The organism is Aureitalea sp. L0-47 (genome assembly GCF_026126405.1).
GTDB lineage: Bacteria > Bacteroidota > Bacteroidia > Flavobacteriales > Flavobacteriaceae > Pukyongia.
In genome coordinates, this window is the sequence record NZ_JAFMTQ010000010.1 from 1 (window position 1) to 57671 (window position 57671).

The following is a 57671-nucleotide window of genomic DNA, read 5'->3' on the forward strand; positions in this document are numbered from 1 at the left end:
GATTTAGAGGATTACAGCGATGGTTCGTATGAGATCATGCTGCGATTCGATGTATTTAACAAACCAGAACGAGTACTAACACCACGATTCTTCTAAAAATAACAACATGATGAAGACTTTAACTAAAAACCTGTTTCTTTTAATTCTCACACTATTTATTTCAGGTGTGTCCTTTTCTCAAAGAGACAAGGTAGAAAAAGCCAATAAGGAGTTCGATAAATATTCATACATCGACGCCCGGGAAATATACCTTAAGGTTGTGGAAGACGGCTATACGTCTGCACAGATCTTTAAGAATCTTGGAGATACTTATTATTGGAACAGTGATTACGAAAACGCCGCGAAATGGTATCAGCGCCTTGTGAATGAATTTCCTAATGACGCAGATGCGGATTATTATTATCGAGCCGCCCAATCTTTGAAAAGTCTAGGACAAACTGAAGTTGCGGATGAACTTATGGAAGCTTACATTAGGAAAGGTGGTGACCCAAAAATTATCCAGGCCGCCAACACCAGCTTCCTGGAGTACGAAGTAGAACTTCAGAAGGTTTCTGTAAACACTGAGAATTCGGATTTTGGTTCAGCCTTTTACGGAAATAAATTGGTATACGCTTCTGCAACAAGAGTCACCGAAGGTGATAAGATACACGAATGGAACCAGCAACCTTTCCTGGATCTTTTTGAAGCGGATATGGATGAGTACGGGTTGCTATCCAACCCTACCAAATTAAATGGGGAAGTGAATACCCCATTCCATGAATCATCGGCTGTCTTTAACAAGGCTGGTAATACGATGTACTTCACAAGAAATAACTTCATCGATGGTAAAAAAGGAAGGGACAAACAAAAGACAATTCGTCTTAAGTTGTATAAAGCCACTAAAACCGGAGAAACCTTTTGGACCAATATTCAAGAACTACCTTTTAATAGTGATGATTATTCAGTAGCCCACCCGGCATTGAGCCTGGATGAGAAAAGACTATATTTTTCTTCGGATATGCCAGGAACTATCGGTATGTCCGATATCTGGTATGTTGATCTTCTTGAAGACGGCACCTATGGTGAGCCCGTAAACGTTACGGAACTAAACACGGAAGCCAGGGAATCCTTCCCTTTTATAAGTGAGAATAAGAACCTGTACTTCGCCAGTGATGGTCGTGGTGGCCTCGGTGGTTTCGACGTATTTATGGTACCACTGGGAGAGGATTGGAAGCCCGACGGAGAGATAAAAAACCTAGGAGAACCAACGAATAGTAATAAGGATGACTTCGGATTTATCCTGAATGAGGAAAAGCGTATTGGGTATGTTTCCTCCAACCGAGATGGAGAAAAAGGAAGTGTTGCCGATGAGATCTACAGAGTCCAGGAGCGTTGTGAAGTCACCATCGCCGGTACTATCACGAACGATGTAACCGGAGAAGCCGTAGCAAATGCCACTGTAACTTTACTCGATGAGAACAGTATAGTAGTGAAAACTATGACGGCCGGTGCCGATGGAAGATATTCGTTCGATAACCTTGCGGAATGTAGCTCAGTGTATATCGTTCGCGCTATCGGAGATGGCTGTGAGTATAACGAGAAACTCGTAACTACACCGAATGCTTCGGAAACTGTGATTGCCGACCTTATCCTGGAATGCGATCCTTGTGCACCTAACGATCTGGGTTGTAGATTGAAACTTGAACCGATTTACTTCGACTTCGACCGATATAACATCCGTCCGGATGCTGAAATTGAATTGGCGAAGATACTTGCTGCTATGCGTCAGTATCCCGAATTGATCATCCATATTGAATCTCATACGGATTCTCGTGGAAATGATTCCTATAATGAGGCACTTTCAGAAAAACGCGCTCAGTCAACGCTTGAATGGCTTGTGAGTAAGGGAATTGATCGTGAGAGATTATCCGCCAAAGGATATGGAGAATATCAACTTACGAACCAATGTTCAAATGGAGTTGAATGTACCGAAGAGGAGCATCAGCTGAACCGACGCTCGATGTTCATCATTCAGAATTAAGAAATATTTAACCTCACCAAAGGCGCCCAACACCTGTATTGGGCGCTTTTTTGTTGCTAATTGTTGTACTTTTGAAGCAAAATTGTGCAGGCTATGCAAGAAGAAATGGTGATCCTGGTGAATGAGAAGGATGAGCAGATAGGTCTGATGCCTAAGATGGAAGCTCATGAGAAGGCCGTATTGCACCGGGCTTTTTCTGTTTTCGTTTTTAATGATAACGATGAATTGATGTTACAGCAGAGAGCACTGGGAAAGTATCATTCTCCCGGTTTGTGGACCAATACCTGTTGCAGTCATCAACGTGATGGCGAGAGTTCGATAGAAGCCGGAACCAGAAGGTTGCAGGAAGAAATGGGATTCAATACCGAATTAAAGGAGACTACCTCCTTCATTTACAAAGCCGCATTCGACAACGGGCTTACAGAACATGAATTCGATCACGTCCTGGTTGGAAAGTTCAACAACGAACCAAAAATCAACAAAGAAGAAGTGCATTCCTGGAAATGGATGCCAATACAGGAAGTGCGTGAGGACATCAAAATAAATCCGGGGGACTACACAGCCTGGTTTAAAATAATATTCGAGAAGTTTTACCAACACATATCATCATGAGCCTAACGGTTTTCAGAAAAGCACATTTTAACGCCGCTCATCGTTTATATCGAAAGGATTGGAGCGATGAAAAGAATTGGGAGATCTTCGGTAAATGCAATAATCCTAATTTTCACGGGCACAACTATGAAATGGAAGTTGGCGTCACCGGAGAAGTAGATCCAGAAACGGGTTATCTTATCGATATGAAAATTCTAAAGGATCTCATCAAAGAAGAGGTTGAAGATGCTTTTGACCATAAAAACCTGAACCTGGAAGTTCCGGAGTTTGCGGATCTAAACCCAACGGCGGAGAATATCGCAAAGGTTATCTGGGAGAAATTACGTGCAAAATTGGATGAAAAATTCGATCTTTCGGTGAAATTATACGAAACACCGCGTAATTTTGTTCTTTATACCGGCTAGAATGAGCCAATCCAGCAACTTATACCCAATAAAATTTCATCCTATCCTAAAGCCCAAAGTCTGGGGCGGCAAGCGCTTGTCCTCAGTTCTGAAAAAGCAATCCACTGAAGAATTCATCGGAGAAAGCTGGGAATTATCTGGGGTAGAAGGTGATATATCAGTGGTTTCCAACGGACTTTTCAAAAATCGGAACCTCAATGAACTTATCGAGACCTTTGGAGGAGATCTTGTAGGTGAACGTGTGGCCAAACGATTTGGGGCAGATTTTCCGCTCTTATTCAAATTTATAGATGCACGAGACGACTTGTCGGTTCAATTACATCCAGACGACAAACTGGCTCAGAAAAGACATGCCTCTTTCGGAAAAACCGAAATGTGGTATATAGTCGATACAAGCCCTGATGCCAGGCTCATCATCGGATTTAACAGGGAGATGGATGAAGAACAATATTTGAAATACCTTTCAGAAGGAACCTTAATTGATATTCTCAATTCAGAAGAAATACAGCCCGGAGATGCCTATTATATCGCACCGGGAACAATTCATGCGATTGGTGGTGGTACTTTGTTGGCCGAAATTCAACAAACCTCGGATATTACATACAGGGTCTACGATTGGGATCGACCAGACATAAATGGAGATCTGCGAGAGCTGCATACCGAACTTGCAATGGAAGCTATCGATTATGGTATAATGGATGCAAAACGAACCTATGAAGAAAAGGAGAATGAAGCCGTATTGGTATGCAAGTCGGACTTCTTCGAAACAAACAAACTGAAATTAACATCACCTATTGTTCGAAAGGCTGCTGCTCTCGATTCATTTAGAGTGTATATGTGTATTGATGGTAAGGCGACGATTGAGGGCGATTTTACAGATGTTTCCATTGTTAAAGGTGAAACAGTCTTAATACCGGCCTGTATTGATGAGGTGCAACTAAAAACAACATCCGCCACCTTGCTTGAGGTATATATTCCATAAGTATTTGTAACTTGTAATTAATTAAATTCACTGTTATGGCAAGCGTTAGAGACCTAAAGAGAGATATTAACTACGTACTTGGCGATATCATCGAGGCAGTTTATATCTGGGAACTCACAAATCCCGACAAGGATACCAAGAAATCCGAGAAGATCATTGATGAGGCTATTGAAACCTTCGACGATCTAATAGCAAAGGTCAATGAAAAAGACGTAGAGAATGCCAAAGCACATTTCAAAGGCATCAACCAGGAATTGGAAGATAGGGGCAGGAAACTGATCGATAAGATCAACGCCCTGAGTTAAGATCACTGTGCCTTTCGATCTTCAATAAAGTCTGCCAGTTCTTTTCCGTATTTGGATTCACGAACCTTTGGAGGAAGCACACTGTATACCGTATCCAGGTATTTAATATTAGCATCAAAAACTTCACTAAGCATGAGATAAGGAGCGACTTCGTGGTCCTTTTGCTGAAGGGCATAATTTACCGTAGCTAAGTATTTACTGGCAATTAGTTTATTCTGCTGAATTTGTAAGTCTGAAATAAGTGAATCATTACCCTCTTGGGAAGCTTTGATCGATTGTTCAATAATGTCGAGGTTCCTATTGGTAAAACGGTTCACGAGATCCTTGTATTCTTCCAGTTTTCCCTGGTTCACCGAACCCGTGATCTTTACATCATTACCGAACTTCTTCAAAGAGGTTTCCAACTGTATCTCGGCGGCTTCAGCAAAAAAAGGAATTCGATCATCCAGTAGAGCTCCGTTTTCTAAACGTAAATAAAGAAAATACACCTCCGGACTAGGAATTTCCCGATTAAATGAAAATTCAGATTTTCCGTCAACTACTACTGAATCAACAGAAACCAGCGCTGTGTCTTCTATCTTCTGAAGTAATAATGTGCCTTTTTTAAGTCCTTTCACAGTACCCGTAAGCAGCATTTGGTCCTTAGGTTCTGAACAGCTGGTTAAAACAAATCCGATAGCCAGTAATAATATGATATACTTCATGTGGTATTGCTTGAAAAGTGCCGCAAAGATGCTGTTTTTTTCTGAAATATTTATACCGCCGATGCGAGTTGCATCAGGAAGGTACAGGCAACCGCTCCCAGTGTTCCGATCGCGTAGCCAAATACCGCCAATAACACACCAACTGTTGCGAGCGAGGGGTGGAATTCTGCAGCTACAATAGGGGCTGAGGCCGCTCCTCCAACATTGGCCTGGCTTCCCACGGCAAGGAAGAAATAAGGTGCCTTAATAAGTTTCGCTACTAGAATAAGTAAGCCCGCATGCATCGCCATCCATATCAATCCGATTGCGATCAAACCAGGATTCTGGAAAATTAAGGTAAGGTCCATTTTCATCCCGATACTGGCTACCAGTACGTAAATGAATACACTCCCAAATTTACTAGCACCAGCTCCTTCCAGGTCCCTCGCTCTTGTATACGACAAAATAATTCCAATAATGGTGGTTATGGTGATCATCCAGAAGAAAGGCGAACTCATAAAGCTCAACATGTTTCGGCTGAGGCCTTCAGGCATGCTGTTTACCATTGATTCAAAATAACCGCTTATATAACCGGCGCCAAAATGAGCCAGGCTCACCGTCCCAAAGGCGATTCCCGCGAGTATCATAAGATCTGAAAAGCTAGGATTACGTTCTACTTTCTTAGAGAATGAGGATACTTTTTCTTTAAGGCGTTCAATTGCTGAGGTATCCGAATTGAGCCATTTATCAATGCGGACGGCCCTGCCGATACCAATAATAAGTAGCGCCATCCAGATATTTGCTACAACGATGTCCACAAATACCATCTGTCCGAATAGCTTCGGATTGTAACCGTAGATCTCAAACATGGCAGTTTGGTTTGCACCACCACCGATCCAACTTCCCGATAGGGTGGAGAGTCCCGCCCAGATCTCATTGGTTTCTCCCGGTCCGGGTAGTGGCATAGCCGGTGCAGCAACCGTTTCCGGGGAAATAGCTCCCACAATGAGGATGGCCAGCGGCCCTCCTATAATGATTCCTGCTGTACCGGTGAGGAACATAATAACAGCTTTGGGTCCCAGGTTGAAAACACCTTTGAGATCGATACTTAATGTCATTAAAACCAGAGCTGCCGGTAGTAAATACCTACTGGACATATAATATAAACTGGTAGCTCCTTCAGTTACTTCCCCCGATTCTTCAACAGTGGTCCATTCAGGCGCAATAAGCCCGGAGGTTGTAAGCAGTGCGGGTACAAAATACGCCATGAAGAGTGCAGGCACAACCTTATAGAATTTGTGCCAGAAACCACTTTTTCTGGATGATGTGAAGAAAATGAGTCCTAGACAGACCATCAGCATACCAAAAACGATGGTATCACTTGTCAGTAGAGGAGTAGTGTCTTTAATTACTTCAGCGGCTTGTTCCTGCATGGCTATGTTAGTTTGCCTGCAAAATACAATTTATTAGCGAAATTATTCCGAAGTTAAAAATGAAGCGATTTCATCTATTAATTTAGGCATGACCGGTCGTTTGTATTCGTTGTACGACTTCTGATTTTCCAGGTCATTCCCCTGAATCTCCTTAAAAATATGGTTCATGTTCTCAATGATAACCAGTTTCGAACGCGTGTTGGCAGCAGCAAGCATCTCAGCTTCCGAAACCTGTACCTGGAGATCTTTGTCACCATTCACAACCAGGACTGGAATGTCCAGTTTTGCAATTTCCTCCTGTGGTTCGTATTTCATCCAACTAATCAGGAAGGGTTGGAGAGAAGGACGGAAGATGGAAGAGAGTCCCGGACTGTAATTCTCGGCAACACCCTTCAATCGCATATCATTAAAACTTTCCCTGGCGTTGTCTTTCAGGCCGGGTGCCTGTTTTGCAAGCTGATCCACGATCACATCATCGATCGCCTGTCCGGCCCCTGCAAGTGAGATATAGGCATCGGCACCGTTTTGGGCAGCGATCATTGCAACCAGTGAGCCCTGGCTATGTCCCAGCACAGTAATTCGATTGAAGCGTTCATCATTCTGAAAATGAGCAAGAACCTCCATGGCATCCTCGATAAAATGATCAAAATTTATCTTTGATTCATCGAGCTGTCCCATTTTCATGATCTTGGTCAGGCGCTTGTCATAACGATAGGTGGCAATATTTTTTTCGTATAATCCTTCGGCCAGGAAGCGAAGAGAATTGTTCTTTTGCATCGCCTGGTTGCCATCCCGATCTGTTGGCCCGGAACCGGGAATCATGATCACAAGTGAAGGATTCTCAGCATCAGGAAGGAGCAGGGTCCCTTCTACGAAGCTGCCAATTATTATCTCTTCGGAATTAAATGTGCTTTCTTGTGCATATACTGTGTTTACGAATATGGCAAGCAACATTATAATTAGATTTTTCATAGTCAAGAATTGGGATTTAATAAAGAAACAAACCATTTACTGTAATTATTGTTTATTCTTCATTTTAAATGTTAATCTAAAGTTACTATTAATTAACTGAATTGAAACCGATCTGTTCTGAAAGCTTGGTATCTTTGTAGTAAATACATTTCCGATGAAATACTTTTTCGTACTGATTTTTCTTATTTCGATGCCCTTGTCGGCTGCTGAAAAGCTCGATGATTGGGGTAGAACAGGACACAGAGCCACGGGTGAGATCGCTACTACCCACTTGAGCAATAAAGCGAAGAAAGCGATCGATGCCCTGTTGAATGGAGAATCGCTGGCCTTGGTCTCTACTTATGGTGATGAGATAAAAAGTAACGATCGATATGGAAAATACTGGGCCTGGCATTTTGTGAATTTTCCCTTCGGAAGCAGATACGAAACACATCCCAAAAGCGAGCGTGGAGATATTATCCGAGGGATCGATACTTGCGTCGCAGTATTGAAGAATGAAAACAGTAGCAAGGAAGAAAAGGTCTTCCATTTGAAAATGCTGGTTCATTTCATTGGTGACCTGCATCAGCCACTTCATGTTGGACAGGCCAGTGACAAAGGAGGGAACGATTTCCAGGTTCGATGGTTCGATGAGGGAACCAATCTGCACACCGTTTGGGACACCAAGATGATAGAAAGTTATAATATGTCCTATTCTGAATTAGCCGCTAACCGAAAGCGTTTATCCAAAAGACAGATCTTGGAGATCCAAAAAGGGACGGTTATAGACTGGATGTACGAAAGCAGGGCATTGTGCGAGGATATCTACGCTAATACGAAAGTAGGAGAGAAGCTAAGTTATAATTATATGTACAAGTATGTGGATGTGGCCAAATTTCAAATGCAGAAAAGTGGTATCCGACTCGCGAAAATGTTGAACGATATCTTTGGCTAACGTTTGGAGATCTTGTTGTGTGTGATCTGCTTTTGCCGGGAGCACTTGAATCGATCTACACCATCGCCTCGTAATTTGTTGTGTTTGGTCTTTCTTCCCTGAACACGTTGTCGCCACATCCGGAAGCTGGATGGTTTCATCTCACGGCGCATCAAATCGATCACCTCCTGTTCTTTTAGTCCGAATTGAAAAGTGATAGCCTCAAAGGGAGTGCGGTCTTCCCACGCCATTTCGATGATGCGGTCTATTTCTAGGACAGATAGTTCGGTTTCATTTTTCATAGCACTACAAAAATATAAAACCTGAATCTAACTACGCTTTGATAACTCTAAAGGTTAAGTTAATTCTCGGGTCATGTATTCGTTTGGATTTGGGCAGTTGATGTTTCCAGAAGTGCTGAGTGCTACCTTTCATGAGCAACAGGCTACCGTGTTCCAGTTCGAGGGACGATTTTAAGGAGGTCTCTGTTTTATGGCGAAGGTGAAATTTTCTTTTGGTGCCCAAACTAAGGGACGCGATCACCGGGTTGGTTCCCAGTTCCTTTTCGTCGTCACTGTGCCAGCCGTTGCTGTCGTTTCCATCCCGGTAAAGATTGAGTAATACGGTAGTGAAATTTACTTTTGAAACGGCTTCTACCTTTTGTTTTATTTCTGAAAGGATAGGGGGGAAAGGTTTCGGATGCATGGTAATACCTGAATAAGAGTAGGGCTTTCCTGATTCGCCGTAGAGGGCCGTTAAGCGCGGTTGGGCGTATACTTTTCCGAAGATCTTAATGTCATCCTGCTGCCAGTCTGTTTCATTCAGTAAGTGTTCGAAGTACTGGTCGGCAACTTCAGAAGAAATAAAATTGGGAAAATAGGAAACTTCCGCATCGCGCAGTGGTAGCACGATCTCATTTTCTTTTCCTTCGAATAGATTCATATCAATGTGTATTGATATACCCAGTACATCAGTGCGAATTGTAATGGTATTCTGCCAACTAGCACCCATTTCGGTAGATTTAACGAAGCTTCTTCGTTTTGAAGCATATAGACATGAGCAGGGAGGAATAACACTAGTAGACCTATTAATAGCCAGGCGGCCAGATTCTGAGTTTCAGGATTGAGCAGCATAAGTCCGAAGACCATTTCCATTACACCCGTTACCAGGACCATGGTGGAATGTGCCGGGATATAGGGCGGCATTATCTTCTTATACAGTTTCGGCTTTTGAAAGTGGAAAAATCCAGCTGCTAAAAAAATGAAACCTAATAAATACTGGTGCCAGGGTAGCATGTGTTTCTGAAAGTGAAAGTTCAGAACCAAAAATACATCAATAAAAATAAAAACCCTCCTTCATTAACACGAAGGAGGGTTTTTACAACATATAACTTCAATTATTCTTTAATAATCGATTTGGTCATTTGTCCATATTCGTTATTGATTATGAACATATAGGTCGCGCTGGCCAATTCTGAGATATCGATGGCTTTTTCAGCACCCATACCTTCGAGGTTGACCGTCTTAATTAGTCGTCCTGTCATATCGTAGATGGAAACTTGCTCCAGCTCCATTTGTTTCGGATTACTTAAGTAGACCTCACTATTTGCTGGGTTCGGATACAGTGTGATTGTTCCGAAGTTGCTAGGATCTGCTCCACCAAGGATACTTTCAACAGTAAGTTCGAAAGTACAGCAAGCTTCGTTTCCGTATTCATCTGTAGAACAAAGAGTCACAGTGTACGTACCATCTCCAAGCAATGTACCCGGAGCCGGATCCTGACTGAATATAGTCAATGGATCTGTACAGTTGTCTGTGGCCGTAGCCTCACCAGAAGCCCAGTAATCTGGCACTTCGTAGAAGAGGTTGCCAGCTCCCGGATCCACTGTCTGATCTTCAGGACAGGTCACCTCCGGTGCCAATACATCTACAACTGTTACTTCGGCTGTACACGAGCTTATATTTCCGTTCACGTCAATAGTGAATACTGTAACGGTGATTGGTGCTCCAATATCATCGCAATCAAATTCGAAAATATCCACTGCCGAAGTAAAGATTCCACAAGCATCGGTGTTACTCGCGATCACATCTTCAGGAAGTATCGCTGCGAATCCGTTTTCATCCAGTTCCACAGTGATATCCATACAAACAAGGTCCGGAGCAATGTTGTCCTCTACGGTAATAATGGCCGTACAGGTAGAAACATTACCATTCACATCGGTTACAAACAGGGTTACCATATTGTCACCTACGTCCGCACATGTGAAGGTATCGATGTCCAATGCAAGACTACCAATACCACAGGCATCGGTGGATGCACCTCCTACAAGGGCCGGATCAACAGTAACAGTACCATTTACATCCAGTTCCACAGTGATGTCCATACAGACAGCAACAGGTGGTGTAACATCCTCTACCGTTACCACTGCGGTACATGTAGATGAATTACCATAGATATCTGTTACGGTGAGTATCACGTTATTCGGACCAACATTCGAACAATCGAAAGTATCCTGAGAAACGCTTAGAGATCCGATATCACAATTGTCTGTAGATCCTCCGTCAATATCCATCGGGGTGATCATAGCCATTCCATTTGCGTCTAACTGGATAGTGATATCCTGGCAAACAGCCACTGGTGCTTCATCATCTGTTACTATAATATCGAAGGAACAGGTATTGGTATTTCCATTCACATCCGTAGCTGTAAATTCTATAGTCGTAGTTCCTACGGGGAAGACACTTCCGCTTGGTAGTCCCATGGTTTGAACTACTGAATCAATGCCGCACTCATCGATAGCGAGGGCATCAGGGAAAGTCACCGCAGCACCACAAATACCTGCATCGTTGGATGCATTTACATCCATCGGACAAATGATTTGTGGTGGAGTAACATCCACAACAGTAACAACGGTTGTACAGGTAGAAACATTACCATTCACATCCGTTACGGTAAGAGTAACCGTGTTCGGTCCAACATTCGAGCAATCAAACGTACTTGGTGAGATACTCAGTGAAGCTATTCCACAGGCATCCGTACTTCCGTTGTCAATGTCCATAGCTGTAAGACTGGCATTACCCATTGCATCAAGTAGTAACGTGAAGTCGGGTACACACATGGCTACCGGAGGTACATTGTCTTCCACTGTTACGGTCGCCGTACAGGTAGATGAATTACCACTGGTATCCGTTACTGTAAGCGTTACCGTATTGGCACCAACATTCGAACAATCGAATGTAGACGGACTAACCGATAGAGAGGCTATACCACAATTATCAGTACTTCCATTATCTATCTGAGCTGCTGTAATCGAAGCCATACCGTTAGCGTCGAGCTGTACGGTGATGTCTTGGCAAATAGCCACAGGTGGCTCGTTGTCGATCACTATCACATCGAAGCTACAGGTATCACTATTTCCGGCGGCATCGGTTACAACGAATGTGTTTGTTGTAGTCCCAACCGGGAATGCACTACCAGATGGTAATCCTGCAGTTTGCACCAATGTTAGTGGTGTATCTACGGAGTATGTAATGTTTAATACAGGTGGAATCGATGATTCTCTCGTTCCGAAACGTTTGGTAGTTCCTCCTCCTGTTGTTTCATTTCCTATGATGATCCAACCGAAATTAGTTCCCGGATTGTCCAGCATATCCTGAACATCTGAAACTAATGTAGCCGACGACCACATGTACGGTCCGTTGGCATCAACGGTTTGAATGGCACTGGATGCGGGATTAAATGTTCCACCAGGACCACCTGCCCATGGAGTACCCAACATGGCATCATCCCAGGTTGCATCGGGTGCAATTCCGGGAACTCCGAATCCACCTCCACCAGAACCAGGAGCGGTACCATTATCTGAGGCGCCTTCACCCCAATCTTCTAATACCCGGTACAGATTAAAATCTTGTGCACCGTTATTAGCTGAAGGGTGATCAGCCGTCATCGTTAGGCTTACACCTGTTATCGTAGCTCCCGCAGGAATGGTAGCAGCAACATCGAAAGCGAGTACTCCTCGATGACTCTCGTCTACACCATTCTGACCAACATACATCAGTTGACCTGCTCCGTTACTATTACCAGGAGTCTCTGCGAAGAGTGAATTGTCTTTAGAAGGACTCAGGTTTGCAGTGGCGATAGAGCCACAATTGTCCGTTGCACTAATAGTATAATTCACAACTCCACTACATAGTCCGGGATCATTATTAATCGTAATATCTGCAGGACAAGTGATTGCCGGAGGTTCAGTATCATTAACTGTGATATCAAAACTACAGGTAGCTGTATTTCCAGCTCCGTCGGTCACTACAAAAGTATTTGTGGTAGTTCCCACAGGGAATGCACTTCCCGAAGGAAGACCGGCAGTCTGAGTAACAGTTATACTTCCACCACCCGAACTAAATATTTCAAAGCTTTGCCATTGGTCTCCTGCGAAAATCCAGGCATAACCATTTTCATAGGTGACGGCATATCCAATTAATTGAGGTGTCACACCAATTGTGCTTGAACCGGCATAGTTTCCGCTTAGATCAAAGAGATGTGCTGAGAGTGTAGTTATATCATATAACATGTACTCATAGCCTGCAACTCCTGTATATCCGATTGTGTTAGCATTGTAGTTCGAACCACCGGGTTGTCCGCTAATTGCTGCAGTTCCGAGGGTGGCTCCGGTATTTCTATCTACCCTGGTAATTACACCATTTAAATAGTAAATAATCTCATTCGCGTCGGTATTTAAATCACCCTGTGATTGTGAACTTGGTTGATTCGCAGGAAGCTCATTAGTCACGCCATTTACAGGACAATCGCCTGCCAAGGTCATACTAACGACACCACCAGAGCCAAAACCGTTTCCTTCTGCCTGTCCTAAAGCCGGATTCCACCACGCACCTCTGTAGTCAAAATTGGGTACAGAGCTGCTAATTAATGCTCCGGTGGTTCCGTTAAAGCAATCCAATGGATTAGTTGTAGTTCCACCGAATACTGAATAGTATCTGTCTGCTCCCGGATTGTAAGCTAAGGAAGTTCTTATTCCCGCACCGCCTAAGGTCCCGATATCCAGAACTAATCCTGGTGAAGCATTAGCTAGAACTGAAGAAGTTGCACAATTATCGGTAGCACTAACAGTATATGTTACAAGGGCTGAGCAAAGACCGGGATCATTGCTAACCGTTATGTCCGCAGGACAAGTGATCGTTGGATCTTCGGCGTCGATAACGGTTACGTCAAAACTACAAGTTGCTGTATTACCGCTACCATCAGTCACCACGAAGGTGTTCGTAGTTGTTCCAACTGGGAAGATGCTTCCACTAGGTAATCCAGCAGTCTGAGTTGTCGTCGCACCCGAGCAGTTATCTGTACCTATAGGCGCAGTGAAAGTTACTACTGCAGAACATAGACCGGTGTCATTGTTAACAGTGATGTCTCCAGGGCAAGTGATAGATGGAGGAGTGGTGTCCTCTACCGTCACGGTATCGGAAGCACTTCCTGTACATCCGTTCGCATCGGTGAAGGTGTAAGTGATCGTGTGTGTTCCGTTACCCGATGCACCCGAATCGAAGGTATATGTCATTCCGTTTCCATCGTCTGTCACTCCAGGCCCGCTATAGACACCACCTGCAGGCGTTCCACCTCCAAGACCTGTCAATACTGTATTCGGACAAATCGCACTGGGAGGAGCAGTAAATGTTACCGTAGGTAATGCAAATACTTCCACATCATCTGAGGCACTGTTGGTACAACCATTCGCATCCGTAAAGGTATACGTTAAGGTATGAGTTCCAACTCCAGCTGCTGCCGGATCGAAGCTGTACGTCATACCGTTACCGTCGTCCGTAACTCCTGGACCGCTGTAAACACCTCCCGAAGGCGTTCCGCCTCCAAGGCCGGCTTGTACGCCTGCATCTAAACAAAGATCTGCCAAAGCTGTAAAAGTTACCGTTGGTAAAGCAAATACTACAACATCATCGGAAGCACTGTCGGAACATCCGTTGGCATCCGAGAAAGTGTAAGTAATTGTTGTTGTGCCGGCTCCTGCAGCTGCAGGATCGAAACTGTATGTCATACCATTGCCGTCATCTGTAACTCCAGCTCCGCTATAAACACCTCCTGTAGGAGATCCTCCACCAAGACCAGTTTGTGCTCCGGCATCTATACATAGATCGGCCGGGGCGATAAAGCTGACTGTTGGTGTTGCATAAACTTCAACATCATCAGTAGCACTTCCAGAGCATCCGTTGGCATCTGTAAAAGTGTAAGTTAATGTATGAACTCCAACACCTGCAGCGGCTGGGTCGAAGCTATAGGTCATTCCATTTCCATCGTCGGTTACTCCGGGTCCGCTGTAAACTCCGCCAGTGGGTGTTCCACCACCAAGACCTGTCTGAACACCTGCAGCGATACACAGGTCGGCCGGTGCTGTAAATGTTACTGTCGGTAGGGCGAATACTTCAACGTCATCCGAGGCGCTGTCACTACAGCCATTTACATCGGTGAAAGAGTATGTTATCGTATGGGTTCCTACGCCAGCTGCCGCGGGGTCGAAACTATAGGTCATTCCATTACCATCATCGGTTACTCCTGGTCCGCTGTAAACTCCACCTGTTGGAGTTCCTCCACCCAACCCAGCTTGAACACCTGCGTCAACACACAGGTCGGCTGGTGCCGTGAATGCAACCGTTGGTAAGGCAAATACCTCAATATCATCGGAGGCTGAACTGCCCCCCTGAGTATATGTAATTGTATGTACTCCAACACCAGCAGCTGCCGGATCGAAGCTATAGGTCATTCCATTTCCGTCATCAGTGACGCCGGGACCACTGTACACACCCCCTGTTGGGGTTCCACCACCAAGGCCCGCCTGTACTCCTGCATCTATACATAGGTCGGCTGGAGCCGTAAATGTCACAACTATGCTAAGCGACGCAAAAGGCACCGTTGATAAACCAGTACCATAAGCAAAGGCATGATCGTAATTAGTCGGATTCTCAAAATCGGCCATTCCAACGGGGATCGCCCGTGAGGCCGGAGTATATTCAGTCTTATCCGGGGCTACTGCCGGGAAACCGTCCACTACAAGCGCCTGCAGATAAATTCCTGATGGATCCTCTACTGCAGGTAGGTTTCCACCTGGAGTTGTTGAGTTTCCAGTGTACATCACTGAATAAATATCGTCAACACCGTTAGTAGGGTCTGTATCACTGTCTTCGTAGGCGTACATGGTTTCACCATTTGTCGCCAATGCGAAGCTCCCGGAAATAATTGTGGCAGTTCCACAGCCGTTTCCTGAAGTGTCTGAACAAGTTACAGTGAAGGTGTTCGGTGCAGTTTCAGTAATAACAATTACGTCTCCCTGATCGATTTGACCACCTGCCGGAGCTGTCCACTGCACTACCGCCTCGCCTGAAGAGAATAATAAGTTAGTATTATCGAATTCATCCTCTGTGAAATAAACTACTGTTCCGGCCGGGATGTTTTGTGCCGCGGCAAATGAGAAAGCATCGTCACTTGCACCATCATGAGCCATACCCATTATAGCTACGAGTGGATCGGATGCTGAGGTATCGTCATTAGTTATGCTTCCTGTCGCAGAATTTGGCGATCCGCCGTCATATCCTGTACCCGTATCGATCATTAATTCGATGGTTTCGGTTGGTTCAACTACAGCATCGACTACCGGGGTAACCGTAACCGCCACTGTTGTTCCTCCCATAGGGATGGTAGCTGTTCCTGCAGATGCCGTGAAAGTATCTGCTCCGGAAGTCGTATAATCGGTTGTCAGAGTTGCCGTTCCACCAACAGTGAAATTAACGGTTATCGGTGAGGCTGCTGCCGCACTTAGCGTAAAAGTATATACCATACCAACACCACTGTCTTCCACGGTTGTTGTTGGAGCAGCTGCTAAAGTCAATGTTGGATTAACAGATCCTGTAGAAATGATAATATTCGCGAATGGAACATCTGAAAGTGTAGCGTTAGCCTGAGCATTGAACCAGTTGGTTGTGTTTTGGAAATTCGCCTGGTCTACCGTTACTCCACGTTCCGGAGGGAATCGGAATTCGGTCCTGTTCGGATCTACTGCCGGGAACCCATCTACCACGACAGCGCCGGTATATACAGTTGAAGGATCTTCACCGGCTGGAATATTTCCGCCAGGAGAACCAGTAGCACCCGTATAAAGTACCGCATGTACTTCAGTCACCCCATTCGTAGGGTCGGTATCTGAATCGCTATAGGCAAATAAGCCCTCACCATTTGTTGCAGTTGCGAAGGAACCGGCAAGCACTGCAAGGGTTCCACAGGATCCTCCATTACATGTCAATGTAAAAGTATTTCCAGCGGTTTCCGTTGCAACAACCACGGTTCCTCGTGTGATTCCACCAGCTGGTGCCGTCCAGCGAATTACTGCTTCACCACTTGTTGTACTGAAAGCTAAAGTAGTGTTGTTAAATTCTTCTTCGGTAAAAAATATTTCAGTTCCTGCGGCGATATCGACGAGCGCCACAAAAGAGAAACCATCGGTTCCAGCGTGGTTCATTCCTGTTACCGCAACTGTGGGTGTTGTACTTAGCGTATCGTCATTTTCTATGGTGCCTGTGGCACTGCTCGGGCTTCCGGCTGTATAGCCAGTTCCGGGAGTGGCTGTAAGAATTACAGTCTCGTCCGGTTCAAGAGTAGTATCAAAAACAGGTACAATAGTCACGTTTGCTGAGGTACTTCCATTGGGAATAACCACCGTACCTGAAGATGCCGTAAATGTCGCCGCACCGGTAGCACCGTAGTCTCCCGGAGTTGAGGCTGTACCGCCTACTGAAAAATTCACTGTAGTTGGACCTACGGAAGCAGCACTGAGTGTAAAGGTGTAGACAATATTGGCACCACTATTTTCAGAAACACTTGCAGGAGTTCTTGTAACCGTTAATGTTGGACTTGTACAAGCCAGGGTGAAGCTATTAAAAGCTACTGTGGATAATGGCTGATTGGCCTGTGCATGCAGGTAATTACTCACATTTTCCAGATCGTCCCTACACAGTCCGTCACGAATGCCTGCTGCAGCGAACTGGTATTCAGCTCTGCCCGGATCAACGGTAGGAAATCCATCTAACACGATAGCATTCGGGTAATCCGGGGTTGGATCCAGCGCTACTGGAATTGTTCCTCCAGCACCAAAGCCTGTTTCACCCGTGTAGAATACCCCGTAGATCTCTGTTACTCCGTTTGCCGGATTGGTATCGGTATCCTGGTAGGCATAATACGCCTCACCACTAGTTCCAAGCGCAAAACTACCTCCGAAATGAGCTGCTGTACCGCAGCATGATGTTGAAAAAGTGTTAGTCGATGTCTCGTTTACGAAAATTACCGTCCCTGCAGAAACGGCTCCACTCGCCGTGAAGCGAACTACAGATTCACCAGTCGCAAATACGTTGGTGGCATTATTGTATTCGTCTTCCGTAAAATAAACGGTTTCTCCGTTTACCAGGTCCTGAGTGACCAGGAAGGCAAAACCGTCCGGAGTGACGTGATTGGTTCCTATTACAACGGCCTTTTGCCCAAAACTCACGCTTATGGCAAAAAGAGCGATTAATAGTGTAAGTTGATTAGTAATTTTTTTCATAACGGGTTACTTAGATTAATCTGGTTGAGTAATATTTTGATAATTAGTACTATAAGTCAAAAATAGATTTTCAATTTTCTATATGGTATACGTAATACTACGTAAATTCGATTTTTGGTGTCAGGTGCATAAATATGGGTTTTGCCACCCATTAGCTGGCAAATCTTTCAATTCCTCTTGTAATTTTTCAGTAAAGGAACTATCAATTGTTCCTGTAATATTATTATGATATTGAACTTCGTTGAATTCGAATTTTCGAATTTTAAATTCGTCTAACTGGCTTTCATTAAATGAATTATATCGAAGCAATCCCCTGGGGGATTCTATAGATTTGCCGTTTAAAGCGTCTTGTAGTCTTGCCATGATGGTTCCTTCAGAAGAAATACTCTCAACAATCGTGATACCTACTTCATAACCCATAAGGCTGATGATGTTAACAGGAATATCATATTGAGCTGTATAATTCGAAATAAATTCCCGCATAGCCGGGCTGCCATCATCGAATGACCAACTGGCAATGGTTTCAAGTTTCTGAATACCGTAATCTTCGGTGGCTATTGCCTCATCGGTAAGCGAGGGGTTGGCCATAATTGGGATTTTCCCATTGTAGTCTGAATTGGCAAAAGCCTTTAAAAATTTATCACCTTCTTTATAACTAAAGATTCCGTAGATAAAATCTGGTTCTTCTTCTTGTATGCCTTGAAACAGTCCTTCAAAAGTTTCCAATTTGTAATCGGCATTACCTACAAAGAACCGAGTAATATTGCCTCCCTTTGAAGTGAATCCCAGGTTAAAGGCCTCCGTCATATGGTAGGCACCATCGTAAAAGGATACCGCCAACAGACATTTCTTTCCCATATGTTCTGCGGCGTATTGTCCCGCAGCGAACGAGGATTGCCATAGATTTAATGTATGATGAAGGACATAGGGGTTACAATGTTCTTCATTATATACCCTTCCACCTAGGTCCAGATGAATAAGCGGTCGCTTGTATTGCTCCTGAAGCCTTGCTAATTGAGGTAGCAGCAGCACACCACAAAATGATAAAGTGAGATCCACATCTTCCTGAAGGATCAGTTTTTCTGCACTTTTAAGCACTTGGTCATCTGCTGCCACTCCAATATTTTCAACAATAAAAGAGGGTGATTCCTGAATGGATTCGCTTTTCGAAAAAGCTAATTTCAGACCATTCAATAAATCCATACCCAGAGTTGGGTACATATCTGACTTAGGGATAAGAATCCCTATTTTTAATCTCCCCACAATTTATTCTTTGTCGATTAATTTCTGGATGGGAAAATACCCTGTAAGCAGATCTCATAATTCAATGCTAACCAGGGTTGCATGTTGTTATGCGATTGGTTTCCTCCTGAATTCCCTGTCGAGACACCACCGAGCGATGCACCGGAAGTAGGATCCTCATTAAAGGCGTTAGCGTGATTGGCAATGATCTGCCCATTCACATTACCTTCTTCCCCGTTAGCAGAACTCACTGCAACTGTAGCAGGGTGGTTGTGTGCAGGGATCTGAAGCGTATTCAAGGTTACATTTTCTTCTCCTGATCTTTGTCCTAGTTGTCTTGGAGTGAGTCCCGGTCCGGCTGAATTACCACCAGAATGTACAACTACTCGACCGCGTAGATCGGGCAAGGCAAAAGTAGTACGGCCATCACCTCCGTAGGTAGTTCCTAAAATCGAGAATAGTGCACTATTCTGAGATATCGGCAGAAGTTGTCCGTTGCAATACGCAAAAGCCCGAATCGGGAAATTTCCCGCGAATAAGATTATCTGTCCTAAAAAGAATTCCATAATTAGTTAGTTTTTGAAAGTTATTTATGATTAAATCGAGATATTAAAGTTTATTTCCGAATTGCCATTTGATCTACTTGAGGAGGGTAATAACTTTGATCCTAAGGCCGATTGGGAATTGAAATGGTCGGAGGTAATAAATACACCATGCACATTTATAAGAATTTCTGTAAATACAACCTTGCCCTGGTGACTCACTTTGAAATAGATCCGCGGACTGGATTGTTCTTTCCGTCCGGGAATATCTGTGATAAATTTATATTCACCGGAATGGTTCGTTTTGAGTTTTCCGCGATTCCTGAATTTTAAGGAGCTCGCCGAGCGATGCCAAACTTCTATTTCCGCATTCTTTAACGGAGTTGAGCCTGAGGAATCATAGATTACTCCTTGAACCGTTACGTGATCGCCAAAAATAGTTGTTCTTAAATCGGTCTTCTCTTCTGCAAAGGGATTATATCCTTCATAAGGACAATCACTCACAAAAGCATTAATAGTATTTGAAGAAATAAAAGCTATTCCGGTTGCCGCCAAAGCAGACTTTGACATAAACAACCGACGGGAAGTCGAAATTTTCATGTTGGTTTAGTTAGTTCCTTAAAACTACATCGAAATTTTCTTTTTTTCTAATTTAATTTTTGAAATCCATTTTTTTCTTGCTGAAGCATTGTGCGAAATGTAAATTCTATATATTGAAAAAAATATTCAAAACCTGTTCCCGTACCCTTCCCATGCAACATAATAACAACCTGGTCGCGATACTGAAAAATGTCGCAGAACTGATTTTTTCTAACACGCACGCATACGTCGAACTTAAAGATGTGCTAAGCAAGTGGAAGGAATCTCTGGAACTGCATCACAAGTTGGATATGAACTCTCCCGAGTATAATGAGAATGTTTACCTGGAGGAAGGTAAAGCCATTGCTACCCGCTGGGCAGCCTTGTGTATAGAGGACCTCATTAGAACAAAAAGATTTGTGCGAGCAGTAAGAAAAGCTGTAGATGCCGTTTTGCACAAACAAGCGGGAAAACCAGCAACCATTATGTACGTTGGAACAGGTCCCTTCGCAACTCTGGTACTCCCTTTGACCCAAATTTTCTCACCATCGGAACTTCAATTAGATCTCATAGAGGTGAATACGGAAAGCTTCAAATTGCTGAATAGCACCATAGATAGTTATGGGATACGAGACTTTATAAGAAATTGTTATTGTGCGGATGCAACTCAATTCAGGGTTGATAACGATGACGTCGACATTCTCCTGGTTGAATGTCTGCAACAGGCGCTCGCACGCGAACCACAAGTCAAGATCGTGGAGAATCTCGTACCGCAATTAAAGGGTGATCTGATCCTTATCCCAGAGGACATTACCCTCTCTTTAGCCCTTGTGAACACAAAACAGCAACAATCATTTATGCACAACCTTGATTCGGAAAAAGTAATTGAGTTCTATGAGATCATCGATACTGTCTTTAGTATAAATAAAGAAGTAATTCAGAAAAATAGTATTCAGTTTAACTCTCAGACGAATTTGTTCGATGAAGAACAACTAAGAGAATACAATAGGATCTCAATATTTACAGAAATGAGGTTGTATGAAGATGAAATTCTGACCTATAACGAAAGTGGACTGACCATTCCATGGGATGTAAATGATTTCACTTCCAAGGCTCCTGTGTACGGAGTAACGACGAATTATGTCACAGGAAATGATCCCAAATTGGATATAAAACTAATCAGGACCCGTGAAACGGGCCCTGATCAATAAGGATTTTAGTTTAATTAATTCCTGGATGGGAATATTCCTTGTAAAGCAATACACATATTGATTCCAAGGAATGGATTACGAGAACCGAAGGCTTGTCCGTTACCAGCATTTGCCGTATTGAATGCTTTCAATGCAGCACCCGCTGTTGCATCCTCGTTAAACGAACCTGCGCTATCTGCGATAACCTGGCCGTTGGCAGTACCCTCTTCTCCGGCAGTACTACTTACTGGAACACTTACGCCATGTGCGTGTGCAGGAACGTTGTTAGCGTTCAGCGTGATCGTTTCCGTTCCACCTTTTTCACCCCAGCTGATATTACTCAAACCGGCACCGTTCCCCATTCCTACGATTGATCTGCCTCGTAGGTCCGGCAAGCCGAATGTGGTTCTTCCGTCTCCACCAAAGGTGGTCCCTAGAAGTGAAAATACCGCTGTATAGCTTGAAATAGATAATAATTGTCCTTCACATTTCGCCCATCCACGTGGTGCGAAGTTAAATCCGAAGGCTTGAATTTGTCCAATAAATGGTTCCATAATTAAAAAGATTTAAATGATTAACAGGTTTAAATTTCACTAGTCACTACCGTGAATATCATAAGTGAAAAAACCAATTAGTCTTAGTTATGATTAATTTCTTGAAGGGTATGTCCCTATTAAAGCGATGCACACATTAATTCCGAGAAATGGGTTACGTGATCCGAAGGCTTGTCCGTTACCAGCATTGGCTGTATTGAATGCTTTCAGAGCAGCACCGGCAGTAACATCCTCGTTAAAGCCACCTGCATGGTCGGCGATTACCTGGCCGTTGGCAGTACCTTCTTCTCCGGCAGTACTGCTTACAGGTACACTAACACCGTGCGCATGTGCAGGAACGTTGTTCGCGTTAAGAGTGATGGTTTCTGTTCCGCCTTTTTCTCCCATGGTGATATTACTCAGTCCTGGTCCGTTACCTTCACCAACGATAGATCTGCCTCGTAAATCGGGTAGCGCAAAAGTTGTTCGTCCATCGCCTCCGTAAATGGTTCCTAAAAGTGAAAATAATGCTTGATTTTGTGCAATAGGTAATAATTGCCCTGCACATTGTGCCCAACCTCTAGGTGCGAAGTTAAATCCGAAGGCTTGAATTTGTCCGACAAATGGTTCCATAATAAAGTGTTTAATTGATTATTAGTTTTTGTTTGATTCGTTCTCTCGCTATCGTTAGATCCGCAATCGAAATAATTTGTATAAGTAAATTTGGAATTATATTAATTAGTTTCAGGTGCTAAGTTATTGTGCCATGCTATATCGTGGTATCCGTATAAATACGTAAATCATAAGCATAAAAAAACCGCTGTCTTTTGGACAGCGGTCTTCGCTTCAAAAAAATGATCTCTATTTGATCATGTCGTAGCTTCTTTTAATAAACTCTGTCATATCTTCTCCTTTGAGCAAATTCTTACTCAGTTTGGCAAGATCTAATGCCTGGTTCACAAGTCGCTCTTTCTTTTTCCGGGTTTTGGTGTTTAGGATCTGTCCAACCAGTTCGTGATTGGTATTCACCACCAGGTTGTACATTTCAGGCATAGCACCCATTCCAAACATGCCACCACCGGTTTGCTGCATCTCTTTCATTCGACGCATGAATTCCGGTTCAGTGATAATGAACGGACTAGCATTGCTGTCCATGGCTTCCAACTTGACCGAGAATTTTTCAGAAGGAATAATTTCAGAAAGCATGGTTTGTAAGGTTTCTGATTCTTCCTCAGAAAGTTTCGAAATAGCCTCATCCTCCTTCTTGATCAGGGCGTCGATCGCATCACTGTCAACTCTCACAAATGAGGTGTTCTCATTCTTGCTTTCCATCTTCTGAAGCAAATGAGAAACTATAGGAGAATCCAGTAGCAAGACCTCATATCCTTTGTCCTTGGCGGCCTCTATATAACCGTGCTGAGCTTCTTTGTCGGAAGCGTAAAGAATTACAAGCTTGTCATCTTTGTCGGTCTGAAGATCCTTAATCTTCTCCTTCAATTCGTCAAAGGTATAGTAGGTGCCGTCTACTGTTGGATACAATGCAAAATCCTGTGCCTTATCGAAGAATTTGTCTTCGGTAAGCATACCGTATTCGATCACCATCTTGATATCGTTCCACTTGGCTTCAAAGTCCTCCCGGTTATCATTGAATAAACTCTTTAGTTTGTCGGCTACCTTTCGTGTGATATAGCTGGAGATTTTCTTCACAGCTCCATCCGCTTGTAAATAGCTTCGGGATACATTCAAAGGGATGTCCGGACTGTCTATTACCCCCCGTAACATGGTTAGGAACTCAGGAACGATACCTTCTACATTGTCTGTTACAAACACCTGGTTTTGGTACAGCTGAATTCTATCCTTCTGCACGTTCAGGTCGTTCGTAAGTTTTGGGAAGTATAGAATACCCGTAAGATTGAAAGGGTAATCAACATTCAGGTGAATGTTAAACAGCGGTTCCTCGAACTGCATGGGATATAATTCTCGGTAGAACTTCTTGTAATCCTCTTCTTCCAGCTCTGTGGGCTGTTTGGTCCAGGCCGGATTAGGATTATTTATAATATTGTCTACTTCAAGGGTTGGAGCAGGATCATCTTCCTTGGCATCCTCCGGCTTGGGAAGGGTTTCCGTTCTGGTTCCGAACTTGATCGGGATAGGCATGAACTTGTTGTACTTCACCAGTAATTCACGAATGCGTGCATCCTCCAGGAACTGGGTGTCTTCGTCGCTAATATGCAGAATGATCTCTGTGCCTCGCTCCTTCTTGTCAGCCTCTTCCAGTGTATAATTCGGCGATCCGTCGCAGGTCCAGTGCGCTGCCGGTTCATCTTTGTAACTCTTGGTAATGATCTCCACTTTGTTTGCTACCATAAAGGAAGAGTAGAAACCTAGTCCGAAATGCCCAATGATCCCGGCATCTTCACCGTTCTTATCCTTGTATTTTTCGAGGAATTCTTCGGCGCCCGAAAAGGCGATCTCGTTAATGTATTTCTTTACTTCATCGGCTGTCATCCCGATTCCCTGGTCGATAATATGAAGTTTCTGATTCTCCTTGTCGATCTTAACTTCAATTATCGGGCTGCCATATTCAACTTTAGCTTCTCCTATATTGGTAAGGTGCTTCAGTTTAAGTGTAGCATCCGTGGCATTGGAAATTAGCTCCCTTAGAAAGATCTCGTGATCACTGTAAAGGAATTTCTTGATGAGAGGAAATATGTTTTCTACCGAAACATTAATAGTACCTGAACTCATAGTATGTGTTTTTTATTCTGAATAATTCTAAATGATCAATCGCTCCACCTATGTCAAATAGAATACCATTTTTACTGATATGACATGATGTCACAGACTATAAACTTTAACAAACAATTTTGTTTAACAAATACTCAATAAACTTAAACATTATGTATTTTTGAATTCAAAATTAAAGGATATGTCTGCAAAGAAATCAACAACAAAGAAAGCTCCCAATAGAGATCAGGTAATCTCAGCATACATGCAATATTGCCTGGAACACGAGAAGTCTCCAATTAGCGTTTATAAGTTTTGCAAGGAGAACTCCTTTACAGAGGAGCAGTTCTATTCTTTCTTTGGTTCTTTTGAAGGACTTCAGAAGGAAATATGGAATTCATTCTTCGATAGTACCATGAAACTTCTTCACAAGCAGAAGGAATTCGAAGGATTTTCGAACCAGGAAAAGATGCTCAGTTTCTTCTTCACCTTCTTCGAAATGCTCACTGCAAACCGAAGTTACGTATTGTTCGCTTTAAGCGAGAAAAAGGACATGATGAAGAACATGGCCCAGCTCAAAGGCCTTCGGGGTCATATTAAAGAGTTTGCATCGGAACTTATAGAGATCAAAAACGATGAGAAGCAGTTCAATATACTCAAGCATCCCGTCTCTGTTTTTTCTGAAGGAGCCTGGTTACAAACCCTCTTCATTTTGAAATACTGGATGGAAGACACTTCACCGTCATTTGAAAAGACCGATGTGGTTATCGAGAAGTCGGTAAGGGCCATCTTCGATGTGTTCGAAACAACACCGCTGGAAAGTTTACTCGACTTTGGAAAGTTCCTTTGGAAAGAAAAGATGAACTAAATGAAGACGATCGACAGCATACCGACAGGGAAAATATCTCGCGCCAGTAAATTGGTGAAGACGGGAGTGAAAGTAGGAGGGAACTACCTCAAGTACTATGGCGAGAAACTGGTAAATCCGGAAACTACCAAAGAAAAACTGAACGAGAACAATGCTGCGGATATATACGACGGCTTAAAAAGTCTTAAAGGTAGTGCGCTTAAGGTCGCCCAGATGCTCAGCATGGAGAAAAACATTATGCCGAAAGCCTATGTGGAGAAATTCTCACTGGCGCAGTTTAGTGTTCCTCCACTATCGGCCCCTTTGGTGAATAAGACCTTCAAAAGATATTTTGGATTAGAGCCAAACGATTTGTACGATTGGTTCGAATCACATTCTGTTGCCGCGGCAAGTATCGGACAGGTTCACAGGGCTCAAAAAGACGGGAAGGACCTTGCCGTAAAGATCCAGTATCCCGGAGTAGCCGATAGCATTAGCAGTGACCTGGCCCTGGTGAAGCCGGTGGCTATCAAGATGTTTAATCTGAAAGGTAAAGACTCGGAAAAATTCTTCAAGGAGATAGAAGGTAAATTGCTGGAGGAAACAGATTATGAACTGGAGATAGAGCAGAGCGAATTTATTTCAAAAGCCTGCAGCACTATAGAAAATCTTGACTTCCCGGGGTACTACCCGGAATTGTCCAACGGTCGCATCATTACTATGGACTGGATGGAGGGTGATCACCTTTCGGAGTTTGTTTCCTATAATACGGATAGAGAGTTGGCAAACAAGATCGGACAGGCACTTTGGGATTTCTATATGTACCAAATGCACGAATTGAAACAGGTTCATGCCGACCCACATCCTGGTAACTTTCTAATTTCTGAAGAAGGGAAGCTTATAGCTATTGACTTCGGCTGCGTAAAGAAAGTACCCAATGAATTTTATACGCCCTATTTTGAATTGGCCGAACCGGAAAATATCAACGATCCGGAGATCTTCAGAAAGAAACTATACGAATTAGAAATTCTGCGTGAGGATGATACCGAAAAAGAAATTGCCTTCTTCTCGGAATTGTTCTACGAAATGCTAAGCTTATTTACTCAGCCTTTCCACAGCGAGATCTTTGATTTTTCAGACGAGGTCTTCTTTGGGAAGATAGCCGCGCTTAGTGACAAATATTCCAAAGACACTGAGATAAGGAAAATGAACGGAAATCGCGGTTCAAAACATTTCCTATATATAAACAGGACGTTTTTCGGACTGTACAACTTGTTAAATGATCTTAAGGCCAAGGTGACGATCAATAACTACCGAAGCTTTAAGTAATATTTAACAAACTTTGTTTAATTATTGGCAAAAAATATTAAACAAAATGATGTATCTTTACATTATAAAAGGTGGGATAGTCTATTTGCTATGAAAAAGTAACTATTTATCTTTTATTTTATTGGTTAGGTTGTTTTAGAAAGGGCGCTTGAGGAAGCGCCCTTTCATTTTTTACCGTTTCAATTGATCTTTAGTGACGATCGTTTTCTTGTTCTTCACATGTTCATCCAGCCAAACATCCTGTTCCCACAATAAGTGCAGTATACTCTCCTTAGCCCGGTAGCCGTGGCTCTCTTTCGGGAGCATCACCAGGCGTGCCGGAGCACCAAGTCCTTTCAGCGCATTGAAATATCGCTCACTCTGCAGCGGGTAGGTACCTGAATTATTATCGGCTTCCCCATGGACCAGTAGCAGTGGAGTTTTCATCTTATCGGCGTGCATAAAGGGAGACATGGTATAATAGGTTTCAGGCGAATCCCAGTACGAACGCTGTTCGCTTTGGAATCCGAATGGTGTGAGCGTACGGTTATAAGCGCCGCTCCTGGCGATACCAGCCGCAAACAATTCCGAATGACTTAGCAGGTTGGCAACCATGAAAGCTCCGTAACTATGTCCGCCAACCGCAACCCGGTTCCTGTCGATATACCCCAATTTATCAACTGCATCTATCGCCGCTTTGGCATTTCCCACAAGCTGGGCTCGGAAGGAGTCGTTTGGTTCTTCATCTCCTTCACCCACAATAGGGAAGGCTGCATCGTCTAGTACCACATAGCCCTGGGTTACCCAATAGATCGGACTTCCCCAGTAGGGGTAAATAAATTCGTTGGGGTTGCTCGTACTTTGTGAAGCGCTGCTCTTATCCTTGTATTCTCGTGGGTACGCCCATAGGATCATCGGCATTTTTTCTTTATTGGCCTTGTCGTATCCTACCGGAAGATATAGAGTACCTTCCAGGTCCAGTCCGTCGTCGCGCTTGTACGAAATCACTTCTTTATGAACATCGGCAAGACTTTTAAAAGGATTCTCGAAGGAAGTCACCGGTGTGAGTTTATCCTTTTTGTAAATATTTCTGAAATAAAAATTGGGATATTCACTCTTGGATTCGATCCTGACAAGGATCTTTCCTTGCTTCATATCGATTGCTGAATTGAGGTTTTCAAGCTTATCGGTATACTTTGATTGATAGATCCTCGAAGTCTTTCCTGTCTTCAAATCATACGAATCGATAAAAGGAAACTGTCCGTTCTCGGTATATCCATCACCCATGAGATACGCCAGGTTCTTATTCATATCGAGTACATATCGCCCGAATTCATTTCTTTTGGTCACAAAATCCCCGGGATCGCTGTAACGGTCCTGGTAGTTTCTATCGGAAATTACCTTGGGAGCTATGGATGTATTCGAAGGATTGAAGATATAGGTCTTTGTATTTCGTGTATTCCACCAGCGATCGTAGGCAATTGCGATTGATTCATTCCCCCAGTTAATACCTGAGAACCGCTGAACTGTTTTCAGAAGTAGTTGAGCTTCACCAGTGAATGGAGCTGCTACCTGGTAGACAGCATCTCGGTGATCCACTTTGTTTTCGGGATCTCCTTTGTCCAAGGCTTGTGCCCAGTATAGGGTTGCGGGTTTATCGCTTCTCCATCCAGTACTTCGTTTCCCGGTTCTTGTTGCCATGAATCCCTTTGGCTGAACTTCGTTCAGTGGCACATCATTAAAGACCATCAGTTCCTTTCCCATCTTGTCGTAAACAATTTCTTTGAATGGGAACCTGTAATAGGGAACGATGTAAGAGAAGGGTCTTTCTATCCTTGAGATAAGGATATAATTCCCGTCCGGAGAGAAACGGATACTTCGGTACATGGCTGCCGGGAGGAAGTCGGTAATATTTCCTCCAATGCTAACTTTTTTTATTTCTGAAAGCGCCAGTTGTTCGAAATTCGCTTCATCATTCGGATTTTTCAGCAGATCCTGGTAAGTGCGGTTTTGCGCCTTTTGTCCGTCACTGGTTGAAACTGTTGGTCCTTCCGGAATTGCTTCAGCAGTATTGATCAATTCTTTTCGGTTTGAAGGCAGCATTTTTACCAGTATGGCGTTGTTATCCCCAAACCATGTGATAGCGCTTCTCAAATTTGCGTTCACACTGGCAGGAGTTAGTTTCTTAACGGTGGCGTTCTCGATATCCAATATCCACACTTCGGCACCTTCCGAAGTAGTATTCAAACAGGCCACCATCTTTTCGTTTGGCGAAATACTAAAATTCGACAACCTGGGCGTAGCTGGTAGTCCCGAAACCTGTGTGGCCTCCTTGTCGCTTGCTTTTTTTACTTTGATGTTCTTATAATAATTGGTCCGGCTGCCAATATTGGTCTTAGGGTTGATCCTCAACCCGCCTAACCGCAGTTCCGGTTCCGAAAGTTCCGCGATGGATTTAAATGCATCACGGTATAACAACACTACATTCTCACCTTTAGAATCGATGAGAACAGTTGGCGCCAGGGGTGCATCTACCAGGTTAAGTATCTCGGTTGGAGGTTTCTGATAGGTTAATTTTTCCTGGGCGATCAGGCCTCCCGAAAAGACGACAAAGGCCACAAAACAAGCAATTATTTTCTTCATAATCTGGATGTCAAAGTTTGCATGAAGATACGGAAAATGTAGGGTAAAATCATACCTGATATTATGCGTGCATACTATATTATTCCGATTTTACTTTACCCGAATAAGATGAATACCTATCTTTCCCCTTGGTATAAAAAAAATTTGAATGTATACATCCAGAATTTCAGGTTTGGGGTCTTATGTACCCGAGAATATTGTAACAAATGACGATCTTTCCAAGTTAATGGATACCAATGATGAGTGGATCCAGGAGAGAACAGGAATCAAGGAACGTCGTCACATTAAGAAAGGCGATGGTAATACTACTTCGGTAATGGCCGTGAAAGCCTCCGAAATTGCCCTTGAAAGAGCAGGATTAACTCCCAAGGATATCGAGATGATCGTTTTTGCCACCCTGAGTCCGGATATGTATTTTCCCGGTGGTGGAGTGGAAGTTCAGGAAATGATGGGAATGGACACTGTTCCGGCGCTGGACGTAAGAAACCAATGCAGTGGTTTTGTTTATGCTATTTCGGTGGCGGATCAATTCATTAAAACAGGGATGTATAAGAATATCCTGGTTATAGGAAGTGAACACCACAGTGGCGGATTGGATTATACCACTCGCGGTAGAAATGTGTCTGTGATCTTTGGGGACGGGGCTGGCGCCGCAGTTCTCACTAGAAATGAGACAGGCAGAGGAGGAATACTTTCCACTCATCTGCACAGTGAAGGGAAACACAAGGATGAACTTGCATTACCAGGACCTAGCACCAGTTATTGGGTTCCCGAGATAATAGAAAAGAATCCCCAGGAAAACATACCTTATTATCCGTACATGAACGGGCAATTTGTATTCAAACATGCCATTGTTCGCTTTAGCGAGGTGATCAAGGAGGGGTTACAGGCAAATAACCTAACGACTTCGGATATCGATATGCTCATACCTCACCAGGCGAATTTGAGGATATCTCAATTCATTCAGAGGAAATTAAAACTAGGTGATGAGAATGTCTACAATAACATACAACGTTACGGAAACACCACCGCAGCTTCTATCCCTATCGCGCTTACCGAAGCCTGGGAAGAAGGTAAGATCAAGGAAGGTGACCTCGTGGTATTGGCGGCTTTTGGAAGTGGCTTTACCTGGGGTAGTGCAATGATCCGCTGGTAGACCTGAAGATATAATCAATGAAAAAGCCAACTGTGTGAGCAGTTGGCTTTTTATATGTACCTGATAAATTTATTATTGTTGAACGGCTAATTCAAATAAATTATAAAACTCTGTTTAAGCAGGTATATAATAGTAGACTAAAAAACTATGCCAAATGTTGCATGGCGCTATCGATTTTAACGCAATTATAACATATCTAAGCAGTTAACCGATTAAAATATACCACCGCTCCCTGATTTCTCATCATTATCACGACGCTTTCTTGATTTAGCACGGTATTTTCCACCACCAAATCGATATGATAATCCTACAAAAATTGTATTGCTTTCCCAGTTGAAAGCACCTACCTGGGCAAACGGTCTCTGTCCGTCGAACTGGAATTGCATGGTGTCAAAAATATCATTGTAATTCACACTAAAGGTTCCACGTCCTTCCCAAAGGTTGTATCGTGCCCCTATATTTACAAAGTACATGGGTTCTACTTCGAACTGTAGTCCTCGATTTTGCCCTCTGTAAAATCCAAAGGCCGAGAATGTGAGGTTCTTAGTAGCCTTAAAGTTGTTGAACATTCTCAAGTTCCACGCTGTGTTATCTACTTCTACCACTTCCTGAAAAATATCATTTACGGTTGGGTTATCCCCGGGATTGTTTAAGGATTCGGTAATACCCTTCTGAGTTTGCGTGTACAAGTCAAAACTGAAATTGAAATTCCACCAATTGGTTGGCCTGTAATTCGAAGATAATTCAATACCGTAAGCATCGGTGTTGTCGAAGTTATCAAAGGTAAGGATCACCTTGCTGAGGTCGGTGCGATCTACGAAGACAGCTCTGTTGATCTCATCTTCAATAGCCCTGTAAAATACACCGCCGGTGATACTACCTTTTTTAAGGTTTTTAGTATAGTTAAATTCGATAGAATTTGTAAACTGTGGTTCCAGTTGTGTGTTTCCGAAGGAGGAAATCAGCGGCGTACTCCACTCCCTGATAGGATTCACCTGGCTAAGGCCCGGACGGTCCACGCGGCGACTGTAACTCACCTGGAATTGATTTGATTCTGAAGGAGTGTAGGTTACGAAAGCCGAAGGGTAAAGTTGGATGTAATCGTTGGTAAATGAACGTACAGCATTGGTGTCTGCCTTTACTTCAACAGTCTCGAAACGTGCACCAAGCTGAACGCTCCATTTGTCAAAACTCTTTCCGTAGGTCACGTAAGCAGAGTAAATATCCCGCTTGTAGTCGAAATCCGTACTAGGAGTTGGTATCAGTTCTCCCTGTGAATTGAAGCTCTGCCCTGTGGAATTGTATAACAGCTCGGTTTCAAATAACCTTGCTTCAGCTCCTATTTCGAGCTTAGTGCTTTCGTTTAACGGATTTACATAGTCGAGATTAACCGTAAGGCGCTCCCGGTCTGTATCTACAAAATCCATGTAGTCATTGATGAGCGAGGCTCCTGTAAATTCGAAAAGTGCTTCTTCCTCACCGTTAAAGGCGTTAAAATCTGCTTCCAACTCAATATTGTGACCTTCCTTGTCGAAGTCCAGTTTGTAGTTGAAATTATACTGAGAAGAAAGGTTGTCTCTTGCCTGGAGGAAGTCTTGCATCTGATCGAACATTGGATCATCGTAAAATAAAATGTCGGTCACGCCATCCGTACTGCCATCGAAGAAATTCTGGTTGGTAAAGAAAGACAAGGTGTGATTATCGTTAAGATAAAAGTCCATACCAACCTTTACTAAGTTGGATCTCGAATCGTCCAGGAATTCAAACAGTTGTTCCGAGTTGTCATCCGGTCGAAAAATGTTACCGAAATTCTCGTTTTTTGAACTGTTATGCCCCCAGTTTCCGAAAAGGTTGATCTTACCATTACGGTAATTCATATCAATATTACTATTGAATTTGGCCTGTTCTTCGTAAGTGAGTCCTACGCTGGCATTTCCGTTAAACCCTATATTCACATTCTTGTGTAAGACAATATTGATAATACCACTCATGCCTTCCGGGTTGTATTTTGCTGAAGGGTTAGTGATTAGTTCTATTTGCTTTATGGACGTAGAAGGAATCTGTCTCAGTAGCTGAGCTACCGGAACGTTGGTTAGTTTCCCGTCTACCATGACACGAACGTTTTGGTTACCTCGAAGTGTTAGGGCCCCGGTTTGCTGGTCGACGTTAACCGAAGGTAAATTGTTCATGATGTCTGAGGCAGTGGGCCCAGCCGTCTGAAGATCTTTTCCAACCGTGATCACCTTTCGGTCCAACTTCTGCTGAATGGTAGATCTTTCAGCAACAACAGTTACCTCATCCAGGGCTGCAACATCCTCTTCCAGGAGAATACTGCCCATATCGATATTCCTATTTCCACGTTGAATTTCAATTTCAGAATTGAATGACTTATATCCTATGAATTGTATGGTCACCATACTCTTCCCCTCAGGAATATCTTCGATGGTGAAATTACCATAGTCATCGGTAACACCGCCGGTAATGATCTCTCCGTTAAGCTTCTTTACGGCAATTGTAACATAGGGAATGGGTTCTTGAAGATTTTTGTCGATCACTTTACCTGTGATCTTCCCTTTGATTTCAGAATCGGGATCGATACCCGCATAAGAAAATACTCCTAGACATAGTGCTAGCACCAGAAATAACTGTTTCATCTTTTGATTGCGTTTGGTTGTTTGATTATTATTGGTTGTGTATTGCTAAATACCTTGTATTACCTAATTAGCAATTACACGTTCCGGCGATTAATCGGAATGTTGTCCATAAGACGTTTGGGGAGAAAATGTGTTACAGAAATAGCTCAATTTTTTTGTAAAAAAAACCAAGCCCCACGACTAGAACGCGGGGCTTGAAGCTTTACTGCTATTATTAACACTAACCATCAACGTAAAATTTTCACAGTAAAGCGGAAATATTTCTATTCAATAGACGAAACCTTCAAAGCTTTGTTACACAACACCTGTTTTTTAACGTAGATTTAATACTTTTGCACTGATTTTAAAAACCAAATCACGCTATGGAGAAAACACTAGTTATTGGTGCGACAACCAACCCAGATCGCTATTCACATATAGTTATTCATCGACTTAGAGACAAGGGATACCCGGTTCAGGCCATTGGTAAGAGTACAGGGACGATAGACGATGTGAAAATAGGAACCGAGAAGCTTCCGTATGAAGATATTCACACCGTAAGCCTATACCTCAATCCTAAACATCAACCGGAATATTACGATTATATCATTTCGCTAAATCCAAAACGAGTGATCTTTAATCCGGGGACAGAAAACCCTGAGTTTTCTAATCTATTGCTCGAAAACGGTATAGAAGTAGACGTTGCCTGCAGTATGGTTTTGCTAGCGTCTGATCAGTACTAGCCCCAAGAACGTTAGGGCGCCGTTCAGTATTAGAATAAAGAATTTGAATTCGAAATTGAACCACAGGGCGCTGAAGTCGTCAACAAAATAACCGAGGATTGGAGCTGCTATGGCTACAAGGGGGACCCATTTATCCTTTACATTCCATTTGGTGAACAGGCCAAATGCGTATAAGCCTAACAAGGGGCCATAGGTGTAACCGGCAAAGATGAATAACTTCTCTATTACCGTGGCATCGGCGATTATATATTTGAAAATAATTATAACCCCCAACAACACAAAGGAAGTAGCCACATGCACACGTTTCCTTACTAAAATCTGTTTCGCGGCATCGTATTTCTTTTCGATCTCCATGATATCAATACTGAAGGACGTAGTAAGTGAAGTTAGAGCACTGTCGGCACTGGAATAAGCTGCCGCTACCAGTCCTAACATAAAGAATACGGCAATTCCGAGCCCAAGCTCAGTTTTCATTGCAATTGTTGGAAACAGTTGATCGCGAACCGCGTCGATACCGTTTTCCTGGGCATAGATCGTGAGTAACAAGCCCAGCGCCAGGAAGATAAAATTGACAATTGTGAGTACGATGGTAAACCAAAACATATTCTTCTGGGCATCCTTCAGACTTCTGCACGTGAGGTTCTTTTGCATCATATCCTGGTCAAGACCCGTCATAACGATCGCAATGAACGCCCCGCTAATGAATTGTTTTACAAAATGATCGCCACTTTTCCAGTCGTCGAAGAAGAAGATCTGTGACATATCACTTTCAGCAATAAAACCAAATACAGAGCCTGCATCTAATCCCATGTCTGCCGAAACATAGTAGATCGCAACTCCTACCGCAATGAGCATAAACAAGGTTTGCAATGTGTCTGTGAAGACTATGGTCTTGATTCCACTCTTAAACGTGTAGAGCCAGATAAGTAATATGGTTATGGAAACTGTGACCCAAAATGGTATATCGAGGTCATTAAATACAAGCTCCTGAAGAATATTCGCGACCAGGTACAGCCTGAAACTGGCACCTATGACCCTGGATAGCAAAAAGAAAGAAGCGCCGGTCTTGTATGAACTGTTTCCGAAGCGTCCCTCAAGGTAAGTGTAGATGGATGTTAGATTTAACCTGTAATACAGTGGTAGTAGGACCAGGCCGATTACGGCGTAACCCACAGTATACCCCAACACTACCTGGAAATAGCTGAACTTTGAAGCCTCCACCCATCCTGGTACCGATACGAAGGTGACACCACTCAAGGAAGCCCCTATCATTCCAAAGGCAACCAGGTACCAGGGAGAACGTTTACCCGCTTTGAAAAAGTCGGAATTGCTCCCGCCTTTATTCGTTAGAGCCGATATTAGGATGAGTACTCCAAAATAAGCGGCGATCAGGTAAATTATGTGAAGTGGTTGCATAGGTTGGTTTGAAAGTAGAACGGCCTAAAAATACAAAGATTGATTTCGATTCGATTTTATTTTTTAATACTTTTGATAGATTTTGAAAAAAATCCAAATAAGTTAAAGCTAAAAACTCTATGAAAAAGAAAAATTTACTTAGCATTATTCCCTTATTTGTATTCGCCCAACTGTGCTTTTCACAGCAATATTTGGAAATGATCGACGACGGTTCTTATCCTGTTCAGGAGGTCATCCAATCTGCTGAGGCCTATTTCGAAGGCCGCGATAAAGGACGGGGTTCCGGGTACAAACAATTCAAGCGATGGGAGTACAACGCACTGAGAATGGTAAAAGAAGACGGTTTCCTGCCCACCATTACCGAAAACCTGGCGGAATTCGAGCGCTACAACGCCTACCTGAATGAATCAGCAGGAAATCGACAGCCTATGAATGACAACTGGATGGAGCTTGGCCCAACCGACTGGAACGCAACTACCTCCTGGAACCCGGGAGTGGGAAGAATTACCGGGATAGCGATCGACCCCACAAACAACGATATCATGATAGTGGGTGCCAATACCGGCGGTGTTTGGAAAACCACCGACGGAGGTCAAAACTGGACACCGCTGAACGATTTCTTTTCGAATCTTAATGTGTATTCTGTAACCATAGATCCGTTTGATTCGGATGTTTATTATTGGGGTTCTTCAAGTGGTATCATCTTTAAATCTACCGATGCAGGGGCAACATGGAATATGATCGCTGATATGAGTAGCTCGCTCATCAACAAAATTGTTGTTCATCCTTCTAACCCGCAAATTATGTTTGCGTGTTCTCAAAATGCGGGAATATATCGCAGTACCGATGGAGGATCGACATGGTCCAATACCGGCCTGGATAGTAACGCCTATGATGTAGAGTTCAAACCAGGTGACCCAAATACGGTCTATGCATCGGGATTAAGCTTCCACAAGTCCACCGACGGAGGACTGACATTTACTACCATAGGTGGTTTTGATAGTGGTCCGAAGATGATTGGTGTTTCTCCGGACGACCCGGAAAAAGTATATGTGGTAGAATCAGATTCGGGTACCTTCAATGGTATTTATACTTCCAGCGATAGTGGAAGCTCCTTCACGGAACTTGATCAGGGAGGATTAAATTATTTTGGTTACAGTACTGCAGGCCTTGACAATAGCGGGCAGGCACCTCGTGATATGGACATAGTAGTTAACCCCAACGATGCCGACGAGGTTCACATAGCGGGAATACTCACCTGGCGATCTTTGGATGGAGGGGTTAGTTTTACCTGCACTGCAGATTGGATCCCCAATGCAGCTGCGAATGCCAACATTGGATATCACCACGCGGATGTGGATATCATGTTATTCAATGGCTCCGATCTCTACGTTGGTAGTGATGGAGGAATATACGTTGCCGAGGATACAGCAAATTTGAATGCCAATTATTACACAGACCTTACCGCCGGTATGGGAATCCGACAATGGTACAGAATAGGCGTTTCTCAAACTTCCGATGTGGTGGTAACCGGAGGCTCTCAGGATAATGGTTCTTCCTTTTACACCGCAGCAAATGGCTGGATAGACTGGCTTGGTGCCGATGGAATGGAAGGTTTTGTAGATAAGAACAACCCGAATATCATGTACGGAACTTCACAGTTCGGGCAAATGTACCGAACCGAAGATGCAGCGGCAAGCGTAATTGGTATTAACGAGCCTGGTCCCGGAAGCGGGGAGTGGGTTACACCGTTCGAACAAGATCCGCAGGATAACAACACCATATACGTTGGCTATAACCGTGTGTACAAATCGGTTACCAAGGGGGCTAGTTGGAGTCCGATTTCCCAGTTATTTTCTGGTAATCTCGACGAATTGAAGATCGCACCCTCAAACAACCAGGTGATGTATGCTTCCAACGGCAATCAATTTTTCCGAACGGAAGATGGAGGCTCAACGGATTGGACACAATTGCCTTTCCCGGGGTCAACCATCAATTATATCGCTGTGCATCCTGAAGATCCTTATCGTATAGCCGTAGCTAATTCTAATGTAAACAAAGTATATGTTTCAACAGATGGAGGTGAAACCTGGGAGAATTATAGACTAAACCTTCCAAACTTCTCCGCCTTGTGTGTACAATGGCAAAATAATGGGGGTAATGGTCTTTATGTAGGTATGAACTACGGAATTTATTATATAGACGATACCCTTACCGAATGGCAACCATACAATACCAACCTTCCGAACGTGATCATCAACGAATTGGAGATCAACTACGAAGATGGAATGATCTATGCTGCAACTTATGGCCGCGGACTATGGGCTTCACCAATGGCAGATCCGATAATACTGGGTAGAAATGACCTGGTGAATGAGAATTCTGTGTTTGTCTATCCGAATCCTGCCGGTAACGAATTGCGCATCTTTACAGGAACTGCAGCTACTGCGTCTGTACGTATTTTTGATGTTGCAGGTAAGTTGACACATAATCTGAAAGATGTAGAAAGCAAACAAGCAATTGATGTTTCCGCTTTACGTCCGGGAGTATATTTCGTTCGGATTCAGACGGAAGCAGGCACAGCAACTAAGAAGTTTATCAAGGAGTAATCAATTCCGAAGAGTTTAGGAATGCTTCAGAAATCACATGTTTCTGAAGCATTTTTTTTATCTTGCCGGGGAATCATTAACTATGGATTTTTCGTCCAAACTACTTGAAAACGCAGTCAACGAAATGGCGCAACTACCGGGCATCGGTAAACGTACCGCCTTGCGATTGGTGCTCCATCTTTTAAAGCAGCCAAAGGAGCAAACGGAGCTGCTTTCAACGGCCCTTGACAAGATGCGTTCGGAGATAAATTTTTGTAAGAACTGTCATAATATTTCCGATAAGGACCTTTGTGAGATTTGCTCGAATCCCAACCGTGATGGTCGACTCATCTGCGTAGTAGAAGACATTCGCGATGTCATGGCCATAGAGAATACGAGTCAGTACCGCGGTCATTACCATGTATTGGGAGGAAAGATCTCCCCCATGGATGGGGTAGGACCGGGAGACCTGAATGTACCAACCCTGGTGGAAAAGGTAAAAACAGCTAAGGTGGATGAATTGATCTTCGCGCTCAGCTCCACCATGGAAGGTGACACCACCAATTTTTATATCTACAGGCAGATCGAACCCTATGAGGTGCTATCAACTACCATTGCTCGTGGAATTTCGGTAGGTGATGAACTGGAATATGCAGATGAGGTAACCCTGGGTCGAAGTATAGTGAATAGAATTCCATTTGAAACCTCTCTGAAAAGTTGAAGCTCTCGGTCATTATTCTGAATTACAATGTTCGATACTTCCTGGAGCAGGCAGTAAAGAGCGTTAAAAGTGCCATCTCTTCGCTCGATGCCGAAATCATCGTGATAGACAATGCTTCTTCGGATGAGAGTTGCGCCATGATGGAGAAACACTTTCCCGAAGTGCGTTTAATTCGGAATACCGATAATGTAGGCTTCAGTAAGGCAAATAACCAGGCAGTAGCAGAAGCAAAAGGGGAATATGTCTGCATACTGAATCCAGATACTGCTGTTACACACTCCATTTTTATCAATGCGTTTCAGTATATGTCTAAAATACCTGATATAGGTATTCTAGGTGTTCGATTGATGGATGGGACTGGTAATTACCTGCCGGAAAGTAAACGAAACATTCCAACACCATTTTCTTCATTAAAAAAATTATTAGGAATAGGCAAGCATGAGAATGGATACTATGCGAATGACCTTGCAGAGGGCGATAGTGGTGAAGTGGCCGTACTTCCGGGAGCGTTCATGTTGCTAAAAAGGACCATCTATTATGAAGTTGGTGGTTTTGATGAGGACTATTTTATGTACGGAGAAGACATCGATTTCTCTTTCAAGGTATTAAAATCGGGATATAAGAATCATTATCTGGGATCGGATGGGATACTCCATTATAAGGGCGAAAGTCCGCAGAATGACAAGGTGTATCTCGATCGATTTTATGGTGCAATGCATATTTTCTACAGAAAGCATTTTGATTCGAACTTCTTCAGCAATACCCTGGTTCACTTCGGACTTTCAATTGGAAAATTCCTTCGGAAACTATCAATGAATCGATCTGGCGGTCGAATTCAGAATACAAAGGAAGCGATCATATTTACCGATAACCTGAATTTGTTACAGAAACTGGCCGGAAAGATCGAAATACCTGTGAAATCAGCTTCAAAAGCAGTACTCAATAGTGCCGACATCCACGATACAATGTTCGTTTTCGACGAGGAATATATGTCCTTTAGTCAGATATTCATGGTCATGGATGCCCAGAAAAATAAGGGGAATTCATTCCGGATCCGCCCCTCGGGTTGTAACTTTATTTTAGGCAGTGACAAAAGTGACGAAAAAGGTAGTGTTCTTCTTTTTTAGGATTTACAATTTATAACATTCAAATTTTGACTAATTTTGTGGCGCAAATCAAATGCGTACGATTCCTATGGGAAAATTTGAGTTGAAACTTCCAAAAATGGGTGAAAGTGTCGCCGAAGCTACGGTGACGAACTGGCTTAAAGAGGTAGGTGATACCATTGAGGCCGATGAGGCTGTACTTGAGATCGCTACCGATAAAGTAGACAGCGAAGTACCTAGCGAAGTGGATGGAGTATTGGTGGAAAAGCTCTTCGAGGCCGATGATGTGGTCCAGGTAGGTCAAACGCTTGCAATTATCGAGATCGAAGGTGAGGCCAGCTCCAATGTAGTGGAAGCGCCACAGACAACTTCCGAAGAAACCAAAACCGAACCCACCCCTGAAGTTATAGCGGAAGTCGCGGAACGTGTTGAGGTGGCTAAAGAAAGTACGCAAACAATTATAGCAAGTAATGGAACCCGGTTTTACTCTCCACTTGTAAAGAATATTGCTTCTCAGGAAGGAATTTCTCAAAACGAACTGGACGCTGTTCCGGGAAGTGGAAAGGACGGCCGTGTAACAAAGAACGATATTCTGGCGTATCTGAAGAGCAGATCGGGCGGTGATACCATAGCCAAAGAAGCTCCTGTTTCCAAACCAGTGGAATCTAAGCCAACACCGGTTTCCAAACCAGTAACACCTATTTCCGTTAACGGAGAAGATGAGATCATTGAAATGACCCGTATGGGCAAACTCATCGCACATCATATGGTCGCGAGCACACAAACTTCGGCTCATGTTCAGAGTTTTGTAGAATGTGATGTAACCAGGATCTGGAACTGGCGAAACAAGGTAAAGAACGAATTCCAACAAAGAGAAGGCGAGAAACTTACCTTTACTCCAATATTCATGGAGGCCGTTGCGAAAGCATTGCGCGACTACCCGATGATGAACATTTCGGTAGATGGGGATAAGATCATCAAACGCCGAAATATCAACCTGGGTATGGCGGCTGCATTGCCGGATGGAAACTTGATCGTTCCGGTAATCAAGAATGCAGACCAACTCAACCTGGTGGGAATGACCAAGGCAGTTAACGATCTTGCTGGCAGGGCACGTGCCGGTCAACTTAAGCCGGACGAGATCCAGGATGGAACCTATACAGTTACTAATGTAGGTAGCTTCGGAAGTATCATGGGAACGCCAATCATCAACCAACCACAGGTAGGAATTCTTGCCTTAGGAGCCATTCGAAAGGTGCCTGCCGTTATAGAAACTGAAGAGGGTGATTTTATTGGGATTCGTTATAAAATGTTCCTCTCACATAGCTACGATCACCGAGTGGTAAATGGTGCTCTTGGCGGGCAATTCGTCAAAGCTGTTGCGGATCACCTGGAAGCCTGGGATGTGAACCGAGAGGTTTAGTAGCTTAGTATATTAGTATTTTAGAATCTTAGTATTTTGTTATGCTGGTTTTGATACTTCAGTAAACCTCTTATTAGTTTACTAACCTACTGATTTATTCGCTCAATCTCAGAACAATATCGTCCAACTCATCATACCCGAAGATCACATCATCTCTATCCCAGATAACGGGGAATTTTATTTTTGTTTCTGAAGTGAGTTTACGTTCGATAAAACTCATGAACTGTCCGTAGAGCATGGCATCCTGGTGAATATCGATAATTCGATGTTGTATTCTTTTGTCGTCCAATTTTTCTGAAAGAATCGTGCATTTGGTGCAAGCCTCTGCCGTGAAGATCACGATCTTGCCTATCATGACCCGTTCGATATCCCGTTCAGGTGAATCGTAGGAAAAACTCATCGGACTATCTTTTTCATTCACAACCAGGTCGAAGGTATACATAGACTCCACCCCACTGAGCTCAATAAGAGTGATCATGGGGACTTCGGAAAGAGGAGGTACATTTTTGATCACGGGTTTTGAAGCACTCCTGCGATAGCCTTTCGCATTAACCATCAGGAACACATTGAGCGTGTCTTGTGTTTTATTTTCAGCAACCAGTTCAAGGCGCTTTCCTTGTTTCTTTTCTTTTATCAACACCTTTAGCCCCTGAGACCATGCTGAATGTGCCGAAAGCACCAAGATTATTAGAAGTAATTTATACCGCATAAGAGTTCCACAAAAGTAGTAATTAGTACATTTGTATCACAAATCGTGCCTATGGAACTCAATTTAACCAAACCCATCTGTTTTTTTGATCTTGAAACTACCGGAACCAATGTAGCGTCCGACAGGATCGTGGAGATTTCCATACTGAAAGTGTACCCAAATGGGAACAGGGAGAGCCATACCTGGCGCGTGAATCCTGAAATACCCATACCTGCCGGAGCGGCTTCCATTCACGGTATCACAGATGAAATGGTGGCGAACGAACCAACCTTCAAAGAATTAGCTCCTAAGGTGCAGGCTTTTATGAAAGATGCGGATCTGGCAGGATATAATTCCAATAGATTCGATATTCCCCTGCTGGCAGAGGAACTATTGAGGGCAGAGGTGGATTTCGACCTGAAGAAAGCTTCCGCGGTAGATGTGCAGACCATTTTTCACAAGAAAGAAAAACGAACCCTGGGAGCAGCTTATAAGTTCTACTGTGATAAGACGCTCGAAAATGCGCATAGCGCCGAAGCAGATACCATTGCGACCTACGAAGTCCTTAAAGCACAGCTGGATCGCTACGATGACCTGGAGAACAACATAACTTTCCTGTCAACCTTCAGTGCACATAAGAACTTTGCCGACTTTGCCGGATATATCGGGTTTGATAAGGAAGGAAATGAGTTGTTTATGTTCGGTAAGCACAGGGGTAAGAAGGTAGAAGATGTGATGGAACAGGAACCGGGTTACTTTGGATGGCTGCTCAATGCCGATTTTCCGCTGTATACGAAAAAGGTACTAACGCGAATTAAACTCAGTAAACTCAACAATAAACTCTAAACCCCTTAACGCTGTAATCATGAAGATCATCTGTGTAGGTAGAAACTACGCCGCCCATATAGAAGAACTCGATAATGAAAAGCCAAAGGATCCTGTTCTTTTTATGAAACCGGATACTTCGGTATTGCTCAAAAAACAACCCTTTTTTATTCCTGAATTCTCTTCCGATGTACATTACGAAGTGGAAATACTGGTAAAGATCAAAAAGATCGGGAAGCATATCGATAGAAAGTTTGCGCACAAGTATTATGATGAGATCGGGCTGGGGATCGATTTCACGGCACGCGATTTGCAGTCGAAATTAAAGGAAAAAGGACTTCCCTGGGAAAAAGCCAAGGGGTTCGATGGTGCGGCTGTAATTGGTAATTTTATCCCGAAAACAGCGTTTGAGTCGGTGGATAATATCGATTTCCATCTTGAAAAGAATGGTGAAACCGTTCAGCAGGGAAACACTGCAATTATGTTGTGGAAAATAGATGAGTTAATCGAATATATCTCCAAATATTTCACTTTAAAGATTGGAGATATTATCTTTACCGGCACCCCATCTGGTGTGGGGAAGGTGAATCCTGATGATGTTTTGACCGGTTTTATCGATAGCACCGAGATTTTTTCAATTAAAGTAAAGTAAATGACTAAGCATTATTCAATAGATAGTCTGCGTGAGATCGCCGGTGGCGACGTAGATTTTATGGCAGTTGTTGCGCGGACTTTCCTGGATGAAATCCCTCCGGATCTCCAGGCAATGGAAGAGGCCGTAGCCAATGACAACAAGGAGTTGGCCTACCAGTTCGCTCACAAAATGAAACCGAATCTTGAAATGTTCGGGATCGATGTGTTAAAGGATATTACTACTATCGAAGCGTGGACCAAGACCTCCAAGAATAAATCTTCCGTGGACGAAAACGTTCATAACGTTACAACCACTCTTCATGCGGTTTTTGAAGAACTCAAAGCCGATTTTGAACTGTAATAAATGCTAGCCGAAATAATCACCATAGGTGACGAGATTCTCATTGGTCAAATCGTCGACACCAACTCTGCCTTTATCAGTAAAGAACTAAACAAGATTGGTGTCCAGGTCTACCAGATCACATCGATTCAGGACGATAGGAAGCATATACTTCAAGCACTATCAGACGCCAGGGATCATGCAGATCTAGTGCTTGTTACCGGCGGATTGGGCCCTACTAAAGACGATATCACCAAACATACTTTCTGTGAGTTTCTGGATGACCAATTGATTGATCACCCTGAAACCCTGGAGAATATTCACCACATTTTCAATAAATACCTTCAGCGGGACCCCTTACCGGCTAACCTGGAACAGGCAAAAGTGCCTTCAACAGCAATAGTGTTGAAGAACGAGCATGGCACTGCCCCCGGAATGTGGATGGAAAAGGACGATACCGTATTTGTTTCCATGCCGGGAGTGCCATATGAAATGAAACATTTACTCACCGAATATGTGCTTCCCAGGGTCATCCAAGAGTTTAACAGGCCTCATATCTATCACAAGACCCTTCTAACCTATGGCATGGGGGAAAGTGCAATAGCTGAACTCATCGAACAATTCGAGAACGATCTCCCAAATGATATAAAACTCGCCTATTTGCCATCGTTAGGTCGAGTTAGGCTCAGACTGTCCACCAAAGGCACAGATCAGGAAGGGATAAAAGAACGGGTAGATAACCAAATGAACGCCCTGCACGCCCTGTTGGACGATATCGCTGTAGGATATGAGGAAGAAACGACCATTCAGCAGCGAATAGCAGCACTCCTCGAGAGAAAAGGGTACACACTGAGCCTTGCTGAAAGCTGCACCGGTGGGGCAATTGCCAAAGAAATTACTTCAATCGCAGGCTCTTCCTCCTATTTTGTGGGTAGTATCACACCTTATGAAACGAGGCAGAAAGTTAGAATCCTTGGCGTAGATGAAAGACTTATTGAAAGGCATTCCGTGGTGAGTGCTGAGGTAGCCGAGGCCATGGCCGAACGTTGTAAGACACTCTTCGATTCGGATGTTGCGATCGCGACCACGGGTATCGCCGGTCCCACTAAAGGAGATGCGCAGTCGGAGGTAGGTACCGTGTTTATTGGCATAGCTACTCCCGGGCGGACTTTTGTTGAACAATTCAATTTCGGGAAACCAAGGGAGCGCGTGATTATGAAGACCACCAATAAAGCCTTCGAATTGCTGCTAAAAGAAATTTCAAAAATCTGAAATTCTTTCTTTGTCCGAACCAATATATTTTATTAAATTTGCACCCTGTTTAAAATTATCTAGCAATGTCAAGAGTTTGTGAGCTTACAGGAAAGAGAGCAATGGTTGGAAACAACGTGTCTCACGCGATGAACAAAACAAAACGAAAGTTTAACGTTAATCTCGTGAAGAAACGCTTTTACATTCCTGAAGAGGATAAGTGGATCACCTTAAGAGTGTCTACTTCGGCATTAAAGAACATTAATAAGAAAGGAATCTCCGCAGTTATTAAGGAAGCCCGCGAGAAAGGGTTTCTGAAAAAATAATTGCCTAATCGATTAAGTCTGATAAGATGGCCAGAAAAGGAAATAGAGTACAAGTTATACTGGAATGCACAGAACACAAAGAGTCTGGAAAGCCGGGAACCTCTCGTTATATCACGACCAAGAACAAGAAAAATACTCCGGATAGAATGGAGTTGAAGAAATTCAATCCTATCCTGAAGAAAATGACTGTTCATAAAGAAATTAAGTAACCCAAAGAATCTAGAGTCATGGCAAAGAAATCAGTAGCAAGTTTGCAAACAGGTTCGAAGCGTTTAACCAAAGCAATCAAAATGGTTAAATCTCCTAAGACCGGAGCTTATACCTTTGTAGAGTCTATCATGGCTCCCGAAATGGTAAACGATTGGTTGAACAAGCAGTAAACCTCTTCGAAACACAATATAGTAAGCCACTTTTTATGAGTGGCTTTTTTTATACCCTCTGAAGTAGACTATTGTTGTTTACGATGGAGGGCTATTTTGTATCTTTGCACTCGTCATACAAGCTTTAGTGATGTATGATGGGCGTTCCGTGAAGCAAATCTAACGCTTACTTCACGACCGGGCTTTCAGCTGTATCTTTTTGTCTCAGACCCTTCGACTGCCTGCCCGTTCCGTTCAGGCGGGCGCTCAGGGAGACACAAAGGATGCCGCTTCAATCCCTAACGCGTATAATAAATTGAATTAAATGAGTTTATTTAAAAAGATATTTTCAAAAGATAAAAAGGAAACCCTCGATAAGGGACTCGAGAAGAGTAAAAACTCCTTTTTCGACAAGCTTTCCAAGGCAGTTGCGGGAAAGAGCAAGGTGGATGATGATGTTCTCGACGACCTGGAAGAAGTTCTTGTTTCCAGCGATGTGGGTGTAAATACTACTCTGAAGGTCATAGGGCGAATTGAAGAACGCGTAGCCAAGGACAAATACCTTGGAACGGAAGAGCTTAATCAGATCCTTAGGGAAGAGATCGCCGGGCTTTTAAGTGAGACCAATACAGGTGACGATACTGATTTTTCACTTCCGGAAACTGATTACCCTTATGTGATCATGGTGGTTGGTGTGAATGGTGTTGGGAAGACCACAACCATTGGAAAACTGGCCTATCAGTTTAAAAAAGCAGGTAAAAGTGTGGTTCTAGGGGCAGCAGATACCTTTAGAGCAGCAGCCATAGATCAGCTACAGGTGTGGGCAGACCGTACCGAAGTACCCATCGTAAAGCAAAAGATGGGAAGTGATCCGGCAAGCGTAGCCTTCGACACCCTTGAAAGTGCGGTGACCCAAAACGCAGATGTGGTGATCATAGATACTGCCGGACGACTCCACAACAAAGTGAACCTTATGAACGAGCTCACCAAAGTGAAGCGCGTGATGCAAAAAGTGATCCCCGATGCACCGCATGATGTGCTACTGGTATTAGACGGATCTACAGGTCAGAATGCCTTCGAGCAGGCCAAACAATTTACTGCGGCTACTGAAGTAACCTCCCTGGCAGTTACCAAACTGGACGGAACGGCTAAAGGAGGCGTAGTGATAGGGATCAGTGATCAGTTCCAGATCCCTGTGAAATACATTGGTGTTGGAGAAGGAATTGAAGACCTGCAGGTATTCAATAAATTTGAATTTGTGGATTCATTCTTCAAACGATGATCGCAAAGAACAAACTTCGGAAACTCTGGTATTCCCTATCTGCTGGTCAGCGACATACCGTTCGCCGACTTTATTACTTTCCAGCCGACTTTATAGACGGCATAAGTGGTAAGCGAGGCAAATATGTCCCGCCTCGTGGAATTGTGTACACGGGAGGAACCGGCCAACCCGAAGAGTTTGTTAATCAAGGGATCCATCAGTTAAATCTTCTGAAAGAACATATTACTTTGCAACCAACAGATGGAGTGCTGGATATCGGAAGCGGAATTGGCCGAACTGCGATCGCACTTGTCGACTATCTTGAGGAAAGTGGATATTACGAAGGTTTTGATGTTGTAGAATTAGGGGTTAACTGGTGTAATAGGAAGATCAGGAAGGATCATTCCAATTTCAATTTTACCTATGTGCCTCTCTTTAATGATCTCTACAACAATAAAGTGGCTAAAGCCAGTGAATTTGTGTTTCCATATACAAATACCCACTTCAATAAAATATTCTCCTTTTCTGTTTTTACACACATGGGAGTAGATGAAATACAGAATTACCTGAATGAATCGAAACGAGTGTTGAAAGATGGTGGTAAATCTTTATCGACCTTCTTTATTTATGACGACAGTAACGAAGAATATATTGCGAATAATGATCGTTTCTGTTTTCCTTATAAAAAAGCCGGTTACAGGCTCATGGACGAGAATGTCACCGCGGGAAATATTGCCATTCATCGTGAACTGCTGAATGAGATGATGAAGAACGCTGGTTTTTCAGAAGTAAAAGTAATTGAAGGATTCTGGAAGGACGAAGAGCGGAATCCCGCAAAGCAAGAATACCAGGACATGGTAATTTATAGTTAATTCAAGTGTAGATGCGAACCAAATCCCTTAAGAAGAATAAGATCAACGTAGTGACATTGGGTTGCTCGAAGAATGTCTACGACAGTGAGATTCTCATGGGACAGCTTCGTGCCAACAACAAAGAGGTTGTGCATGAGGAAGAAGGCAATATCGTGGTGATCAACACCTGTGGGTTTATTGCCAATGCCAAAGAAGAAAGTGTAAATACCATCCTGGAATACGTTCAGAAAAAACAGGAGGGTGAGGTAGATAAGGTTTTTGTAACCGGATGCCTTAGCGAACGCTATAAGCCAGACCTTCAGAAGGAAATACCTGATGTTGATCAATACTTCGGAACAACGGAATTGCCTGGTTTACTGAAAGCATTAGGGGCAGATTATAAGCACGAGCTCATCGGTGAACGACTTACCACCACTCCGAAAAATTATGCCTATCTCAAGATTGCCGAAGGCTGTGATCGTCCCTGTTCGTTTTGCGCCATTCCCATTATGAGAGGGAAACACAGATCCACACCTATTGAAGACCTGGTAACGGAAGCAGAAAAACTAGCGGCCAATGGAGTAAAGGAGCTCATCCTGATCGCCCAGGACCTTACTTACTATGGCTTAGACCTGTACAAGAAAAGAGAGCTGGCTAAATTACTAAAGGCATTGGCGAAAGTAGAAGGTATTGAGTGGATCAGACTCCATTACGCCTTCCCAACAGGGTTTCCAATGGATGTACTGGATGTTATGAGGGAAGAACCTAAGATCTGCAACTATATTGATATACCACTGCAACACATCTCCGATCCCATTCTGAAATCCATGCGACGTGGAACCACAAAAGCCAAGACCACAAAACTGTTGAAAGAATTCAGGGCGGCGGTACCTGAAATGGCCATCCGTACTACATTGATTGTTGGTTATCCGGGTGAGACCGAAGAAGATTTTCAAACACTTAAAGAATGGGTGCGGGAGACACGTTTTGAACGTTTGGGCTGTTTTACATATTCCCACGAAGAGAATACCCATGCCTATAACCTTGAAGACGACGTTCCCGAAGAAGTGAAGATGCAGCGTGCTAACGAGATCATGGAAATCCAGAGTCAGATCTCCTGGGAACTCAACCAGGCGAAGATAGGGCAGACCTTCAGGGTGTTGATCGACCGCAAGGAAGGCAACTATTACGTAGGCAGAACGGAGTATGACAGTCCGGATGTGGATAATGAAGTACTCATCAGTGCAGACAATGGTTATCTGCGCACCGGTGACTTCTACGATGTTAAGATCCATGCTGCCGAGGACTTCGATCTGTATGGAGAAGCTTTTGACTGAAGTCATATCGAGCGAAGCGAGAAATCTCATTAACTATGTTGAAACGTTTATTTGTTGATTCGTTTATTAGTTTACTCTTTGTCATTTCGGGCGAAGCGAGAAATCTCATCATCTTTATCATGTTCATTTCAGCTGTTCTGGCTTGTAAAAATGATCCTTCCATCGAGAATAAAACAATAGAAATTTCGGTCACTCCAATCGAAAACCCGGTTGAGGGAAATAGTTCTCTTCCAAGACTATTCAGTAATGGTGATGAGGTATATATGTCCTGGGTTGAACAAATGGATTCAATATCTATACTTTATTCCACGAGATACGATGGAACTGACTGGAACGAAAGCCATTTGGAGGAAGGGGGTACAGACTGGTTCGTGAACTGGGCCGATTTCCCGGCGTATGCCGAAAATGGAGGACGTCATATATTTAGTTATCTGAAGAAATCGGACAGTGCTACTTACGCTTATGACATCATTCTTAATCATGATTACGTTCAAATAGAAGGAGGTTGTGCCGTAGGGGTTGTAAAAGAAAATTTCAAGTTACACAGCGATACTACTAAAACCGAGCATGGATTCGTCTCCATCGTTCCTTATGGAGAGCAATCCTTCTTCGTAAGTTGGTTGGATGGAAGAAACACCTCTGCCGCTTCGCATGTTGATCATGACACACACGGTCCCGGTGCCATGACTCTTAGAGGGGCTGTTATCGACCCCAGGGGAGACGTGGTTATGGAAGCTGAAATTGATCATCGTGTATGCGATTGTTGCCAGACCAGCGCCACGATTACTGAAAACGGCCCTTTGGTAGCTTATCGTGACAGGAGTGAGGAGGAGATCCGGGATATTTCCGTGGTACGACAGGTAAATAATGAATGGCTGAAACCGCAAACGATAGGAAATGATAATTGGGAGATCGCGGGTTGTCCTGTGAACGGTCCGTCTGTGGATGCCTATAAGAACAGCGTTGGACTGGCCTGGTTCACGGCTGCGAGGGATGAAGGTGAGGTGCAGGTTGTTTTCTCCGCTGATAACGGAGCTACCTTTGGTGAGCCCATAAGGGTGGATTCGGGGAATGCTACCGGCAGGGTAGATCTCACTATGATTAGTTCTTCGGAAGCGGCTGTGATCTGGATGGAACCGGATGGGGATGATGAGGTGATCCGTTTATTGAAGGTGAATTCCGAAGGAAAAAAAGGACAGCTTGTTACCGTTTCAAGAACCAGTAGGGAACGAGCCAGCGGGTTTCCTCAAATGGAAAAGGTAGGCGATACCCTTATGTTTGCCTGGACCGATGTTTCTGATGATTCTTCCTCAATTAAAACGGCCGTCCTATCTTTGGACAAACTCTAGTCCTTGAAAAAGCTTTTTGTCATTGGAAGAACATTTCCCGAGCCAACAACTACAGCAGCCGGGCGAAGGATGATGCAATTGCTCGATTTCTTCAGAAACGAAACCTATGAGATCCACTTCGGTAGTACAGCCGCCACTACCAATTATTCAGCCGTTCTAGAGGATAAGGGGATATCAACCCATGAATTGCAACTCAATGATCCCTCCTTCGATGATTTGCTTCGAAAATTAAATCCTGATGTAGTCTTGTTCGACCGTTTTATTTCTGAAGAACAATTTGGATGGCGAGTGGCAGAAATTTGTCCGGATGCCCTTAAAATTCTAGACACAGAAGACCTTCACTTCCTCAGGGATGCTCGAAAAATGGCGGTTAAAAGTGGGATTCCCGTTGAAAAAAGTAATCTATACACAGACCTGGCCAAACGCGAATTGGCGAGTATCTTTCGTTCCGACCTCTCCCTGATCATTTCGGAATACGAGATAAACTTATTAGAAAATACATTCCAGGTGCCGAAAGGTTTGCTGTGCTACTTACCCTTGGGGTTCGAAAAAGTAGCAAACAATGAACTCCCTGGTTTTAAGGAACGATCGAATTTCGTTACAATTGGTAATTTCCAGCATGCACCTAACCTGGATAGTGTGTTGTATCTGGCTCGTGAGCTCTGGCCTGCTATCCGCAAGAAAGTCCCGAATTCAGAATTGCACATTTATGGAGCCTATGTCCCGAAACAGGTTTCCGAATTGCACGATGAGTCGACTGGATTCCTGGTAAAAGGATGGACCGAAGATGTATCGGATGTTATGAAGAATGCAAGGGTCTGTTTGGCTCCGCTACGTTTTGGGGCCGGGTTAAAAGGAAAGGTGCTGAACGCCATGTACTATGGAACACCTTCGGTGACCACTTCAATAGGGGCAGAAGGAATCTCCGGAAAACGTACCTTCGGAGGATACGTAACCGATGACCCGAAAGAGTTTGTCAAATTAGCTTCAGACTTGTACACTTCCGAAGAAAAATGGAGCGAAGCACAAAAGAGTGGCACAGAAATTCTAACCAATCGATTTAACTGGCCTAAAGTCTTGCTACCCTTTCAGAAAAAACTAAACGAACTTAGTAAGTCCCTGGAATCTCACAGGAGGAAACATTTTATAGGCCAGGTATTTCAGCAACAAACAGTGCAGGCTACCCGGTATATGAGTAAGTGGATAGAGGAAAAGAACAAGCGATGAGAACCATATTTTTATTGGCATTTACATTTTTACTGATCTCGTGTAAACAGCATGTATCCGAAGTGGTAGAAACTGATGAGACCAGGATCGAGCACCTGGTATTTTTCTCATTGAAGGACAGTGTGTCTGCAGAGGAAATTCAAAGTTTTAAGGAGCTACTAAAAACTTTAGTGGAAATTGATGGTGTTTCTGAAGTGGAAGTGAGTAGTCGTACCGATGTCGGCGACTCGCGGACACTTGATTACGATTTACTTATGGAAATCGAATTCACATCAATTGCGAACCTGAAATCGTACGCGGATCATCCATATCATCTCAAGGTTCGGGATAGTTTAATGCCAGTGCTCGCGGCACCTCCCGCCACTTTCGATATGATCCCGGACTAGCTAATACCGATTAGCCAGGTCGCTTTCTGCGGCAATATAGCCGAAGGAGGCCCAATCGTCCCCAGCCACAATGGCCTCGAAAATTTCCTTAGCTTTTTTACGCTCTCCATTGTAGAAATACCAGTTCCCAATGGCGTATTTCAATGCACTTCCCGAAGCACTGTCCTCGCCTCCCGGCTGGTATAGCGAATCAGGTTGTAAGATCCCTTTATACATCAAACAAGCTTTATGGTAGGCATCATTTTCGATGATGTCCATATCTTCCGTTATAGGCTCGAGATATTGGTCTGCAGTCTCCAGGCGTCCCATTCTCCGGTTGATCATGTAGATCCAATGGGTTGCTGAAACTACATTATCCGGATTGGAAGATGTACCCAGGCATTTTTTGAAGGCTTCCAGGGCCTTATTAAAGTCCTGGTTCAGGTAGTGTGCCAATCCGAGATGGTAATAGATATTTCCATGCATAGTGCTTACGGGGGTGTTCCGTGCATTCGGCATACCGTCAGGTTCGGTCTGGTTTTCCTCGCCCTGGATCAATTCGGCAGCCCGGGACAAGTCTTTTATTGCTTTGTCGAATTCACGCACAGATATGTACCTATGCCCGCGATGTCTCAATAAACGGGATTCATCCGGAAATCGTTTTAGCCCTTCAGAATAGACCCCGATTGCTTTTTGGTAGTCACCTTTGTAGGCCATAAATCTGCCGTACCAAATCGTGTTATCCAGATTGTTAGAGTCTTTTACGAAGGCTGCATTCTTTTCATTGAAACGGTCCATTAGTTTTTCCGAAGGAGAGGCAGACCGCAGGGTATCCCCCAGCAAACTTATCGCTTCGTAATGTTCGATGAAGTGTGTGTCCTCTTCAACCTTATTATTGTTGCAGGATAAGAGTACAATTGCGGATAGGAGTGGTAGTAATAATTTCATCAGATTCGATTTATCCCTAAAGATAGTATTTCATAAAAAACTACTAAGTTGGGTTTGCTGCATATTTTTTTGATATTTTTATTACAATCCAGTATTTAAAACAAACCAGTTATTGAAAGAGTGACTTCAGATAGTGAGTTGATTAGCTTGTTAAAAGGAAACAAGGCGAGTCGTAATAGGGCTATGGAAGCTATTTACAGAGCGAATCGGGATATCATTTGTGCCTATGTGGTCTCGAATAGCGGTACGGAAGCTGAAGCCACGGATCTCTTCCAGGATTGCATGATACAATTTTACGACGCCGTAAAGAAAGGAGTTCCTTCCGAGGATAGCGCGATATCAGCCCAGCTTTACTCGATCGCGAAATCCGAATGGTCAAAACGATTAAATAAGAAACAAATATCCGAGCCGGAAGAATCTCAATCGACAGAGATTCGGAGAGATGGTTTGATTCCGCTTACGGATGAAGAAAGGCAGGATCAGATTCGGGAGATCATAGGTTTGATGGGCTTTGATTGTAAGTATATCCTTATCGAATGTATTTATCACAAAACACCCTTGAAAGAAATTGCTTCTGAAGGAAATTTTGCAAATGAACAATTGCTGAGAAACAGGAAGTTTGAATGTTTAAAGAAACTGCGCGAACTAATGGTAGCACGCCCCGGGCTGCTGAAAATAACAGAATCCGATGAATGAAGAATTTGAAATAGAGATTGAACGTTATATCAAAGGTGAAATGAGCAGTGAAGAGGTGATGAACTTTGAGCATAGACTGGAGCACGATCCCGAATTCAAGGAATCCTATGAAGCAACGCTAGCAGCCCACAAAGTGGTTGAGGAAGCTGGCCGACAAGAACTGAAGTACAATATGTGGTCTTATGAGAACACCCCCAAGAAACAAAAGAAGACTTTTAAAATTGGCAAACGTCTAATCGTCACAATTGTCGCTTCGATCGCAATCCTAATAGGGATGTCCACATTTCTGAACATAAAAGGGAACATGTCGGCATCGGAAGTGTTCGAAGCCTACTATCAACCCTATGATCCGCCTTCGGTGATTCGCGATAACTCCGGGGGAGGTTCGGAGAACTGGAACAGGGCGGCACAGCATTATGCCGCGGGGAATTATGAGGATGCCTTGCGTTATTTTGAGATCGCTGAAGATAATATCCACTTCACCGTTGTTGAGTTTTACGAGGGTTTGAGCTATCTGCAGATGGATCATCCGGATTATTCGAACGCTTTGTATTATTTGAATGAAGTCCGACTGGAACAATCGGAGCTTAAAGAACAGGCTAATTGGTATTACGCTCTAACTTTGCTGAAAGATGGGCAAACCAATGAGGCCGAAGAAGTTTTGAAAGAGATCGCCAGAGAACGCACTTACAATCATCGATGGGCTAAAGACATCCTGAAAATCGATATAGAGAATTAATATCGGTAGCCAGACGAATCTTTAGTTGAGGTAAGTATTATTCAGATTTACTTATTCTGAATTATCCTTGTGGTTATCAGATCCTGAATTTGTTGTTATTTACAAAGAAGATACTATTTACGAAGAGTAATTTCCCATTTTCCCAAAACGATCTGAATAGCACATCATCCACGAAATAGATCACACTTCCTCTTCCCATACGTGTTTCGCCAAACACGAGGGAGTTCTTTAGGCCTGCCTTAGCCGAGTCACCTGAGTAACCACCAACACTTTCGGCTACTCCATCAATATAGCCAACGTTATAGCCATTATCCATGAAGGCGTATGAACTACTACTTCGCTTTAGGCTGAAATAAGTTTCGTCGTAACCGAATGCCATTGGATGGGTGGTATCCATGCTAACTTTGTAGATGCTTCCTGTGATGAAGTTGGTAACATTCTCACGTTCCCGTTGATCGTATGGTGTTAAGTTAGTATCCTCAGCATCTTCCTCCTCATCGGATTCGTTCCAATCCAGTGTGAAACCATCTTTGCCGGCAAAACTTCGGAGAGCACCGCCAATAGCTATTACCTTTCCACCGCCTCTTATCCAGGACTTAAGATCATCCATGGTAGAGTCGTTCATTAGTCCGCCATACCATCCAGAAGGAAGAACGAGAACATCGTAATCGTCCAGCATGCTCACCCTGAAATTTTCTGTATTCATTGAGGTGACCGGGTAGTGGAACTGCTGCTCGAAGAAATGCCAGATCGTGCCGTAGCTAAGAGAGGACGTGCCTTCACCCATTAGCACCGCGATCTTCTGGTTGTTCACCAATTTGATATCCGAAGAACCAAAATCTACACCATTATCGCTGAAACTGGTAGGTGATGCGTAGAGTTGTCGGTTGTGTTTTGTGGCAATTTCGTTCACAATTTTATCGAACTCAGGATTGGTCCTGTTATCGCTTCGGGTGATCACCAGGCTGCCCTTGTCGAATGCTTTACCGCCAAAGCTAAGATCCTTTTCAGCGAAGCGAACCCTTATATTCTTCTGAAGTAATTCAGAAAGAAAACCTGCATCGTACATGCTCTTCCAGCTACTAATGTACCCGGGAGATGAAGGTGCCTGTGAGTTGCTAATATTATAGGTGGGTAGCTCCATATTGGCAGCTACTTTTGAAGTGGATGCAATGGCTTCCAGTCCATAAGCCCGCGGTAAACTCCATGCGGTAATATCGTAGGTGAGTGGCTCGTTCAGTTTAGCATCTGGCTCGAATAAGGTTTTTACCATTTTTCCCTTTGGCTGATCTGTACTTACAACAAGTGCGCCATAGGAATTCATGCTGCCGTTATTTCCCGTTGAATATTTGTAACCGGATACTGTTCCTCCTGAGGAGAATCCATACCGGATCTCATGTTTTTTCAGCAGTTCAGTGAGGGCGTTGAGCTTATCAGCATTCCCTTTTAGCACATAGCTTTTGTACTTGAGGTTAGCATTCTGAAAGAACTTTTTGAATTCCGAATTCAGCTGTCCCGCATTTATGGAAGATACCTCTACCGTTGAAAGCGCTGTAGTGGTGTGGTGCGCCACACGGTCGATAAGTGTGAGTTCGTAGCCTTCGTCTGTGTTAATGCCCAGTCCGGCGCGTCCGTGGCCTGCCTGCTCATAGGTCATACCTATTGCACCCATGAACATTGGGTAAGTATCGCCATAACTAGGGTAAAGCAAATCAAATCGTTCACGGGTAAAGAACAACCAGCCTTCTCTGTCGAAATAACGGGCGTGATTCTTACCTACCATTTCCTGGAATTCTACTTGCCAGGGCGATACGATCTCGTGATAGGGTTGAGCGGCAGGCGCGAAATAATACGGTTCATTGATGCCTTGCTCATGAAAGTCCACATGCACATGCGGCATCCATTGGTTATAGACTTTAAGTCGGGAAGTAGTTTCAATTTGTGTGGCCCAAACCCAGTCGCGGTTGAGGTCGAAAAGGTAGTGATTTGGTCTTCCTCCTGGCCAGGGTTCGCTGTGCTCGGTGGCTTCCTGAAGTTTGTTGTAAGGTGTTGCTTTCACCTGGTTGTACCAGTTCGCATAACGGTCGCGGCCGTCAGGGTTGATGCACGGGTCGATGATCACTACGGTATTTTCAAGCCAGGCTTGTTTTTCAGTGATCAGTTTATACAGGGTGGTCATGGACGCTTCTGTACTTGAGGCCTCATTTCCGTGTACGTTGAAACTCAACCAAACTATGGCGATATCAGGATTGGCCGTTCCGTTTTCGAGTCCGATATTCTTTAAATTATCCCTTCTGATATTATCGAGGTTGGCCATGTTTGCTCCGGAAGTTATCACTGCATAGGTAAGCGGCCTGCGCTCATTTGTTCTTCCGTATTCATGATATTTCACCATATTGCTATTTGCGGCAACGTGTTCGAAATAATCGACCACATCGGAATGGCGAGAGAATTCTGTGCCTATTTCATAGCCCAGAAATTCCGAGGGAGATTGAAGTTGTGCAGTAAGGGAAACGGTAAATAAAAGAAGCAGAAACGCAGTATATCGCATCATTTTTGGTTTTGTTATAAGAGGCCTAAAGGTAACAGAAATTCTCTTTATGCCGGACTAAGGTGCTTCACTTTTAACAGGACATTCAGAAAGTTCTTCAGTCTGTGTTTTTTCGATACTGAATGAATTAACGTATTTTTAGAAATTGAGCGTTCAAAAGTGTTTATTTTTGAATGATTTTTCGTGCCTATGCCAATAGAAACCATTCCCTACCGAAAGACGGGCTATTTTTCCAAATTGATCTGCGACTACCTCGATCGGGAATCGGCATTGGATGAATTCTACCATCGATTTCCTTCGGAGTCGGAGTTTCAGGCTCAGATTTCAGAAAGAGAAAACTTCAGCAAAGAAAAAAGAGAAGTTTTGGTTGGACGATTGAAGGAGCAATACAAAGACCTGTCTGTTTCCGACGCGACCAGGACTAACATCGATTCTCTTTCCGAACTTACCACTTTCACTATCACTACAGGTCACCAATTGAATTTGTTCACAGGACCACTGTACTTTTTGTATAAGATCTTTTCTGTGATCAATCTTTCGGAACAAATGAACGAGATGTATAATGATAAACACTTTGTTCCCTTGTTCTGG

Annotated in this window: 50 protein-coding genes (1 of these 50 running past the window's edge); 31 read left to right on the forward strand and 19 right to left on the reverse strand. The window is 43.5% G+C overall.

All coding sequences use genetic code 11. The features are described 5' to 3' along the window. The first annotated feature begins 106 nt into the window (after nucleotides 1–106). The 5 genes from J1N09_RS10410 (at nucleotide 107) to J1N09_RS10430 (ending at nucleotide 4323) form a co-directional block, all read left to right on the forward strand. Nucleotides 107–2020 carry an OmpA family protein gene (locus J1N09_RS10410; protein WP_265200127.1) on the forward strand — a complete coding sequence of 638 codons (1914 nt, stop codon included), beginning with the start codon at nucleotides 107–109 and terminating at the stop codon, nucleotides 2018–2020. Between the two features lie 93 nt (nucleotides 2021–2113). Next, nucleotides 2114–2632 (forward strand): isopentenyl-diphosphate Delta-isomerase, encoded by a 519-nt coding sequence (gene idi, locus J1N09_RS10415; RefSeq protein WP_265200128.1) that lies wholly within the window; start codon nucleotides 2114–2116, stop codon nucleotides 2630–2632. Continuing rightward, nucleotides 2629–3036 (forward strand): 6-pyruvoyl trahydropterin synthase family protein, encoded by a 408-nt coding sequence (locus tag J1N09_RS10420; RefSeq protein WP_265200129.1) that lies wholly within the window; start codon nucleotides 2629–2631, stop codon nucleotides 3034–3036. The genes idi and J1N09_RS10420 overlap by 4 nt, the downstream gene beginning before the upstream one ends. A gap of 1 nt (nucleotide 3037) precedes the next feature. Then, nucleotides 3038–4018: a type I phosphomannose isomerase catalytic subunit gene (locus tag J1N09_RS10425; RefSeq protein ID WP_265200130.1), complete on the forward strand. Its 981-nt coding sequence runs from the start codon at nucleotides 3038–3040 to the stop codon at nucleotides 4016–4018. Between the two features lie 35 nt (nucleotides 4019–4053). Continuing rightward, a complete protein-coding gene (locus tag J1N09_RS10430) occupies nucleotides 4054–4323 on the forward strand; it encodes a hypothetical protein (RefSeq protein ID WP_265200132.1) in 270 nt (89 codons plus the stop codon). A 2-nt stretch (nucleotides 4324–4325) separates the two neighbouring features. Here J1N09_RS10430 and J1N09_RS10435 read toward each other — a convergent pair whose 3' ends face one another. Genes J1N09_RS10435 through J1N09_RS10445 form a run of 3 tightly spaced genes read right to left on the reverse strand, consistent with a single transcriptional unit; the run spans nucleotide 4326 to nucleotide 7411 of the window. Further along, the gene (locus tag J1N09_RS10435) at nucleotides 4326–5027 is read right to left on the reverse strand and encodes a DUF4369 domain-containing protein (protein ID WP_265200133.1); all 702 of its coding nucleotides are present in this window, start codon (nucleotides 5025–5027) and stop codon (nucleotides 4326–4328) included. 50 nt (nucleotides 5028–5077) lie between these two features. Beyond that, nucleotides 5078–6439, reverse strand: a complete 1362-nt coding sequence (locus J1N09_RS10440; RefSeq protein WP_265200134.1) for a DUF819 domain-containing protein — start codon at nucleotides 6437–6439, stop codon at nucleotides 5078–5080. A gap of 42 nt (nucleotides 6440–6481) precedes the next feature. Continuing rightward, a complete protein-coding gene (locus J1N09_RS10445; RefSeq protein ID WP_265200135.1) occupies nucleotides 6482–7411 on the reverse strand; it encodes an alpha/beta hydrolase in 930 nt (309 codons plus the stop codon). A 154-nt stretch (nucleotides 7412–7565) separates the two neighbouring features. Here J1N09_RS10445 and J1N09_RS10450 point away from each other — a divergent pair, with 154 nt between their 5' ends. After that, nucleotides 7566–8345 carry a S1/P1 nuclease gene (locus J1N09_RS10450; protein WP_265200136.1) on the forward strand — a complete coding sequence of 260 codons (780 nt, stop codon included), beginning with the start codon at nucleotides 7566–7568 and terminating at the stop codon, nucleotides 8343–8345. Here the strand turns inward: J1N09_RS10450 and J1N09_RS10455 are convergent. The 7 genes from J1N09_RS10455 to J1N09_RS10485 form a co-directional block, all read right to left on the reverse strand. Further along, nucleotides 8342–8626 (reverse strand): TIGR03643 family protein, encoded by a 285-nt coding sequence (locus J1N09_RS10455; RefSeq protein ID WP_265200137.1) that lies wholly within the window; start codon nucleotides 8624–8626, stop codon nucleotides 8342–8344. The two genes, J1N09_RS10450 and J1N09_RS10455, sit on opposite strands and share 4 nt — an antisense overlap. A gap of 31 nt (nucleotides 8627–8657) precedes the next feature. After that, a complete protein-coding gene (locus J1N09_RS10460) occupies nucleotides 8658–9266 on the reverse strand; it encodes an alpha-ketoglutarate-dependent dioxygenase AlkB family protein (protein ID WP_265200138.1) in 609 nt (202 codons plus the stop codon). Further along, nucleotides 9263–9619: a MauE/DoxX family redox-associated membrane protein gene (locus J1N09_RS10465; RefSeq protein ID WP_265200244.1), complete on the reverse strand. Its 357-nt coding sequence runs from the start codon at nucleotides 9617–9619 to the stop codon at nucleotides 9263–9265. Before J1N09_RS10465 ends, J1N09_RS10460 begins: the two co-directional genes overlap by 4 nt. Before the next feature lie 101 nt (nucleotides 9620–9720). Beyond that, entirely contained in the window at nucleotides 9721–17937 is an 8217-nt protein-coding gene (locus J1N09_RS10470) for an HYR domain-containing protein (RefSeq protein ID WP_265200139.1), read from the reverse strand. A gap of 120 nt (nucleotides 17938–18057) precedes the next feature. Next, nucleotides 18058–19200: an ABC transporter substrate-binding protein gene (locus J1N09_RS10475; protein WP_265200140.1), complete on the reverse strand. Its 1143-nt coding sequence runs from the start codon at nucleotides 19198–19200 to the stop codon at nucleotides 18058–18060. A gap of 17 nt (nucleotides 19201–19217) precedes the next feature. Next, nucleotides 19218–19745, reverse strand: coding sequence for a phage tail protein (locus J1N09_RS10480; protein WP_265200141.1), 528 nt, complete (start codon nucleotides 19743–19745; stop codon nucleotides 19218–19220). A gap of 30 nt (nucleotides 19746–19775) precedes the next feature. After that, nucleotides 19776–20321, reverse strand: coding sequence for a hypothetical protein (locus tag J1N09_RS10485; RefSeq protein WP_265200142.1), 546 nt, complete (start codon nucleotides 20319–20321; stop codon nucleotides 19776–19778). Nucleotides 20322–20434: 113 nt separating this feature from the next. On the opposite strand from J1N09_RS10485, the gene J1N09_RS10490 reads away from it, so the two are divergent. Next, nucleotides 20435–21511, forward strand: coding sequence for a hypothetical protein (locus J1N09_RS10490; protein ID WP_265200143.1), 1077 nt, complete (start codon nucleotides 20435–20437; stop codon nucleotides 21509–21511). Nucleotides 21512–21525: 14 nt separating this feature from the next. Here J1N09_RS10490 and J1N09_RS10495 read toward each other — a convergent pair whose 3' ends face one another. The 3 genes from J1N09_RS10495 to htpG form a co-directional block, all read right to left on the reverse strand. Then, nucleotides 21526–22044 (reverse strand): phage tail protein, encoded by a 519-nt coding sequence (locus J1N09_RS10495; protein ID WP_265200144.1) that lies wholly within the window; start codon nucleotides 22042–22044, stop codon nucleotides 21526–21528. A 93-nt stretch (nucleotides 22045–22137) separates the two neighbouring features. Next, entirely contained in the window at nucleotides 22138–22656 is a 519-nt protein-coding gene (locus J1N09_RS10500) for a phage tail protein (RefSeq protein ID WP_265200145.1), read from the reverse strand. 228 nt (nucleotides 22657–22884) lie between these two features. Continuing rightward, nucleotides 22885–24771 carry a molecular chaperone HtpG gene (gene htpG, locus J1N09_RS10505; protein WP_265200146.1) on the reverse strand — a complete coding sequence of 629 codons (1887 nt, stop codon included), beginning with the start codon at nucleotides 24769–24771 and terminating at the stop codon, nucleotides 22885–22887. Nucleotides 24772–24952: 181 nt separating this feature from the next. Here htpG and J1N09_RS10510 point away from each other — a divergent pair, with 181 nt between their 5' ends. Together J1N09_RS10510 and J1N09_RS10515 are read left to right on the forward strand one after the other, a co-directional pair. After that, nucleotides 24953–25618 (forward strand): TetR/AcrR family transcriptional regulator, encoded by a 666-nt coding sequence (locus J1N09_RS10510; RefSeq protein ID WP_265200147.1) that lies wholly within the window; start codon nucleotides 24953–24955, stop codon nucleotides 25616–25618. Then, nucleotides 25619–26926 (forward strand): ABC1 kinase family protein, encoded by a 1308-nt coding sequence (locus J1N09_RS10515; RefSeq protein WP_265200148.1) that lies wholly within the window; start codon nucleotides 25619–25621, stop codon nucleotides 26924–26926. It abuts the gene before it with no gap. Between the two features lie 171 nt (nucleotides 26927–27097). On the opposite strand, the gene J1N09_RS10520 is transcribed toward J1N09_RS10515, so the two are convergent. Beyond that, complete coding sequence (locus tag J1N09_RS10520; protein ID WP_265200149.1) at nucleotides 27098–29548, reverse strand: alpha/beta hydrolase family protein; 2451 nt, start codon at nucleotides 29546–29548, stop codon at nucleotides 27098–27100. A 148-nt stretch (nucleotides 29549–29696) separates the two neighbouring features. Between J1N09_RS10520 and J1N09_RS10525 the strand changes: the two genes are divergently transcribed. Further along, the gene (locus J1N09_RS10525) at nucleotides 29697–30704 is read left to right on the forward strand and encodes a 3-oxoacyl-ACP synthase III family protein (RefSeq protein WP_265200150.1); all 1008 of its coding nucleotides are present in this window, start codon (nucleotides 29697–29699) and stop codon (nucleotides 30702–30704) included. Between the two features lie 212 nt (nucleotides 30705–30916). On the opposite strand, the gene J1N09_RS10530 is transcribed toward J1N09_RS10525, so the two are convergent. Beyond that, nucleotides 30917–33358: a TonB-dependent receptor domain-containing protein gene (locus J1N09_RS10530; protein WP_265200151.1), complete on the reverse strand. Its 2442-nt coding sequence runs from the start codon at nucleotides 33356–33358 to the stop codon at nucleotides 30917–30919. A 362-nt stretch (nucleotides 33359–33720) separates the two neighbouring features. Between J1N09_RS10530 and J1N09_RS10535 the strand changes: the two genes are divergently transcribed. Next, nucleotides 33721–34080: a CoA-binding protein gene (locus tag J1N09_RS10535; RefSeq protein WP_265200152.1), complete on the forward strand. Its 360-nt coding sequence runs from the start codon at nucleotides 33721–33723 to the stop codon at nucleotides 34078–34080. On the opposite strand, the gene J1N09_RS10540 is transcribed toward J1N09_RS10535, so the two are convergent. After that, on the reverse strand, nucleotides 34060–35496 hold the full coding sequence (locus J1N09_RS10540) for a sodium:solute symporter (RefSeq protein ID WP_265200153.1): 1437 nt from the start codon (nucleotides 35494–35496) through the stop codon (nucleotides 34060–34062). The two genes, J1N09_RS10535 and J1N09_RS10540, sit on opposite strands and share 21 nt — an antisense overlap. A gap of 119 nt (nucleotides 35497–35615) precedes the next feature. On the opposite strand from J1N09_RS10540, the gene J1N09_RS10545 reads away from it, so the two are divergent. The 4 genes from J1N09_RS10545 to J1N09_RS10560 all read left to right on the forward strand — a co-directional run bounded on the left by J1N09_RS10545 (nucleotide 35616) and on the right by J1N09_RS10560 (nucleotide 41334). Further along, nucleotides 35616–38105 (forward strand): VPS10 domain-containing protein, encoded by a 2490-nt coding sequence (locus tag J1N09_RS10545; protein WP_265200154.1) that lies wholly within the window; start codon nucleotides 35616–35618, stop codon nucleotides 38103–38105. Nucleotides 38106–38187: 82 nt separating this feature from the next. Next, nucleotides 38188–38805 (forward strand): recombination mediator RecR, encoded by a 618-nt coding sequence (recR, locus tag J1N09_RS10550; protein WP_265200155.1) that lies wholly within the window; start codon nucleotides 38188–38190, stop codon nucleotides 38803–38805. Continuing rightward, the gene (locus tag J1N09_RS10555; protein WP_265200156.1) at nucleotides 38802–39932 is read left to right on the forward strand and encodes a glycosyltransferase family 2 protein; all 1131 of its coding nucleotides are present in this window, start codon (nucleotides 38802–38804) and stop codon (nucleotides 39930–39932) included. The genes recR and J1N09_RS10555 overlap by 4 nt, the downstream gene beginning before the upstream one ends. 67 nt (nucleotides 39933–39999) lie before the next feature. Further along, nucleotides 40000–41334, forward strand: coding sequence for a dihydrolipoamide acetyltransferase family protein (locus J1N09_RS10560; RefSeq protein ID WP_265200157.1), 1335 nt, complete (start codon nucleotides 40000–40002; stop codon nucleotides 41332–41334). 94 nt (nucleotides 41335–41428) lie between these two features. Here the strand turns inward: J1N09_RS10560 and J1N09_RS10565 are convergent, their stop codons facing one another. Beyond that, nucleotides 41429–42043 (reverse strand): glutaredoxin family protein, encoded by a 615-nt coding sequence (locus J1N09_RS10565; protein WP_265200158.1) that lies wholly within the window; start codon nucleotides 42041–42043, stop codon nucleotides 41429–41431. A 51-nt stretch (nucleotides 42044–42094) separates the two neighbouring features. Between J1N09_RS10565 and J1N09_RS10570 the strand changes: the two genes are divergently transcribed. The 13 genes from J1N09_RS10570 to J1N09_RS10630 all read left to right on the forward strand — a co-directional run bounded on the left by J1N09_RS10570 (nucleotide 42095) and on the right by J1N09_RS10630 (nucleotide 52167). Beyond that, the gene (locus J1N09_RS10570) at nucleotides 42095–42868 is read left to right on the forward strand and encodes a 3'-5' exonuclease (RefSeq protein ID WP_265200159.1); all 774 of its coding nucleotides are present in this window, start codon (nucleotides 42095–42097) and stop codon (nucleotides 42866–42868) included. 19 nt (nucleotides 42869–42887) lie between these two features. Beyond that, nucleotides 42888–43499: a fumarylacetoacetate hydrolase family protein gene (locus J1N09_RS10575; RefSeq protein ID WP_265200160.1), complete on the forward strand. Its 612-nt coding sequence runs from the start codon at nucleotides 42888–42890 to the stop codon at nucleotides 43497–43499. After that, the gene (locus J1N09_RS10580) at nucleotides 43500–43841 is read left to right on the forward strand and encodes an Hpt domain-containing protein (protein ID WP_265200161.1); all 342 of its coding nucleotides are present in this window, start codon (nucleotides 43500–43502) and stop codon (nucleotides 43839–43841) included. Nucleotides 43842–43844: 3 nt separating this feature from the next. After that, complete coding sequence (locus J1N09_RS10585) at nucleotides 43845–45092, forward strand: competence/damage-inducible protein A (RefSeq protein ID WP_265200163.1); 1248 nt, start codon at nucleotides 43845–43847, stop codon at nucleotides 45090–45092. Nucleotides 45093–45157: 65 nt separating this feature from the next. Beyond that, nucleotides 45158–45397, forward strand: coding sequence for a 50S ribosomal protein L28 (rpmB, locus tag J1N09_RS10590; RefSeq protein ID WP_265200164.1), 240 nt, complete (start codon nucleotides 45158–45160; stop codon nucleotides 45395–45397). A 26-nt stretch (nucleotides 45398–45423) separates the two neighbouring features. Next, nucleotides 45424–45606, forward strand: a complete 183-nt coding sequence (gene rpmG / locus J1N09_RS10595; RefSeq protein WP_151893685.1) for a 50S ribosomal protein L33 — start codon at nucleotides 45424–45426, stop codon at nucleotides 45604–45606. An 18-nt stretch (nucleotides 45607–45624) separates the two neighbouring features. Next, complete coding sequence (locus tag J1N09_RS10600; protein ID WP_265200165.1) at nucleotides 45625–45777, forward strand: DUF4295 domain-containing protein; 153 nt, start codon at nucleotides 45625–45627, stop codon at nucleotides 45775–45777. 304 nt (nucleotides 45778–46081) lie between these two features. After that, the gene (gene ftsY / locus J1N09_RS10605; RefSeq protein WP_265200166.1) at nucleotides 46082–47038 is read left to right on the forward strand and encodes a signal recognition particle-docking protein FtsY; all 957 of its coding nucleotides are present in this window, start codon (nucleotides 46082–46084) and stop codon (nucleotides 47036–47038) included. Then, nucleotides 47035–47889 (forward strand): class I SAM-dependent methyltransferase, encoded by an 855-nt coding sequence (locus J1N09_RS10610; RefSeq protein WP_265200167.1) that lies wholly within the window; start codon nucleotides 47035–47037, stop codon nucleotides 47887–47889. The genes ftsY and J1N09_RS10610 overlap by 4 nt, the downstream gene beginning before the upstream one ends. Nucleotides 47890–47900: 11 nt before the next feature. Then, nucleotides 47901–49205 carry a 30S ribosomal protein S12 methylthiotransferase RimO gene (gene rimO, locus J1N09_RS10615; RefSeq protein WP_265200168.1) on the forward strand — a complete coding sequence of 435 codons (1305 nt, stop codon included), beginning with the start codon at nucleotides 47901–47903 and terminating at the stop codon, nucleotides 49203–49205. A 35-nt stretch (nucleotides 49206–49240) separates the two neighbouring features. Beyond that, entirely contained in the window at nucleotides 49241–50554 is a 1314-nt protein-coding gene (locus J1N09_RS10620) for a hypothetical protein (RefSeq protein ID WP_265200169.1), read from the forward strand. 3 nt (nucleotides 50555–50557) lie between these two features. Further along, nucleotides 50558–51781 carry a glycosyltransferase gene (locus tag J1N09_RS10625; protein ID WP_265200170.1) on the forward strand — a complete coding sequence of 408 codons (1224 nt, stop codon included), beginning with the start codon at nucleotides 50558–50560 and terminating at the stop codon, nucleotides 51779–51781. After that, nucleotides 51778–52167 carry a Dabb family protein gene (locus tag J1N09_RS10630; protein ID WP_265200171.1) on the forward strand — a complete coding sequence of 130 codons (390 nt, stop codon included), beginning with the start codon at nucleotides 51778–51780 and terminating at the stop codon, nucleotides 52165–52167. The genes J1N09_RS10625 and J1N09_RS10630 overlap by 4 nt, the downstream gene beginning before the upstream one ends. Here J1N09_RS10630 and J1N09_RS10635 read toward each other — a convergent pair whose 3' ends face one another. Further along, nucleotides 52168–53094 carry a tetratricopeptide repeat protein gene (locus tag J1N09_RS10635; protein WP_265200172.1) on the reverse strand — a complete coding sequence of 309 codons (927 nt, stop codon included), beginning with the start codon at nucleotides 53092–53094 and terminating at the stop codon, nucleotides 52168–52170. A 120-nt stretch (nucleotides 53095–53214) separates the two neighbouring features. On the opposite strand from J1N09_RS10635, the gene J1N09_RS10640 reads away from it, so the two are divergent. Both J1N09_RS10640 and J1N09_RS10645 read left to right on the forward strand, forming a co-directional pair. Then, nucleotides 53215–53790, forward strand: a complete 576-nt coding sequence (locus J1N09_RS10640; protein ID WP_265200173.1) for an RNA polymerase sigma factor — start codon at nucleotides 53215–53217, stop codon at nucleotides 53788–53790. Next, entirely contained in the window at nucleotides 53783–54529 is a 747-nt protein-coding gene (locus tag J1N09_RS10645) for a tetratricopeptide repeat protein (protein WP_265200174.1), read from the forward strand. The genes J1N09_RS10640 and J1N09_RS10645 overlap by 8 nt, the downstream gene beginning before the upstream one ends. A 76-nt stretch (nucleotides 54530–54605) precedes the next feature. Here the strand turns inward: J1N09_RS10645 and J1N09_RS10650 are convergent, their stop codons facing one another. After that, nucleotides 54606–57083, reverse strand: a complete 2478-nt coding sequence (locus J1N09_RS10650; protein WP_265200175.1) for a M14 family metallopeptidase — start codon at nucleotides 57081–57083, stop codon at nucleotides 54606–54608. 186 nt (nucleotides 57084–57269) lie between these two features. Here J1N09_RS10650 and bshC point away from each other — a divergent pair, with 186 nt between their 5' ends. Next, nucleotides 57270–57671, forward strand: partial view of a bacillithiol biosynthesis cysteine-adding enzyme BshC gene (gene bshC / locus J1N09_RS10655; RefSeq protein WP_265200177.1) — the 5' end (the start) only. The gene runs 1191 nt beyond the window's last position; the window shows 402 of its 1593 coding nt (coding positions 1–402); the start codon lies at nucleotides 57270–57272; its stop codon lies beyond the right edge, outside the window.

Excerpts from the sequence above, each read along its gene's own strand:
- J1N09_RS10520 (WP_265200149.1), bottom strand. The coding sequence starts at position 29,548 with ATGAAGAAAATAATTGCTTGTTTTGTGGCCTTTGTCGTCTTTTCGGGA.
- J1N09_RS10515 (WP_265200148.1), top strand. The coding sequence starts at position 25,619 with ATGAAGACGATCGACAGCATACCGACAGGGAAAATATCTCGCGCCAGT.
- J1N09_RS10465 (WP_265200244.1), bottom strand. The coding sequence starts at position 9,619 with ATGCTACCCTGGCACCAGTATTTATTAGGTTTCATTTTTTTAGCAGCT.
- rpmG (WP_151893685.1), top strand. The coding sequence starts at position 45,424 with ATGGCCAGAAAAGGAAATAGAGTACAAGTTATACTGGAATGCACAGAA.
- J1N09_RS10580 (WP_265200161.1), top strand. The coding sequence starts at position 43,500 with ATGACTAAGCATTATTCAATAGATAGTCTGCGTGAGATCGCCGGTGGC.
- J1N09_RS10575 (WP_265200160.1), top strand. The coding sequence starts at position 42,888 with ATGAAGATCATCTGTGTAGGTAGAAACTACGCCGCCCATATAGAAGAA.
- recR (WP_265200155.1), top strand. The coding sequence starts at position 38,188 with ATGGATTTTTCGTCCAAACTACTTGAAAACGCAGTCAACGAAATGGCG.
- J1N09_RS10560 (WP_265200157.1), top strand. The coding sequence starts at position 40,000 with ATGGGAAAATTTGAGTTGAAACTTCCAAAAATGGGTGAAAGTGTCGCC.
- J1N09_RS10460 (WP_265200138.1), bottom strand. The coding sequence starts at position 9,266 with ATGAATCTATTCGAAGGAAAAGAAAATGAGATCGTGCTACCACTGCGC.
- J1N09_RS10650 (WP_265200175.1), bottom strand. The coding sequence starts at position 57,083 with ATGATGCGATATACTGCGTTTCTGCTTCTTTTATTTACCGTTTCCCTT.
- J1N09_RS10620 (WP_265200169.1), top strand. The coding sequence starts at position 49,241 with ATGTTGAAACGTTTATTTGTTGATTCGTTTATTAGTTTACTCTTTGTC.
- J1N09_RS10565 (WP_265200158.1), bottom strand. The coding sequence starts at position 42,043 with ATGCGGTATAAATTACTTCTAATAATCTTGGTGCTTTCGGCACATTCA.
- J1N09_RS10585 (WP_265200163.1), top strand. The coding sequence starts at position 43,845 with ATGCTAGCCGAAATAATCACCATAGGTGACGAGATTCTCATTGGTCAA.
- J1N09_RS10645 (WP_265200174.1), top strand. The coding sequence starts at position 53,783 with ATGAATGAAGAATTTGAAATAGAGATTGAACGTTATATCAAAGGTGAA.
- J1N09_RS10430 (WP_265200132.1), top strand. The coding sequence starts at position 4,054 with ATGGCAAGCGTTAGAGACCTAAAGAGAGATATTAACTACGTACTTGGC.
- J1N09_RS10410 (WP_265200127.1), top strand. The coding sequence starts at position 107 with ATGATGAAGACTTTAACTAAAAACCTGTTTCTTTTAATTCTCACACTA.
- ftsY (WP_265200166.1), top strand. The coding sequence starts at position 46,082 with ATGAGTTTATTTAAAAAGATATTTTCAAAAGATAAAAAGGAAACCCTC.
- J1N09_RS10635 (WP_265200172.1), bottom strand. The coding sequence starts at position 53,094 with ATGAAATTATTACTACCACTCCTATCCGCAATTGTACTCTTATCCTGC.
- J1N09_RS10530 (WP_265200151.1), bottom strand. The coding sequence starts at position 33,358 with ATGAAACAGTTATTTCTGGTGCTAGCACTATGTCTAGGAGTATTTTCT.
- J1N09_RS10455 (WP_265200137.1), bottom strand. The coding sequence starts at position 8,626 with ATGAAAAATGAAACCGAACTATCTGTCCTAGAAATAGACCGCATCATC.
- J1N09_RS10630 (WP_265200171.1), top strand. The coding sequence starts at position 51,778 with ATGAGAACCATATTTTTATTGGCATTTACATTTTTACTGATCTCGTGT.
- idi (WP_265200128.1), top strand. The coding sequence starts at position 2,114 with ATGCAAGAAGAAATGGTGATCCTGGTGAATGAGAAGGATGAGCAGATA.
- J1N09_RS10485 (WP_265200142.1), bottom strand. The coding sequence starts at position 20,321 with ATGAAAATTTCGACTTCCCGTCGGTTGTTTATGTCAAAGTCTGCTTTG.
- J1N09_RS10540 (WP_265200153.1), bottom strand. The coding sequence starts at position 35,496 with ATGCAACCACTTCACATAATTTACCTGATCGCCGCTTATTTTGGAGTA.
- J1N09_RS10440 (WP_265200134.1), bottom strand. The coding sequence starts at position 6,439 with ATGCAGGAACAAGCCGCTGAAGTAATTAAAGACACTACTCCTCTACTG.
- J1N09_RS10610 (WP_265200167.1), top strand. The coding sequence starts at position 47,035 with ATGATCGCAAAGAACAAACTTCGGAAACTCTGGTATTCCCTATCTGCT.
- rpmB (WP_265200164.1), top strand. The coding sequence starts at position 45,158 with ATGTCAAGAGTTTGTGAGCTTACAGGAAAGAGAGCAATGGTTGGAAAC.
- J1N09_RS10470 (WP_265200139.1), bottom strand. The coding sequence starts at position 17,937 with ATGAAAAAAATTACTAATCAACTTACACTATTAATCGCTCTTTTTGCC.
- J1N09_RS10420 (WP_265200129.1), top strand. The coding sequence starts at position 2,629 with ATGAGCCTAACGGTTTTCAGAAAAGCACATTTTAACGCCGCTCATCGT.
- J1N09_RS10570 (WP_265200159.1), top strand. The coding sequence starts at position 42,095 with ATGGAACTCAATTTAACCAAACCCATCTGTTTTTTTGATCTTGAAACT.
- J1N09_RS10500 (WP_265200145.1), bottom strand. The coding sequence starts at position 22,656 with ATGGAACCATTTGTCGGACAAATTCAAGCCTTCGGATTTAACTTCGCA.
- J1N09_RS10495 (WP_265200144.1), bottom strand. The coding sequence starts at position 22,044 with ATGGAACCATTTATTGGACAAATTCAAGCCTTCGGATTTAACTTCGCA.
- J1N09_RS10535 (WP_265200152.1), top strand. The coding sequence starts at position 33,721 with ATGGAGAAAACACTAGTTATTGGTGCGACAACCAACCCAGATCGCTAT.
- J1N09_RS10545 (WP_265200154.1), top strand. The coding sequence starts at position 35,616 with ATGAAAAAGAAAAATTTACTTAGCATTATTCCCTTATTTGTATTCGCC.
- J1N09_RS10450 (WP_265200136.1), top strand. The coding sequence starts at position 7,566 with ATGAAATACTTTTTCGTACTGATTTTTCTTATTTCGATGCCCTTGTCG.
- J1N09_RS10600 (WP_265200165.1), top strand. The coding sequence starts at position 45,625 with ATGGCAAAGAAATCAGTAGCAAGTTTGCAAACAGGTTCGAAGCGTTTA.
- J1N09_RS10480 (WP_265200141.1), bottom strand. The coding sequence starts at position 19,745 with ATGGAATTCTTTTTAGGACAGATAATCTTATTCGCGGGAAATTTCCCG.
- J1N09_RS10425 (WP_265200130.1), top strand. The coding sequence starts at position 3,038 with ATGAGCCAATCCAGCAACTTATACCCAATAAAATTTCATCCTATCCTA.
- rimO (WP_265200168.1), top strand. The coding sequence starts at position 47,901 with ATGCGAACCAAATCCCTTAAGAAGAATAAGATCAACGTAGTGACATTG.
- J1N09_RS10510 (WP_265200147.1), top strand. The coding sequence starts at position 24,953 with ATGTCTGCAAAGAAATCAACAACAAAGAAAGCTCCCAATAGAGATCAG.
- htpG (WP_265200146.1), bottom strand. The coding sequence starts at position 24,771 with ATGAGTTCAGGTACTATTAATGTTTCGGTAGAAAACATATTTCCTCTC.
- J1N09_RS10435 (WP_265200133.1), bottom strand. The coding sequence starts at position 5,027 with ATGAAGTATATCATATTATTACTGGCTATCGGATTTGTTTTAACCAGC.
- J1N09_RS10445 (WP_265200135.1), bottom strand. The coding sequence starts at position 7,411 with ATGAAAAATCTAATTATAATGTTGCTTGCCATATTCGTAAACACAGTA.
- J1N09_RS10525 (WP_265200150.1), top strand. The coding sequence starts at position 29,697 with ATGTATACATCCAGAATTTCAGGTTTGGGGTCTTATGTACCCGAGAAT.